The sequence below is a fragment of the Rothia mucilaginosa genome (genome assembly GCF_019334805.1).
Lineage (GTDB): Bacteria > Actinomycetota > Actinomycetes > Actinomycetales > Micrococcaceae > Rothia > Rothia mucilaginosa_C.
The window spans coordinates 1,844,416-1,902,086 of sequence record NZ_CP079822.1 but is presented as its reverse complement, the minus strand read 5'-3'; the positions used below and the strand labels follow the sequence as shown (position 1 = coordinate 1,902,086).

The 57,671-nt window shown below is 60.0% G+C and carries 38 protein-coding genes and 1 tRNA gene (2 of these 39 only partly in view); 13 read left to right on the top strand and 26 right to left on the bottom strand.

Features of this window, described 5'->3' with window-relative positions; translation table 11 throughout:
- Positions 1-158: the start of a UDP-galactopyranose mutase gene (gene glf / locus LPB405_RS07580; protein ID WP_005508581.1), read on the bottom strand. The gene continues 1,030 nt to the left of window position 1, outside the view; the window shows 158 of its 1,188 coding nt (coding positions 1-158); it begins with the start codon at positions 156-158; its stop codon lies beyond the left edge, outside the window.
- A 621-nt stretch (positions 159-779) separates the two neighbouring features.
- On the opposite strand from glf, the gene LPB405_RS07575 reads away from it, so the two are divergent.
- Complete coding sequence (locus LPB405_RS07575) at positions 780-5,369, top strand: FtsK/SpoIIIE domain-containing protein (RefSeq protein ID WP_257604897.1); 4,590 nt, start codon at positions 780-782, stop codon at positions 5,367-5,369.
- Between the two features lie 65 nt (positions 5,370-5,434).
- On the opposite strand, the gene LPB405_RS07570 is transcribed toward LPB405_RS07575, so the two are convergent.
- Positions 5,435-5,875, bottom strand: a complete 441-nt coding sequence (locus LPB405_RS07570) for an alpha-N-acetylglucosamine transferase (protein WP_219101029.1) — start codon at positions 5,873-5,875, stop codon at positions 5,435-5,437.
- Positions 5,876-6,356: 481 nt separating this feature from the next.
- On the opposite strand from LPB405_RS07570, the gene LPB405_RS07565 reads away from it, so the two are divergent.
- Positions 6,357-6,605, top strand: a complete 249-nt coding sequence (locus LPB405_RS07565) for a WhiB family transcriptional regulator (protein ID WP_005505386.1) — start codon at positions 6,357-6,359, stop codon at positions 6,603-6,605.
- A 157-nt stretch (positions 6,606-6,762) separates the two neighbouring features.
- Here the strand turns inward: LPB405_RS07565 and LPB405_RS07560 are convergent, their stop codons facing one another.
- The 3 genes from LPB405_RS07560 to LPB405_RS07550 form a co-directional block, all read right to left on the bottom strand.
- Positions 6,763-8,337, bottom strand: a complete 1,575-nt coding sequence (locus tag LPB405_RS07560; RefSeq protein ID WP_219101027.1) for a sensor histidine kinase — start codon at positions 8,335-8,337, stop codon at positions 6,763-6,765.
- Between the two features lie 381 nt (positions 8,338-8,718).
- Complete coding sequence (locus LPB405_RS09155) at positions 8,719-10,389, bottom strand: AAA family ATPase (RefSeq protein WP_219101025.1); 1,671 nt, start codon at positions 10,387-10,389, stop codon at positions 8,719-8,721.
- Positions 10,386-11,078 (bottom strand): SAF domain-containing protein, encoded by a 693-nt coding sequence (locus LPB405_RS07550; protein ID WP_219101023.1) that lies wholly within the window; start codon positions 11,076-11,078, stop codon positions 10,386-10,388. The genes LPB405_RS09155 and LPB405_RS07550 overlap by 4 nt, the downstream gene beginning before the upstream one ends.
- Positions 11,079-11,441: 363 nt before the next feature.
- Here LPB405_RS07550 and LPB405_RS07545 point away from each other — a divergent pair, with 363 nt between their 5' ends.
- Positions 11,442-11,675: a helix-turn-helix domain-containing protein gene (locus LPB405_RS07545; RefSeq protein ID WP_044150292.1), complete on the top strand. Its 234-nt coding sequence runs from the start codon at positions 11,442-11,444 to the stop codon at positions 11,673-11,675.
- Positions 11,676-11,866: 191 nt separating this feature from the next.
- On the opposite strand, the gene LPB405_RS07540 is transcribed toward LPB405_RS07545, so the two are convergent.
- Positions 11,867-12,520, bottom strand: coding sequence for a hypothetical protein (locus tag LPB405_RS07540; RefSeq protein WP_049349479.1), 654 nt, complete (start codon positions 12,518-12,520; stop codon positions 11,867-11,869).
- Between the two features lie 207 nt (positions 12,521-12,727).
- Here LPB405_RS07540 and LPB405_RS07535 point away from each other — a divergent pair, with 207 nt between their 5' ends.
- Positions 12,728-13,690: a LysM peptidoglycan-binding domain-containing protein gene (locus tag LPB405_RS07535; protein ID WP_219101021.1), complete on the top strand. Its 963-nt coding sequence runs from the start codon at positions 12,728-12,730 to the stop codon at positions 13,688-13,690.
- Positions 13,691-13,799: 109 nt separating this feature from the next.
- Positions 13,800-14,453 carry an Rv3235 family protein gene (locus tag LPB405_RS07530; protein ID WP_070507575.1) on the top strand — a complete coding sequence of 218 codons (654 nt, stop codon included), beginning with the start codon at positions 13,800-13,802 and terminating at the stop codon, positions 14,451-14,453.
- 113 nt (positions 14,454-14,566) lie between these two features.
- Here LPB405_RS07530 and secA read toward each other — a convergent pair whose 3' ends face one another.
- The 10 genes from secA to LPB405_RS07480 all read right to left on the bottom strand — a co-directional run bounded on the left by secA (position 14,567) and on the right by LPB405_RS07480 (position 28,429).
- A complete protein-coding gene (gene secA / locus LPB405_RS07525; protein ID WP_219101019.1) occupies positions 14,567-17,182 on the bottom strand; it encodes a preprotein translocase subunit SecA in 2,616 nt (871 codons plus the stop codon).
- A 340-nt stretch (positions 17,183-17,522) separates the two neighbouring features.
- Positions 17,523-18,164 (bottom strand): ribosome hibernation-promoting factor, HPF/YfiA family, encoded by a 642-nt coding sequence (gene hpf, locus LPB405_RS07520; protein WP_239665130.1) that lies wholly within the window; start codon positions 18,162-18,164, stop codon positions 17,523-17,525.
- 209 nt (positions 18,165-18,373) lie between these two features.
- Positions 18,374-19,114 carry a ComF family protein gene (locus LPB405_RS07515; protein WP_246823926.1) on the bottom strand — a complete coding sequence of 247 codons (741 nt, stop codon included), beginning with the start codon at positions 19,112-19,114 and terminating at the stop codon, positions 18,374-18,376.
- Positions 19,115-19,336: 222 nt separating this feature from the next.
- Complete coding sequence (locus LPB405_RS07510) at positions 19,337-21,043, bottom strand: LpqB family beta-propeller domain-containing protein (RefSeq protein ID WP_049356525.1); 1,707 nt, start codon at positions 21,041-21,043, stop codon at positions 19,337-19,339.
- 234 nt (positions 21,044-21,277) lie between these two features.
- The gene (gene mtrB, locus LPB405_RS07505; protein ID WP_219101017.1) at positions 21,278-23,029 is read right to left on the bottom strand and encodes an MtrAB system histidine kinase MtrB; all 1,752 of its coding nucleotides are present in this window, start codon (positions 23,027-23,029) and stop codon (positions 21,278-21,280) included.
- 34 nt (positions 23,030-23,063) lie between these two features.
- Positions 23,064-23,765 (bottom strand): MtrAB system response regulator MtrA, encoded by a 702-nt coding sequence (gene mtrA, locus LPB405_RS07500; protein ID WP_005505360.1) that lies wholly within the window; start codon positions 23,763-23,765, stop codon positions 23,064-23,066.
- A 55-nt stretch (positions 23,766-23,820) separates the two neighbouring features.
- The gene (locus LPB405_RS07495) at positions 23,821-25,128 is read right to left on the bottom strand and encodes a methionine synthase (RefSeq protein ID WP_219101015.1); all 1,308 of its coding nucleotides are present in this window, start codon (positions 25,126-25,128) and stop codon (positions 23,821-23,823) included.
- A 150-nt stretch (positions 25,129-25,278) separates the two neighbouring features.
- On the bottom strand, positions 25,279-25,668 hold the full coding sequence (locus tag LPB405_RS07490) for a chorismate mutase (protein ID WP_049342203.1): 390 nt from the start codon (positions 25,666-25,668) through the stop codon (positions 25,279-25,281).
- Positions 25,669-25,769: 101 nt separating this feature from the next.
- Positions 25,770-26,993, bottom strand: coding sequence for a tRNA 2-thiouridine(34) synthase MnmA (mnmA, locus tag LPB405_RS07485; protein ID WP_219101012.1), 1,224 nt, complete (start codon positions 26,991-26,993; stop codon positions 25,770-25,772).
- Between the two features lie 188 nt (positions 26,994-27,181).
- On the bottom strand, positions 27,182-28,429 hold the full coding sequence (locus LPB405_RS07480) for a cysteine desulfurase family protein (protein WP_219101010.1): 1,248 nt from the start codon (positions 28,427-28,429) through the stop codon (positions 27,182-27,184).
- A 167-nt stretch (positions 28,430-28,596) separates the two neighbouring features.
- Here LPB405_RS07480 and LPB405_RS07475 point away from each other — a divergent pair, with 167 nt between their 5' ends.
- Positions 28,597-29,064, top strand: a complete 468-nt coding sequence (locus LPB405_RS07475) for a tRNA (cytidine(34)-2'-O)-methyltransferase (protein ID WP_070507585.1) — start codon at positions 28,597-28,599, stop codon at positions 29,062-29,064.
- 1 nt (position 29,065) lies between these two features.
- Positions 29,066-29,713 (top strand): uracil-DNA glycosylase family protein, encoded by a 648-nt coding sequence (locus LPB405_RS07470; RefSeq protein ID WP_219101008.1) that lies wholly within the window; start codon positions 29,066-29,068, stop codon positions 29,711-29,713.
- 171 nt (positions 29,714-29,884) lie between these two features.
- Here the strand turns inward: LPB405_RS07470 and LPB405_RS07465 are convergent, their stop codons facing one another.
- The gene (locus LPB405_RS07465; protein WP_219101006.1) at positions 29,885-31,213 is read right to left on the bottom strand and encodes a S1C family serine protease; all 1,329 of its coding nucleotides are present in this window, start codon (positions 31,211-31,213) and stop codon (positions 29,885-29,887) included.
- Positions 31,214-31,587: 374 nt separating this feature from the next.
- Between LPB405_RS07465 and LPB405_RS07460 the strand changes: the two genes are divergently transcribed.
- The 4 genes from LPB405_RS07460 to LPB405_RS07445 all read left to right on the top strand — a co-directional run bounded on the left by LPB405_RS07460 (position 31,588) and on the right by LPB405_RS07445 (position 37,932).
- On the top strand, positions 31,588-31,755 hold the full coding sequence (locus tag LPB405_RS07460; RefSeq protein ID WP_168162430.1) for a hypothetical protein: 168 nt from the start codon (positions 31,588-31,590) through the stop codon (positions 31,753-31,755).
- 316 nt (positions 31,756-32,071) lie between these two features.
- A complete protein-coding gene (locus tag LPB405_RS07455; protein WP_219101004.1) occupies positions 32,072-34,579 on the top strand; it encodes a non-ribosomal peptide synthetase subunit in 2,508 nt (835 codons plus the stop codon).
- 269 nt (positions 34,580-34,848) lie between these two features.
- Complete coding sequence (locus tag LPB405_RS07450; protein WP_219101002.1) at positions 34,849-36,903, top strand: TPM domain-containing protein; 2,055 nt, start codon at positions 34,849-34,851, stop codon at positions 36,901-36,903.
- Between the two features lie 264 nt (positions 36,904-37,167).
- Positions 37,168-37,932 (top strand): PspA/IM30 family protein, encoded by a 765-nt coding sequence (locus tag LPB405_RS07445; RefSeq protein WP_049342210.1) that lies wholly within the window; start codon positions 37,168-37,170, stop codon positions 37,930-37,932.
- A gap of 121 nt (positions 37,933-38,053) precedes the next feature.
- On the opposite strand, the gene LPB405_RS07440 is transcribed toward LPB405_RS07445, so the two are convergent.
- The 6 genes from LPB405_RS07440 to LPB405_RS07415 all read right to left on the bottom strand — a co-directional run bounded on the left by LPB405_RS07440 (position 38,054) and on the right by LPB405_RS07415 (position 50,121).
- Entirely contained in the window at positions 38,054-40,477 is a 2,424-nt protein-coding gene (locus tag LPB405_RS07440; RefSeq protein WP_219101000.1) for an S-layer homology domain-containing protein, read from the bottom strand.
- Between the two features lie 2,039 nt (positions 40,478-42,516).
- The gene (locus tag LPB405_RS07435; RefSeq protein WP_005505324.1) at positions 42,517-43,110 is read right to left on the bottom strand and encodes a protoglobin domain-containing protein; all 594 of its coding nucleotides are present in this window, start codon (positions 43,108-43,110) and stop codon (positions 42,517-42,519) included.
- 98 nt (positions 43,111-43,208) lie between these two features.
- On the bottom strand, positions 43,209-44,444 hold the full coding sequence (locus LPB405_RS07430; RefSeq protein ID WP_219100998.1) for an IS256 family transposase: 1,236 nt from the start codon (positions 44,442-44,444) through the stop codon (positions 43,209-43,211).
- Between the two features lie 648 nt (positions 44,445-45,092).
- A tRNA-Met gene (locus LPB405_RS07425) sits at positions 45,093-45,169 on the bottom strand.
- 335 nt (positions 45,170-45,504) lie between these two features.
- Positions 45,505-48,618 carry a UPF0182 family membrane protein gene (locus LPB405_RS07420; protein ID WP_219100996.1) on the bottom strand — a complete coding sequence of 1,038 codons (3,114 nt, stop codon included), beginning with the start codon at positions 48,616-48,618 and terminating at the stop codon, positions 45,505-45,507.
- A 279-nt stretch (positions 48,619-48,897) separates the two neighbouring features.
- The gene (locus LPB405_RS07415) at positions 48,898-50,121 is read right to left on the bottom strand and encodes a YlbL family protein (RefSeq protein ID WP_219100994.1); all 1,224 of its coding nucleotides are present in this window, start codon (positions 50,119-50,121) and stop codon (positions 48,898-48,900) included.
- A 298-nt stretch (positions 50,122-50,419) separates the two neighbouring features.
- Between LPB405_RS07415 and LPB405_RS07410 the strand changes: the two genes are divergently transcribed.
- Positions 50,420-51,883 (top strand): zinc-dependent metalloprotease, encoded by a 1,464-nt coding sequence (locus tag LPB405_RS07410; protein WP_219100992.1) that lies wholly within the window; start codon positions 50,420-50,422, stop codon positions 51,881-51,883.
- Positions 51,884-52,063: 180 nt separating this feature from the next.
- Here LPB405_RS07410 and LPB405_RS07405 read toward each other — a convergent pair whose 3' ends face one another.
- Both LPB405_RS07405 and LPB405_RS07400 read right to left on the bottom strand, forming a co-directional pair.
- Positions 52,064-52,696, bottom strand: a complete 633-nt coding sequence (locus LPB405_RS07405) for a M48 metallopeptidase family protein (protein ID WP_219100991.1) — start codon at positions 52,694-52,696, stop codon at positions 52,064-52,066.
- Complete coding sequence (locus tag LPB405_RS07400) at positions 52,680-54,611, bottom strand: ATP-dependent helicase (protein ID WP_219100990.1); 1,932 nt, start codon at positions 54,609-54,611, stop codon at positions 52,680-52,682. The genes LPB405_RS07405 and LPB405_RS07400 overlap by 17 nt, the downstream gene beginning before the upstream one ends.
- Before the next feature lie 329 nt (positions 54,612-54,940).
- On the opposite strand from LPB405_RS07400, the gene LPB405_RS07395 reads away from it, so the two are divergent.
- Positions 54,941-55,942, top strand: a complete 1,002-nt coding sequence (locus LPB405_RS07395) for a phosphotransferase (protein WP_219100989.1) — start codon at positions 54,941-54,943, stop codon at positions 55,940-55,942.
- Positions 55,943-57,016: 1,074 nt separating this feature from the next.
- Here the strand turns inward: LPB405_RS07395 and LPB405_RS07390 are convergent.
- Positions 57,017-57,671, bottom strand: the 3' portion of a protein-coding gene (locus LPB405_RS07390; RefSeq protein ID WP_219100988.1) for an ATP-dependent DNA helicase. It continues 4,133 nt past the right edge of the window; only the last 655 of its 4,788 coding nucleotides appear in the window; the start codon falls outside the window, past its right edge; its stop codon occupies positions 57,017-57,019.

Genomic DNA, 57,671 nt, shown 5'->3' with positions numbered 1-57,671 from the left:
TCAATACCGGTCTGCTTCTCCTTCTCGCTGTATGCGTTACCACCGATGTGGGAACGGCGGTCCAGCAGGGCAACCTTCAGGCCCAGCTCAGTGGCAGCCTGTTCTGCGATGGTCAGACCAAAGAGGCCCGAACCGACTACTACGAGGTCAGCGGTCAATGTTTTCTCCTGTATTATCACGGCGCACCGCCGCTTCTGCGAGGGCGGTATTCACCTACCAGATTGGACACATCCGAGTGTTCTCAGTCGCGCCGCAATCCGCACGGGTGGGCGCAAAAAGCCCCTCCCGTGATGGATATAGTCATAATCTAAGATACCCGTTTATCAAGCACTACGCATACTTATGACGTGCTTTTAGGGGCTTTTGGACTATTGTTCACACACTCTTTCTCCGAGTGAATATTCTTCGCGAACCCCGAGGTCAAGCGGGTCTGAGAAAGTTCTTTCTTCTGCGTATTTTTACGACCCGTTCACGATGAAGAAATTTTATTTACGGGTAAATATTCACCCCACCCTATTTACTGCGATAATTAGCCGTCGCATAGAGCCGCAGATACAAGGGACAGGTCGAAGCGGGCATTTTAAGTGCTCTCACGCGCTACAAGAAAGCACCCCTGCCGGCATATTTGGGGATGCGCGCCGGTGCACGCGAGAGGTGATTGGGGCGGTTTATCCACAGCTTTTTGAAAAATGGGGCGAAAAATTCAAAAAATACGAACGTCTTAGTTTATATACAGGTAATTCATTGAGCTTTAATGCTTTTTAATGTTTTCTGAGGGTATGACTCTCTTCTTTCTCGACCACCACAACACCACCAACGCGCTCCCCTACCCCCGCGTACTCCGACTCGACGGCGAGGCGGCACCCAACGGAATACAGCTGCACCCCGGTAGCACAGGTAGCACAAACCAGCAGGCTCTAGAGCAGGCACTCAACCACGCTCTGCAACGCTCTACACCCGGCGCGCACGCTCAGGCGCGGGATACAACGTTCCAGCTACGCCCCGCGCACGATAAGGACCCCCTCAACACCTCGGATGCGCTAAATATCCACATTCCGAACGAATCTCAGCCCCTAAATTCTCAGCCCCAAGATTCTCAATCGCTGAACGCGCCCGCCGTCAGCCTCCTGCACATTCTGCGCGGACCCGAAGCGGGCGCAACCTTCCCCATCAGCCGCGGCCGCACCAGCCTCGGCAGGGCGGCACTACCTGCCCGTGGAGGAGAACAGCCGCACCACATTCACCTGCAGGACCCCTTCCTCAAGCCGGTGCACGGCAGCTTCTACGCCGATAGCTCCGGCATCCGCTGGATCGAGAAACGCCCCGCCGCAAGCGAGGGCAGCGAGAAGGCACATGGCAGTATGAAGGCGCAGGGCGCCGAGCCGCGCATCCTGCGCTGGGACGAGCCTTTCCGCCTCGGCTCCTCACTCTGCATGCTCACCTCACCCAGCGCCGACGGCGAACACACCGCCAAGAAGGCGAGCGTCACCGCTACCCCCGGTTCTTCTCTCGGTTCTTCTTCTGGCTCTTCCAGTGGCGAGCCCGCGCAGATGCTCGCTCCCCTGGGCGATGCCGGCAACCCCTTTGAGCCGGTGGTGGTGAACCCTCCCGCGCCGCGTAAGCTCAAGCAGATTCTGCTGAGCGTGTGCCTGCCGATTGTGGTGGGTCTGATCATTGCGCTGGTGACCGGCATGTGGTTCCTTCTGCTGATGTCAGCGGCGTCTTCACTGCTGATGCTTCTGCATTTCTTTGGCGGTCGGGCGGAGAACCGTGCCGCATCATTGCAGACTCATCAGGCGGCACTGCAGGAGAAGGAACGTGCCCTCGCCCTGCCGACCGCGGGCGACCTGGCGATTTCGGGACCCTCTGCTCTGCATGATGCCGCCTACCCGGCTATTGTGCTCGGGTGCGGTCCCCGCCAGCCCTACCTGCGCGGCCGCAACCTCCCGCTGGGCACTCTGGAGAAGCAGGATGCACCCCACTATCTGCCGCTGCCCACCCCGACTCTCGGTCACTATCTGAAGCTGGAGGAGGCGCATCTGCGTGCCTACCTGGTGCAGCTGGTGGCGGGTTATCCGGGTTCGGTACACGTTCTACTGGCTGGCGCTGATAGCGCTGATCAGCAGCGAATCAATCGTCTGATGCAGACTCTGGCGGTGGTGCCGGGCGTGAGTGTGCATTGTCTGCCGGGCGTGCAGCAGGAGAAGTATCTGCAGGCGCTGCAGAGCAGCTTGCAGTCGGAGCTTTCCTCATCTGTTCCGCCGCTGATTCTCATGCCCCTGCAGGCGAGCGCTATCTACGCTCCGCTGTTAGCCGCGCTGACCTCTGGGGCGGTCGCTGAGTCTTCACAGTCCCGTGCGTTCGCCTCCCCGCGTGAGCAGAAGATGAACGCCCCGGCGCTCTGCGTGTTGGGCAGCGCTGAGGGTGATAGTTCCGCCCATGCGCCCGGCGCGCTTTTTGGCGCCGCCTGGGTTGAGTGCGCGAGTGAGGGTAGCCACCGTCAGAGTATCCGATACCGTGCGCAGGGTTATGTGGCGCCTGCAGTGCAGCCCACCGAGGGTGTCTACCAGGTGCACCCTCTGGCGTGTGAGGGTCTGTGCCAGCACGCCGATGGGCTCAGCGTTGAGGCGTTCTGTGCCGCTCTTGAGAACCTGTACCGCACCGGACGCGAGCAGGAGCAGGGCGCGCTCGGTGAGGCTCAGGTACACCAGTCAGCGCATCTATTCTCTTCCCTGCAGGCGCAGAGCGCGCGGCAAAAGAACCGCACCAATGACATGGCGGTGGAGTCCGTTCTGCAGCGCTGGTCCGCTCAGCGTTACGCCTCCGATATTCGCTGCTACCTCGGTGTTTCTTCAGGTGGATCGCTGAATATTGGTCTGTCTGAGCACGGCCCGCACTGGCTGCTCGGTGGCACGACCGGTGCCGGTAAATCGCAGCTGCTGCGTTCGCTGGTGCTTAGCGCTGCGCTGCGTTACCCGCCCGAGCGCCTCGGCCTGATTCTGGTGGATTTCAAGGGCTCAGCTGGTTTGGGTCCTCTTGCTCAGCTACCGCATGCGCTCAGCGTGTTGAGCAATTTTGATGTGTCCGCGGTGGAGCGTGCGCTCGAATTTTTGCGCGCCGATATTCATCGCCGCGAGGTGGATCTGCAGGCGCTCGGCGTGAACTCTTACCGCGACTACCTGGCGTCCTGTCAGGCGGCGGGTACCACTCCGCGCTACCCCGAGTTGCTGATTGTGGTGGATGAGTTCCGCATGCTCATCGATTCCATGCCGGACGCTATGGCTGAGCTGATGCGCATTGCCACGATTGGTCGCTCGCTGGGTCTGCACCTGGTGTTGGCGACTCAGCGTCCGCAGGGTGCTATTTCGCAGGATATTCGTGCCAATATTGCCACGAGCATTTGCCTGCGCGTGGCGAGCGCGCAGGATTCCTATAATCTGCTGGAGCATGAGTCTGCGGCGTATATTTCGGCGGCGCATCCGGGTGCCGGGTATGTGCGCCTGCCGGATGGTCGTTCCTTGCCGTTCCGCGCCCCGCTGGTGGATGCGGTCCCCTCGTGCAGCGATGCCCGTCCGGTGCAGGTGTTGAGTCTTGAGGAGGGTGGCTGGCGTGAGCTGACTGCCGCTTCTGCCGTTCAGACGTTGGGTGGTCATGAGGATGAGCTGCTGATTCGTTCGGCGCAGCAGATTCGTGCACTCTACGAGCGTGAATACGCGCCGAAGACCCATCAGAAGAATGCGGCGGTTCAGGATGAGTATTGCCCGATTCCGCCGGAGCTTCCCGAGAACACCCCGCTACCCGTGGTGCAGGCGCCGGTGAGCGAACCGGTAGCGTACGGCATTGACCCGGCGGCTGCCCCGCAGGAACCCGCTGACTCTGGTGCTGCTTCCGAAGGGTATCTATTGGGCGAGTTGGAGATTGCCCGCTACGGTGTGCGCCGCCCGATCAGCTGGTCGGGTCAGCAGGCGCTGGCACTGCTGGCGCAGAGTGCCGAACGGGCCCCGATGCTCTACGGGCTTTTAGCTCAGGCGTTCGCCACCCGCGCGCCGATTGTTCTGCTGACCTCTGACGGTGCGCTCTACCGCGACCTAGAACCCTATGCTGGCGTTTTTGAGGCGCTCGTGGGGGCGCAGGAACTTTCGCATCTGCGGTTCTGCCTGGAGCAGCTACGCACCCCGAACCTGTGGGGCACCGAGGGCTCCACCCGCCCGCTCATTGTTGTGGACGGTCTGGACAGTTGGTTGGAAGCGCTGGTTCGCCAACCCGATACGGAGAACCTGCTCTACGACCTGCTCTCGCAGGGGTGCCGTCGCGGCTATTCGGTGGTGTTCACCTCCGCGTTGAACCCGCGCGGTCGTTTCGCCGCTGCGGCGCATTCCACGCTGTTGAGCCGCCGCTTCCTGGATGCTGACCTGATGCGTTCAACGAGCAAGGACTACCCCACTCCGGCGCAGAGCCACTACTGCGTGGAGGGCGCCATCAATGAGGAGTTGATTGGGGATCAGCCGCTGAGCGCTTCGATTCTTTCGCCCTGTGTTGCGGGTTTCCAGGAGCTGGTTCAGGTTCTGCGGGGTAACGCCGCGAGCGCTTCTAGCGGGTCAAACACTCGCCCCGGCATGCTTCTGCGGCAGTTCCCCGAATACTATCGCATGCCCTCGACCGAGTACGTGACCGCCGCCCACGCCGCCTGCAATCCGCAGGGCACTAAGCTCTTGGTCGCGTTTGACCGCCGGCAGATGCCGGTGTGGTTGAGCACCCCAGCTGGCGCGGTAGTTCCGGTGCAGGGCTCCCGGTCGGCGGGTAAAAGCACCCTGCTGGAGAGCATTGCTCAGCTCAACCCGCAGCTGGATACCCTCGTCCTTGAGGGTTCTGGCGGCGCCACGGGTGCTGGCGGCGCTACGGGTGCTGGCGGCGCTACGGGTGCTGGCGGCGCCTCGGGTGAGCCGCCGAGCGTGGAGCGTACCCGTGCGCTCCTGGACTCGGTGAAGAACCCCGCGCGCACGCTCGTGTTCGTCGATGATCTGCAGTATCTCTCCCCCGCCGTTCAGCAGCTACTTCTGGAGCGTCGCGGCGAGTTCCGCGCCATGCTGGTCGCCTACACGCCCTGGCCGAGGCGCGCCTCCTCACCCCTGTTGGCTGCGCTCATGGGATGCTCGCGTGCGCTTCTGCTCGCGCCCGCATCCTTGGCGGATGCCGACATGTGCACGGTGACCGCGCTGCCGCTGGATCGATTCACGCAGGGTGAGCAGCCCGCCGGTCGCCTCGTGGTGGTGGATGGCGCCTCCGTGTGCGCGGCGCAGGTTCCCCTGACGCTGACCACGGCAGCACAGGCTGTAACAGCTACGCAGAAGGTGCCGGCAACGGTCTAAAGTTGGAGCGGTCTAGAGCTGAGCGCTCTAGAACCGAGCCAGCTAGGGGTTTACGCGCTAGAGGTTTAGCGGCGTCGGCGGCTGTACTTCTCCGCCTCTTCGCCCGACGCCTCGGTGACCGCCTCAATATAGCGGCGGCTGCTGGGCATGAGCACGAAGATGAAGGCAACCGCCGCGCCAATAACACCCGCAATCGTGATGGACTGGCCAATATTCAGGCCGTAAGCGCTCACGTTCAAGACGAGGGTGCTTGCGGTGACCCACAGGGCGCAGAGGGTAATCAGGATCATGGGCAGGCGCGAACCGAAGCGGCCGCGGTAGAAACGCAGGCCGAAGTAGGTCATGCCCGCGGCGATGAGCACCTGGAGCGCGCCGCCCACAATCGCCTGGGCGGTAGACATACCGCTGACGATAAAGGGGTAGAGGATACCGCGAATCAGAATGTATGCCGCGAAGGTTTCGGTCAGAACGAATGCGTAGATGACGTTGAACGGGCGTGACGGCACGGTGGGCTCCTCAGGGGTAGTGTTGGCGGCAGACCGGGGTGTATTCGATCCGATGTGCTGGTATGTTTCCGATGTGCTGGTGCATTAGCGGGTGGGCGCTCCCCCGTCTCGGGTGCACCGCCTCGTCATCGGTGCGGTATGTCGGGGATAGGTACCGCTTTATATTATGCCTGAGGCGCCGCTCACCCAGCCGCCCGCGCCCCACCTATGAGACGCAGCGCAGAATATGCGTGTCAGCATGCGATTCCCCACCCCCTCAATTAGACAAAGGTTTACCTAAGTGATAGATGCCTCAGTGTAATACTGAAGTTTTTAGAGAAAAGTACTTGTCACATCCGCCCCAACATGCGAAAGTTGATAAGTCAATTTTCACCCTAACGCTGGGTGAGCATCCCATCAGCGGATGTGGTTGACACGCACACAGGAAATATAGATGTGTCTTGCCACCGCGTGAGACCGTAAATCATGAAGGAGGTCCACCGTGGATTGGCGTAGTCGTGCAGCTTGTTTGGACAAGGATCCGGAGCTGTTCTTCCCCGTAGGAAACACCGGACCTGCCCTGTTGCAAATTGAAGAGGCCAAGACCGTCTGCCGCTCTTGCGAGGTTGTAGACGTCTGCCTGAAGTGGGCCATCGAGACCGGCCAGGACTCCGGCGTATGGGGTGGCACCAGTGAAGACGAGCGTCGTGCGATGAAGCGTCGCGCAGCTCGTGCCCGCCGTGCATCCTAACTTCCGGAGTATTCAATAGGGCATCAAAAGCGTGGTGCAGTGATATAGAGTCACTGCACCACGCTTTTGCCATATACAGAACCTATCTAGACAGCAAACTGCCGCCACCCCGTGCTCGGGGCGGCGGCAGCTCTATAACGTCATACGAGCAAGGGGCTTAGACGAGCACCGCGGTAATCACCACGCGGGTACCGGTCGGCTCGTTAGCCTCCCAGCGGATCGAGCCGTTCAGCTCGCTCGCCACCAGGGTACGCACAATCTGCATGCCCAGGCCTTCCTTGCCGGTCACCGGGCGGTAGGCGTCCGGGCCGGACTCTTCAATCTTCTTATCGCCCATGCCCTTACCGTCATCGGTAATCACGACGGTGAGGATATTCTCGCCCTCATCGTTGGTACCGCGAATGCCCTCAAGGGTCACGGTGCCGGTCTCGCCGTCCAGACCGTGCTCCACGGCGTTCGCGACAACCTCGTTAATGACCAGAGCCAGAGGGGTAGCGAATTGGCTCGGCAACGCGCCGAAGGAGCCAATCAGCTTGGTGGACACATGCTGGCCGGGGGAAGCAAGCTCAGCGGCAAGGTGGAACTGACGCTCAATCAGCTCGTCAAAGTCAACGTTCTGAGTCAGACCCTGCGAGAGCGCCTCGTGCACGGTAGCAATCGTTGCCACGCGGCGCATCGCCTGCTCCAGGCCCTGACGCGCCTCGTCCGTGGTCATGCGGCGCGACTGTAGGCGCAGCAGAGCGGACACGGTCTGCAGGTTGTTCTTCACGCGGTGGTGAATTTCGCGGATGGTCGCGTCCTTCGTCATGAGCTCCAGCTCGCGGCGGCGCAGCTCGGTCACGTCACGGCAGAGAATCACGGCGCCCTCACTCTCAAGGCGGGCGCGCCTCTGCACCAGTAGCGGGATGGAGCGCATGGTCACGCGAGCACGGGCAATAACCAATTCGGTGCGCAGGTCGCTACGACCGGCAAGGACCAGCTGCAGGGTTTCGTCTGCCTGTTCACCGGCAGGAAGCATCGCACGGGTGACGTCGGCAAGGTTTTGCTTTTCGAGGTAGCCGGTCATGCCCATGCGGTTGTACATGGAGTTCGCGTTCGGGGAAGCGACGACCACACGGCCGGAGCGGTCGAGCACAATAATGCCATCAATCACGCGGGGGTTGCCCTGGGTGTTGTTGCCCTGAGCGAGGGGGTCGGGCCACAGGCCGGAGTGCACCATGGAGAGCATGGTGTCAGCGGCGAATTCGTAGACCTCGTCGCTGATGGAGGGGTAACCATTGGGGGTGGCAATCTTGTGGCTGGTCAGCAGTGCGATGGTGCGGTTATTGCGCACAATGGGCACAAAAGTCACGTGTACACGCGGTCGAGCACCGACGCCTTCACCGCTTCCCTCATCGGTGTAGGTGCTGATGTTCTGGTCAATCCAGACGCGGTATGCCTCGTCGCGGATTCCCTCGTCCATCTCGCGCTGAATGATGTCGCGGTGGAAGAGGGTTCGAACGTTGGAAGGGCGCACGTGAGCGATGGCACGGAAACTACTGGTTGCGCTGGGGCCGGATACGGCATCCGGGGAGCTGCCGTCGGCAACAATGTAGTCGGTGGGGAACCATAAAACCAGGTCGCTCTGGGCAATATCGGAGATGATCTGCCATTCACCCTTGATGAGGTGAATACGTTCAGTATCGCCAGGACCGAAGTCGTAGGCGCTCAGAGTCGCTTCAGTAAAAGACATATGTTTGCGTGCTTCCCATGAGTTCGGGTAGGTTCAACTATTTTACGGTTTGCTCGCCGCAATTCCCATTCAAACGGCAATACGTGGAATAGTTTACAGAGCATTTCTTGAAGCAGGCTTTTATTCCCAAATATGACGCTGTGAGATGAGATGAAACCCTCAATTTTGAGATGAAATATTCGTGCTACTCCCCCGCCCTCACTATGCTTGAGGTGCAGAAAACCCGACCTGCCGGCGCTCCCAATGTCGGGACCGTATACCGGCAGGTCGGGTCTTCTTGTGTCCATTTCTGGCAGACAATAATGTTAGCGCTCTGGCCTCACGCTACGCGCCGGGCTTGACGCTATGCACCCGGCTTGATGTCGGGCGCTGAGGTTGACGCTATGCGCCGGCGCGTACCGCGTACATACCTTCAAGCATCGCTTCCAAGGACTGCACGACCGCGTGGCGGGGTGCGACCTCCAGCAGCGCTTCACCGTTACGGCGCAAACGGTCCATGACCTTACGCTCGTACGGGATCACGCCTGTGAGCGGAACCGACAGGTAGCGTGCCCAGTTATCGCGCATCTTCGCCTCGGGGTTGAATCCGGCGGCTTCGCGGCGGCTGCGGTTGAGCCAGTACTGCACATCCGTTTCGGGGGCGAAAAGATCCGGTCGCGACTGCACCTCGCGGGCAAGGTTAATCAGGCGCGGCAGGCCGATGACGTCCGCTTCACCGAGCGCAATTACGCGGTCGGCGCAGGCGAGCGCGGTGAGGGTCGCGGCGTTACGGCGCGGTGCCGGGCCGTCAAAGGTCAGTTCCTCGTCGACCTCGATGGGGGCGGCAACATCGCAGATGACCAGGTCGTAGCGGTGTTTGAGCCATTCGAGTACTTCGGCGAAGGCGCGGGCGCGCACCTCGGGCCAACGCGAGGAGGAAGTGATGCCGCTCAAGAAGTCGAAGGTGCCGTTTTTGAGGGGCACGCGCTCCATGATGGCTCCGGCTTTCTTCTCGTCGAGCTGGGCGCGGTCGGCGTCCGAGCAGAGAATTGCCAGACCGGAGCCGGTGTCCTCGAGCGCCATGAGCGCATCCAGGCTGGGCGCGTAGGTGTCTGCATCGATGAGGCAGACCTGCTGCCCCTGCTGCGCCGCGAGGGCGGCAAGGTTGAAGGCGATGGTGCTTCGACCGGGCGCGCCGTGAGTGCCCCAGACGGTCACAATTGTGCCGAGGCGGTGGCCCGGCTGGTAGCGGGAAGGCGCGGCGGGGTCCTGGTTGATGTCAGGGTGCTGCGGCAGGGTGCCGTCGTTATTCTCGTTCTGCACGTGCAGGGCGTAGTCGCTGCCGGGCGCGAAAGAGTCAACGATGGCAGCGGCCTGACTGAGCACGGATTCCTCGTTGCTGGGGGCGGTCGAGGAGGCTTCCGCCGGCTCAGGCGCACCGGGTGCCGGGGCGGCCGGTGCTGCGGGGTCGATTCCGTAGCCTCCGTAGTCGGCGCCGTAGTGTGCACCAGCATTTGTAGCAGCACCCGCGGCGGGATCATAGCCGTAGCCGCCCGCCCCATAGCCAGCAGCGCCGTAATCCTGACCGTAGCCGCTGTGTCCGCTGTCGTAGCCGTAGCCTGCATCGTAGCCGTAACCGGTGTCCTGACCGTAGGCAGCCTCGGGGCGGTGGATAACAGGCTGAACGGGCGGCTGAGCCGGGATCTGCGCGGGTACGCCGTAGCCTGCGGTGGGTCGGGCGAGCGCCGCATCCACAGCCTGTTCGAGCGAGCCCAGGATTTCTTCGAGGGCTGCTTCGGGGCGGATGCGGTGCGCCTGCGTAGGCAGCGGCAGGTTGTCCGGGGCGATAACCGCCAGGAGCACTTCGGAGGCGGCGAGCGCGTCCACGGTGGAGGCGCTTATTTCGGCGGGCACGTGGGCACAGAGTAGCACGCGGGCAATGCCGGTGTGCGCCATTCCGACGGCTTCGCTGAAGTCCTGCACGGTGCGCGCCACGGAGACGCGGCCGCGCTGGGATTCGATGCGGTTCAGGAGCGAGCCGTCATCGCCGTAGAGGATGACGGGGATGTTCACTGACCCTCCCCATAGGTGCCGGGGATGAGGCTGATCTTGGAGTCGCTGTTGCTTTCCTTGACGAGGGCGGCGAGGGCTTCTTCCTTGACCCACAGCTGCACGGTTGCCTTGCCGTTGGCGCCAAGCACGCCTTCGTCGACCGTTACAGCAACGATTTCAGCGTTGGTGACGATGGCGCGGGCGCCGTTTTCAGTGCGGTTATCGCTCTTGGTGTCGGGGTTGCGCGGGCCGGAGGTCCACACGTCCACGCGCTCGCCTGCCTTCAATGCGGAGGCGGCGGTGCGGTCAATGCTGACGGTGGCGAGGCGGCGCCCCGGAGAGGTTTCGGTGCCTACAGATTCTTTGCTGATGAGGTTACCGGCGGGGATGCGCTGAATCGCGATTTTGCCGTTCATCTGGGCGGCGTCGGCGCGGGTAAAGTACTTATCGTTGGCGGAGTCGATGTTCGCTTCGACTCGGGCTAGTTTGTCTTCGGTGATCTTCTCGCCGAGGCGAATCTCGCTTTTGGCGGTGTAGTACTCGGTTTTGCTGTTGTTGGCTTGCACGTAGAGCTGCACGCCGGTGATGGAGACGAGCACGAGAAGTACACCGAGGATGAATCGCCAGTCCTTGACGGTGGGCCTTTTGAGGCGCCTGGCGTGGGGCTCGGTGAGGGTGGAACGCTTCGTCGCGTTCTGTCGTATGCGCATGATGTGGTTGTGCCTTTCGGTGCGGAAGCCGGCGGTGATTCCGGGTGTTGTTCAACTGACCGATGAGCGAGTGGTGTGTTTTCGATAGTGCTTTGACTGGATTCTGGCACTAACCCTAACAGCATATTTCATTTAGTACTCGCTCTCAACAAGAGTCGCGTTTATGAAATATTTTTGAGTCTTGCCCCTTTTGAATGGGTAATTAGATAACTTTTCAGCTCATATAAGGCTTTTTGTGCGCAAATTTCATGGTGATGACATATACTGAAAGTACTCAATAGATGTTCCGTATGGACTCTATGTATAAGGCCGCTAACGGTGGCTAAGGGGCCCAGGATTTCACTCACGGAAAGGAATAATTCGATGACTGCACCTCGTTTCCTCACTCTGAGCGACGTTGCCGAGGAGCTGCAGGTTTCGCTTTCGCAGGTGCGTGCTCTGGTGCGTAGCGGCGAACTTCCCGCCATTCAGATTGGTGGACGTAACCAGTGGCGCATTGAACGCTCTCGTTTTGAAGAGTACATTACTGAGCGCCACGAGCAGACTCTGGAGGCGATTGCTTCCGGCAAGCTCACTGCAAAGGCTAAGGCTGAGTAGCATTCGACATGCACCTCGCGGGCGCAACGCTCGAGTGGTTTTAGAAAGGTCCGCTCCTCTCATTGAGATTTCAATGGAGAGGGGCGGACCTTTTTGTGTTTATTGTTGCTTTTATAAGGGAATTTATACTTGTCGAGGCGTTTTTATGGGCGTTCCCACAAATTGAACTGCCCACTATTTACCCCGTGCTTTTAGCGTGAGATACGGGCGATAACTGCGCTAATACGAGCCAGCGGAATGGTGCGCACGCCAGCGCCGCGAGGTGCACGGGAGTAGCCGGAGGCGCCCTGACCATAACCAGCCTGCCCGTAACCTCCCTGCGCACCGTAGGCTGCACGCGCGTACTGGTCGCGTTCGTGGATGCGCGGGTACTGTCCACCGTTGAGCAGGCGCAATTCGAGGAAGTCGGCGCCAACTCGCTCAATCACGCCATCGTAACTGACGGTGCCGCCTTCGAGGGAGAGGCGGACGGGCTCGCGTGCCATGGCGAGGGAGCGCAGGGCGAGCTGGATTTTCATGCGGTAGCGTTCGGGGCGAACATCAGCGCGTCCGGGAGCTATGCCGCCTTCCCACCAAAGCATTCCGCGCAGGGGGATGATGATGTTCTCGCCGCGCGCTTCGATGCTGACCCATTCTTCGCCGACCATTTCGAGCTTACCTTCGTAGGTTTGCATGTCGGTGGCGCAGATACGGATGGGGCCGCCAACTTGTGCGAGGAGGCGGTCGTCGAGGGTGATGGTTGAATAGTGGACGCGGGCGACTTGGCGGGCGTCTTGTTCCATATCCCAGGCGCGTTCGGAGGCGAGGCGCGCCTCAATGTCTCGTAGGAACTTTTCCATGCTCATACTATGACCCTACCCGAGGAGGGGTGCGGATACGAACCGGGACGTTTTCTGGTCGGATGGTGATTCTCGAGCCTGATTTTTGAAGCAAATTCTATCAAATTACATGTTTTTCATATATTTTGATGCGTTTTGCTTCATTTTTGGCGCAACCTCCTGTATAAATGAAGAAACACCAAAAGCTATCAAATACACCATTTGGAGGTCATTGTGGACCATCTTTCCACTCCGGGCTCAGCTCCCGCAACCTTCGCTTCACGCCCTGTCACCGTCGCTTCACGCCCCGCAGCCGCGCCTCGTACCGTCAGTGCAGAGGTAGCCGTAGCCGACTCTGTAACCGAGTCCGGTGCTAAGGCAAACTATCAGGACGCACTGCTCTTCATCGCCCCTCCCCTGCTTTCGGCGGCGGTCTTGGGCGCGTTGAGCGTGAACCTGCACCGCATCCCTTCGGCGCACCCTCTTGCTGACGCTTCGTTGCTCTGCGCTGGCGCGGCGGCAATCCTCATTACCGCCTGGTGGTTCATCAGTTTTATCTACGCGCTCTTCTACGCTTGGTCTTTGCGCGTTTCGAGCCACAACGCTGACCGCGCGGTGCTGAAGGTCCCGGCGATTTTCCGTCCGCGCTTTATGCGCCGCATCGTTCTGACGCTCGGTGGCACGGCTCTTGGAGTGGGTGCGGTTCTGGCTCCCGCACAGGCTACGGTGGTTACGCCCAGCAACGCCGGGCTGACCAGTACGGAAGGCATGCCGCAGACGACTATCTCTGCGGTCATGACCGCAGAGTCAACGAGTACTGTGGGGGCAGACACCAGCTCAGATACGGTTTTCTCCGCTACCGACCCGGCACAGTCCGCCGCTCTCCTGCCGCTCTCCGCCGAGGTTCCCGATATCCCCCTGGCTCCTCAACCCACGGAGGCGGCAGGCTACTTGCAGGACCGTAGCCCTTTCTTTTCTCCTCCCCGCACCGAGGCGGGCACCTACTCTTACACGGTTCAGGCGGGCGATACGCTCTGGTCGATTGCCGCCGAGCAGCTGGGTGAAGGCACCGACGCCTCCACCATTTACGACTACACCCTCGACATTTACGAGGCGAACAAGGACGCTCTGGGTCAGAACGCTGAGCTGCTCTACGAGGGGCAGGTTCTACAGATCCCCGAACAGCCCGTTCACTAACCTCACCCGCGTCTTCCACCCCATTCCACCTCATCCCAACAGTCTTTCGTTCGCTCAACTCACCTCACATACCCCTACACCGAAAGCCTCTGCACCGAAAGGAGCCGTCATGAGCTTCTCCAACCTTCTCCCCCGTTCCCCGTGGACCCCGCCGCATCAGCCTGCCTCCCGCGACAACCAGTCTGCCAGCCCGTACTCGAAGCGTCAGGCGGCACGCGCCTCCCAGCCGGTGGCTGCCGAGCAGGTGGCTCCGCTCCCCGAGCAGGGGCAGGGCACGATGACTCTGGTGCAGAGGCGCAACAGTCCCTCGGTTTATTCGCTGCTTCCTCTGCCGCGTTATGAGCAGCATTCGGCTCAGCGCCCGAAGGTAGTGAAGAGGGGCCGCCCGCTGCGTCCGGCGGATGCGCTAGCTCGCCAGTTGGAGGGTCGTTGCGCGGGTGTGGCGATTGCTTACCTGGAGATCATGTCGGCTCGTCGTTCGCGTCAGCAGCTGGCGCAGTGGGTGTCAGCGGATTGTTTCCACCGTCTGTTGCCATTCTTCCCGAAGAACCCGCGTCAGGTGCGCAAGGAGATGCTGTTGACTCTTCCGCCGGTTCTGTTGCGGGTGCGAGCGCAGAAGGTACACGAGGAGCTCTACGAGGTGGTGGCGCTACTGCGTTGTGCGGATAAGGTGCGCGTGGTGACCATGCAGATGCGCCTGATTCACGGCATGTGGCTGATTACCGCAATTGAGCAGCCGCAGAGCCGCTTGGACGAAGACTAAGGCTTCCCCGGCTTCCCCTACAAAACACACAGACAAACAGAGAGGGTGCGAATCCAGTGTTGGATTCGCACCCTCTCTGCTAGGTCTATAGCATTTCAGCTTTTACGCTGAGGCTACTTGTCCTTCGAGCGTTCCACGTGAACCTGCTCGTGGCCGTCCTCATCCGGGGCGGAGTACTGCAGGAACTTCGGGCGCGAAGGCTCAGCCAGGCGCACGGCAGAAGCCTGAGTGCGCTGCTTGGACAGGTCAAGGTTGAACAGGTAGGTCACGGTCTCTTCACGGATCGCGCCGAGCATCGACTGGTACATGTCGTAGCCTTCACGCTGGTACTCGACCAGCGGGTCACGCTGAGCCATCGCACGCAGACCGATACCTTCCTTGAGGTATTCCATCTCGTACAGGTGCTCGGGCCAGCGCTCGCCGATGACGGACAGCATGACACGGCGTTCGATTTCGCGCATGCTCTCTTCGCCGACGCTCTTTTCACGCTCATCGTAGATGAGGTGTGCGTCCGCCAGGACTTCCTTCACGATCTGGTCGCGAGTAATCTTGGTGCGGTCTCCAGCGTCTTCAGCGAGGTCGTCCACGGTGATGGAGATGGGGTACACCTGCTTGAGGGCGCTCCAGAGCTCGTCGAAGTCCCAGTCCTCGGCGTGGCCTTCAGCGACGCGCGCGTCGATGATGGTGGTCAGCACCTCGTCCACGAAGCCAGAAATCTGTTCCTTCAGGTCGTCACCGTGCAGGATGCGGCCGCGGTCCTTGTAGATCGCTTCGCGCTGGCGGTTGAGCACGTCGTCATACTTGAGCACGTTCTTACGCTGTTCAGCGTTACGGCCTTCAACGTTTGACTGGGCGGTAGCGATAGCGCGGCTGACGATCTTGGAGTCCAATGCGGAGTCCTCGGGGGCTGCCGCCATGAGGCGGGTTGCCATGCCGGTGTTGAACAGGCGCATCAGTTCGTCGGTCAGCGACAGGTAGAAGCGGGACTCACCCGGGTCACCCTGACGGCCGGAACGACCGCGCAGCTGGTTGTCGATACGGCGGGACTCGTGACGCTCAGTGCCGAGCACGTACAGGCCACCGAGCTTGGTGACTTCATCGTGCTCTTCTTTAGCGGCGTCTTCGCAGGCCTTCAGGACCTCGGGCCAACGTGCCTCGTACGCCTCGGAGTTGGTGTTCGGGTCCAGGCCGAGCTCACGCATCTTCTCGACGGCCTCAAATTCGGGGTTACCGCCGAGCATAATGTCGGTACCGCGACCAGCCATGTTGGTTGCCACGGTGACGGCGCCCTTACGGCCCGCCTGCGCAACAATAGCAGCCTCACGCTCGTTGTTCTTTGCGTTCAGCACCTCGTGGCGCACGCCTGCCTTCGCCAGCTGGCGGGAAAGGTATTCGGAGTTCTCCACGCTTGCGGTACCCACCAGGATCGGCTGGCCCTTTTCGTGGCGTTCCTTAATGTCCTTGACGACCGCCTTGAACTTGGCGATTTCGTCGCGGTACACCTTATCGGGGTTGTCGATGCGCTGCACACCCTTGTTGGTGGGGATGGGCACCACGCCGAGCTCGTAGGTGTTCATGAACTCTGCCGCTTCGGTTTCCGCGGTACCGGTCATACCGGACAGCTTGTCGTACATGCGGAAGTAGTTCTGCAGAGTCACGGTCGCCATGGTCTGGTTCTCAGGCTTGATTTCGACGCCTTCCTTCGCCTCAATCGCCTGGTGGATGCCGTCGTTGTAGCGGCGGCCCGGCAGAATACGACCGGTGTGCTCGTCAACAATCAGGACTTCGCCGTCAACGACCACGTAGTCCTTGTTGTTGGTGAACAGCTCCTTCGCCTTAATAGAGTTGTTCAGGAAGCCAATGAGCGGGGTGTTCTTGGATTCGTAGAGGTTCTTCACACCCAGGTGGTCTTCCACCTTGTCAATGCCGGATTCGAGGATGCCGACGGTGCGCTTCTTCTCGTCTACTTCGTAGTCTTCACCGCGCTTGAGCAGGGTTGCGGCAATGCGCGCGAACTCTGCATACCAGCGGTTTGCCTCACCGGCTGCGGGGCCGGAAATAATCAGAGGGGTACGCGCCTCATCAATCAGGATGGAGTCCACCTCATCGATAATGGCGAAGTTGTGGCCGCGTTGAACCTGCTCCTCCACGGTCCACGCCATGTTGTCACGCAGATAGTCGAAGCCGAACTCGTTGTTCGTACCGTAAGTGATGTCTGCGGCGTACTGCTTACGACGCTCGTCAGGCTCCATGGATGACAGAATCACGCCGCACTCCATGCCGAGGAAGCGGAACACGCGACCCATGAGGTTCGCCTGGTACTCAGCCAGGTAGTCGTTCACGGTCACAATGTGCACGCCCTTGCCGCTGAGCGCGTTCAGGTACGCGGGCAGGGTCGCAACGAGGGTCTTACCCTCACCGGTCTTCATTTCGGCAATGTTGCCCAGGTGCAGCGCTGCACCACCCATGAGCTGCACGTCGTAGTGGCGCTTGCCCAGGGTACGCTTGGATGCTTCACGGACCACCGCAAAGGCCTCCGGCAGCATAATGTCGAGGGATTCGCCGTCCTTGACGCGCTCGCGGAACTTGTCGGTCTCTGCTCGCAGTTCCTCATCGGTCATCGATGCGAAGCTGTCCTCGAGCGAGTTCACCGCCTTAGTGTACGCTTCGAGCTGTCGCAGAACCCTCTTATCGCCGGTTCGGAGGATTTTCTCCAAGAAAGATGCCACTGAGCTTCTACTCCTTGCTTGTTTCGGTACCCTCACCAAGTGCGCGCTGTGAGGCCTTCCTACATATTGTATGGCAGAGCCGCCTAATTCGCCCGTCCGAGCTCTTTTTTACGCTCTGCGCCCACGAGGTGACATTTGGTGACACTCGAATCTTTCACCCTCCGGTTGAGGCAGAGCCGATCCATCCGTCTAAAGGAACAGATGTGTGGAGGGCAAAGAAAAACCCGGGGGCCTGGAGAAACACGGTGTGTATTCCCAGACCGCCCGGGTCTTGAGCCTACTCGCTGAGTACGACCCCTAAAGAGCCTTACGCCTCAGCATCCAGCAGGTACGTTAGTTTTTACTCGTTGTCCAGAGTAATGATGCCGTAGCTCCAGCCCTTACGACGGTATGCCGCAGCCGGTGCGCCGGTCTCGCTGTCAATGTACAGGTAGAAGTCGTGGCCGACCAGTTCCATACGGTCAACAGCTTCTGCGGGAGTCAGACGCTCACCCTTGAAGCTCTTGTGGCGAATCTCGATGGGAGATGCGGCCTCGTCGGCGAGGGTGACCTCGCTGTTGTCGAATGCTGCTTCTTCCACCGGAACATCCGGCAACAGAATCTCGGTAATTGCTTCGGTAACCACGGGAATCGATCCGGTAGCGTCCGCCACGGAGACGGGGTGCTTGCCACCGCGCTTGTGCAGCTTGCGGCGGTCACGTGCACGGCGCAGACGCTCCAGGAGCTTGCCGTAGGTTTCATCGAAGACCGCGAACTTGTCGTGACCCTGGGCTTCGGAACGGAGGACAGGACCAGTACCAACAACGGTAATCTCAACGCGGATGGACTCGCCACCCAGGTGACCGTCCTTGCTGAACTTGACGTCGATGTCCTTCACGTTATCGCCGAGCTGAGCGAACTTCTGAACCTTCTCGCTCACGTACTCTTCCAGGCGTTCGGTGACCTTGATATTGCGGCCGTAGATGTTGACTTCCACGATCATTCCCTCCAGGTTGGGGGCTTATACCGCGTCCGGCTGGACCCGGTACGGGGGTTCGACTCCAATGCCGTTCCCTTGTCTATATTCTAGTACGAAACATGTTTCATATCACTAGATATGACAAATATTTAGCCTAAATAATAGCTATTCGTCCGTCTGCGAACTTTATTCGCCAAAAATCGTGTATCTCTTGCAACTAACTACAAGAAACGCTATGTCTGAGCCTTTTTCGGTACCGCCGCCACAGCACACACGCCCAGCACCCGCGAACCGGATTCCTGTAGCACACGCACCATCTCAGAGGCGGTCGCACCGGTGGTCACCACATCATCACAAATAACGCTCACCCGACCCGTGCACAGGGCAGGCTCCATGACGCGCAAGGCACCGTGCATCCGCTCGGCACGCCCCACAGCGCCCAGGCTCTTCTGCTCATTCTTTGTCTCAGAGGCGCTAAGGAGAAAAGCACCCACACGAGAAGATAGGGAGGCGCCGCTCCCCCGCCGACCGCGAGGAACGTACCCGATAACGTCCACAGCGCGCACCCGCACCGAGGCAGGCAGACGCTTATTAAGCTGACGCGCCGCCTCCTGCACCAAAAGATTCGCCGGCGCATAGCCGCGGCGGCGCACGCTCTGGGCAGAGGACGGCGCCGGAATCAGCAGAACCTCAACCGGTGCGGCGGAGGTGCCCACAGAAGAGATAGAAGACCCCGGTACGCTCTGAAGCTCAACCCGATGCGCCCGAAGAAGCTCGTACACGCTACGCGCCAAACCCTCTCCCAACAGGGGCAGCAGGTCGGTACGGCCCGCATTCTTCAACGCCAACAGGGCACGCGGCATGATCCCCTCATAACGGGATGCCGCACGCACCTCGGGAGCAGCCGCGCCATCAAGAGGTTGCAGAGCATATACTCGCTCCACCTTAGCCAACGCCGAACGCAACTGCGGCAAGCAAGCCTCACACAGTGGCGAGCCTGCCCCATAGGCGACCGGCACCGCACAGCACGGGCAAGTACGCGGCATCAGCACCTCCCCCAAAGACCCGCCGGCACTCTTGAGAGCGCCCGCAAGCCCGGTCAGAGACTTGCTCCAGGACCCATTCACGGAATCGTTCAAACCACGCTGTACTGAACTCACCGAAAGCACCCTTTCCTCGCTCGCGCCTACCCGAGGCTAACCGGCGTAACTAATCTCGTGCAGGGTCGTGTCCAGGCGAATCCAGCCGCGCTCCTCCATCAGGTAGCACGAACCGTCAGAACGGTGAGCAATAATATTCGACGTATTATCCGCCGTCGAAATGGTCATCACACCATCCAAACGGTCCAGCTTCGTCTCTTCACCGCTGAGGGAAATCACCTCAGACTCACCATTCTTCACGTTCACCACCACGACGCTCTGGTCGCCAGCCCAACGGGCATTACGCGGAGTCACAGAAGAGCTCAGACGCACCATCTCCGTCAGACGCAGAGGCTTACCGGCATCATCACGCACAATACCGGAAATAATCACAGCCGACGCACCCTCAGTAGAGGCCACAATCGCCATGCGGGCACCATCGTGTGAAACGTTCACGCTCGTAAAGCTCAAATTACGCTGCCAGGACAGACCAATATCAACACCGCGCTCACGCTCGGTTGCATCCTCAGAATCCGGTTTGAAGGCACGAACAATACCCTCACCATCGGCTGCCCACACCCAGCCATACGCATCAAAACTGGGAGCAGTCAGAGCGGTACTCTGCCACACGCGGCGGGCAGTGCCCTGATACACCGTGTACAGGCTCGCGGCATCGTTCGCCAAGCAGGCGTAAACATCCGCCGAATAGCCCATCGCCGGGGAACTCAACTGGGTCACGCCACGCAGAAGCAATTGCTCACCCGCATTGCTCATATAGTCATCGCGCGCCACCATCTGGCCGTTCGAATTAATAGCAACCGTGCGGGCAGGAACACCCGGGTTCAGCTTCACCGCAGAAAAGCCGCTCGGCGCGTTCTCAGGAATCAGAGTGCCGTTATAGAAAACCTCAGTCTTGCCCAGACCCGAGAAGTTCTCCAAGCCGTGCATAATCTGCTCACGCACACGCGCCAAACGGTTATCGTCCAGGTGCTCACCCGAGAGGCGAACCAGCACATCCTGGTTATCGCTCATGTTAGCGGTCTCAAGGCTCATCGACTCATTCAACGCCGAGAACGCAACATCCTTCAAGTAGGATGCAGGACCAATCATGAGGGTACGCACCAGCAGCTCAAAGTAACGGTCCGTATGCGGGAACCAGCGGATATCAGGCACAGCATAACGGAACGCACGATCGTAGAAGTACAGGCGGCACGGGCTAAACACGCGCTCAAACTCGGCACCATCCAGCCACAGACCATCCGGGCAGGAGCTAATACGCCACTGGTTATCTTCCATAACCATGGTGAAATCCTGAGTCTCAGTCTGAGCCTCCGGGAAGGTGCTCGTAATACCCTGACTATTCACAGTCGCCGTCTGCTGGAAACGCACATGGTACATCCCCTCAGCAGTTCCGCTATCGTCGCTACGAGGCTGCACCGTATTACGGTACACACGAGTCGTACCCATAGGATTCCAACGGCCTGCAAAAGAAGAACTCAAATACTGGCGCGCCACCGCATAATTCTCAATGCTATCCACACCAGCACGCACGAAGCCCTCAATAATCGCCTCGGGAGTAGCACCCGCCAGCGGACCCGGCGCACGCGCCGGAGAAGTATTAACACTCTTCACTTCCAGACCGCTACTGTGCTGAGTCACTCGATTGTTTGAGGGAAGACCCGCGCAAGAGCTCACGAGCGTCGCCAAAGACACCGCACCCCAAGACAGCACGGCGCGTCGAGAAACAATAGCCCTGTGAGACATGGAGGTCTTAACCTTCCTCTACGAACAAAGACAAACCATCACCTGCTAACGCTGCAGGCCATCGCAGCGCGGTGAAAAGATAACCACAGTGAAATAGCAACACCGTGAAAATATACCTGCATTGATTGTACTGGGTAAACAGTGCAAATACGCAAGGATAAGCGTAAATACAGCCGAGCAACACCAACACACCCATATACGGCAGAAGCGTAAGCCTCTCCCCGCCCGAACCCCTTAGAGCTCGTCCTCAATGTTCACACGAGGAGCAATATTGGGCAGCGTATCCTTCGCAGTCGCCGAACGATGCGAGATTGCCTCAGGCTCACCCGTCACAAGAACCGGCGACTCACCCAAAGGCGCACCGTGAATCAGCGGCAGGTTCATCGTGAAGCAGGCACCGCGGCCCTTCTCGCCCCACGCCTCAATCGTGCCGCCGTGCAGACGCACATCCTCAGCAGCAATCGACAGACCCAGGCCCGTACCGCCCAGGGTGCGCTTACGGGAAGTATCAGCACGCCAGAAACGGTTGAACACCTGAACAGCCTCATCCTCAGACAGACCGATACCGTGGTCACGCACCGCAACACCCAGGTTCGTGGCATTCGCACCCACGTACACATCAATCGGGCGGGACTCGCCGTGCTCAATCGCGTTGTACAGCAGGTTACGGAGCACACGCTCAATACGCACGCGGTCCATATCAACCATGATGCTCTCATGGCTCGTATGCACGTTCAGCTTAGTATTCGTGCGCTCCAGGTGCGGCAGAGCCTCCTGCAAAATATTCGACAGCACACGCATGAAGTCTTCAGTGTCGATGGTCAGCATTGCGCTACCTGCATCGAAACGAGAAATCTCCAGCAGGTCAGAAAGCATCGACTGGAAACGATCCACCTGATCGTGCAGAAGCTCCACAGTGCGACCCAGCGGCCGGTCCATATCCCCACGCGAATCGTACAGAAGCTCAGTACCCAAACGCACCGTCGCCAGCGGAGTACGCAACTCATGCGACACGTCAGACACAAAGCGCTGCTGCAGAGTCGACAGGCGCTCCAGCTGAACAATCTTCTCCTGCAGCGAATCAGCCATCAGGTTGAACGAATAACCCAGACGCGCCGCCTGATGCTCACCATTCACCGACACACGCTGATCCAGATCGCCAGCAGCCAGCTTCTCCGCCGTAATAGCGGTCTGCGTAATCGGGCGGACCACAAAACGAGTCACAATCCACACCACAGAAAGCACCACAGTAAGCAACGCACAGAAACCACCAAAAAGAACAAAGTTAATATGCGCAATCGTGGCGGAAGAATCCGTCATATCGTACACAAGGAACAAACCGTAATTAGGGTTCTGTGCAATAGAAATATGGGTACCAACAATAAGCACCGGATAGGTACGCTCACGATTATTTTCGACAGTAGTCACCGTAGACGTCTGCCAGAAAATACCATCTTTATCGCGAACAGTTTGTTTGAAATCATTCGGAATACTCGAAGAATTCAAAGAATTATTACTACTCTGCTCGGGAATAAAGCCCTGCTTACCTTGACCTTCCAAAGGCACAAGAATCCAATTACGCTTACCCGAGCTGCCCGCATCCAGCACGGTCAGGGTACGGCTCACATTACGGCGAATCTCGCTGTCACTACGAGCCTCAGAGGAGTCCAGCACACTCTGAACGTTACGGAAACCACTCTCCGATTCCGCCAGCGCCTGACCCTTCTGATTCTCAAAAAGACTCGTCGCAATCTGGCTCGACAAGGACCAACCCACCATCAAGAAGCTCAGGAACATCATGATGCCTGCAGTACCCAAAGCACGGAACTGCAGAGATTCCTTCCATAGACGCTGAGCGCGCTGCATCAGGTTCCTACGCGGCTTCTGCGCCTTACGCGGCTTGGAAGTGCGGGTACGCGAAGAGGCGGAGGCTACCGCCTCCGCCGTCAAAGCGCCGTGCTCATGGCTCGACTTCGCAACAGACAATCAGGTTATCCCTTCGCCTATGAATAGGTTCCGATTAGCTACCGGAAGATCCCACCAGCTCGGTCGGAATCTTATAGCCAACGCCACGGACCGTCTGAATAAAACGATCCGCACCCAGCTCATCAAACTTAGCGCGCAAACGCTGGACGTGCACATTTACCAGCGAATCGCTCACATCAGTGTAACCCCAGACCATATCCAGCAGTTCCTGACGACTCAACGCCTGACCCGGGTGACGAACCAGCGCAGCCAACAGGTCAAACTCCAGAGGAGTCATCGGAACCTCAGTGCTGTGGTACTTGACGGTACGACCGTCCATATCCATGACAATATCGCCAATGGACACCACCAGCTGGCGGCTCTCACGCGGACGCAAACGGGTACGGATACGCGCCAACAATTCAGCGTGCTTAAAAGGCTTAGCAATGTAATCATCAGCGCCAGCTTCAAGACCCTTAACAACATCTTCAGTGTCGCTTTTAGCGGTCAACATAATAATCGGCACATTAGAAGAACGGCGAATTTGCTGGCACACTTCAATACCGTTCATGCCAGGAAGCATCAAATCCAAAAGCACCAAATCGGGAGTGGAGCGCATAAAAGTTTCAAAAGCGCGGCTGCCATTTTCGCAAAAAACAGCGTTAAAGCCCTCTTGCGCGAGCACGAGGCCAATCATTTCCGCCAGAGCATCATCGTCATCAACCACCAAAATGGTGTGTGCGTCGCTTGCGCTCACAGTACCTCCCTAAAGAATTGTCGTAAATACTTACATAAAAAAGCTGATTCTCTAATCATACCGCGCACTCAGCCAATGCACGGGCACACTCTGTCACCCGAGCCAGCGAAGCCGTGGCATCCAGCATACTTACCGCGGCTGAAGTCATCCCAGCAGGCACGGAACCGCTCTGAATACGCTCATCAGGCATCAAACCCACCGCGCTCAACTGGGTCGGCTCAAGACCAACCTCGCGCCACAGGCTGTACAGGCGGCGCACCTGATCAGGAACCCGCGCAGAGGTCACCACCGGCAGCCACAGCTGAGCCTGAGCCTCCAAAAGCTGCGCCACAGGTTCCCAGGAACGAGGGTCGCTCAGCGGCGGAACCTGCAGCATGCCCGGTCCCTTCAACCGGGCACGGTCAGGATGCAACAGCAAAGCACAGGGAGCGGCACCCTCGACCTGCATAGCTTTCAACAGCGCCAAAGCATCAAGGGCGGGGCGGGACTGGCTGAGCAGCTTCAGCTCCTGCACCGGTTTGAGCGCGGTGCCATCCACATCAAGGATGAGCTGCAGGTTCAGCTCCGCGAAGCGCTCCGCCACACGGCGGTACACCTGCTGATAGTAGTGAGGTTGCAGCGAAGGCAACGAACGGAAGCCACTCACCGTAGGGATAGAGCCCTCCATCAGACGCTGAAACTCCGACTCGTCCAGTTGCACCGCAATCAGCGCTTGGGGAGCCTGCAGAGCCTCACGCAGAGACTCCACCCAACGCTCCAGTCCTTCCAAGAACGATTCCAGCAGGTCACGGCTCGCCCCTGCATCACTGATGGCACGCTCGCCACCGGGTAGGTAGATGCTGGCTGCGAGGGTCAGCGGACCAACCAGCTGAATCTTATACACCGCAGCGGAGCCCTCAACACCGGAGGTGAACCTCTTCTTCTGCGCGCCCACACGGTCAGCTAGAAGGTTGATATCGGAGAGCAGACGGTCCTTCGCCAAGGCAGACTCGCGCGCTCCCCTGCCGCCGCTATGCACCATGCGCCAGCCAAACGAGACACCGTCAAAGGCAAGTCCCTCGCACACCGCCAGGGTGCGTGCCAGCGGGGTAGCCCGCCAGCCCAACGCCGGCAGATGCGGCAGGAACGGCAAGTGCGGGGAACCCAGCTCACCTTCTACACGGGACATCGCCTCAGCCAGATCATCGCCGGGAAAATCACCCCGACCGCTAGCGCGCACCAGCGGACGCTCAGTAGCGAGCGTAGCAAGGTCCTGCTCGGTCAGTTCGTCGCCTTCGGGGGCACGGTACTCACCGGGCAGTAGCAGGCGCTCCGGCACCGGCTCGGTGCGGGCATTCTGGCGGGAGGAAGATTGAGGGGGCATAAACGAGTGAGGTTAAGACAGGTTAGGGAAAAGTGCGGGCGGGTCGATGCTCTGCCGCTGGACGCTCAGCACGATGGATGCTCAGCAGGGATGAGAGCGGGGCTTTTCGGAGAGGCTGAGATCTCGAAGAGGGTGAAATCTTAGAAAGTCTTAGCTTTCAGACTTTTCAGTCTCTTCGTCCTGGTCAGCGTGCTCGTTCGCGATGCGCACGTGGTGGCGAATCACCTCAGAGATGATGAAGTTCAGGAACTTCTCCGCGAATTCCGGGTCCAGGCTGGATTCCTTCGCCATGGCACGCAGGCGAGCAATCTGCGCCTCTTCACGACCGGGGTCGCCAGCGGGCAGGTTGTGCTTAGCCTTCAGGACGCCCACGCGCTTAGTTGCCTGAAAACGCTCCGCGAGGATGTGCACCAACGCTGCATCGAAGTTGTCGATGGAGCGGCGCATGGCGAAGAGCTCCTCGTAAACCTCCGGCGCGACTTCATCGCCCATGGAGGTGGCGTGGGGGTCAAATTCGCAGGAAGTGTGTTCGGCAGTCATCGGTCTCTCCTCAGTCCGGTTGTGGTCTTCTGTGCGTTGCGCTCGAGCAGGCTGTTGCGGCAACAGCTGCGAATAGCGGGGTACGCGGCTATTCTGTGCGGCTAGTCGGCGCTGGTGGAGGCGCCAGCAGACAGGGTTTCTTGAATGTCTTCGCGGTCCAGCGAGTAGGCGCGGGCGATGGTGGACTGACCCAGCACGCGGGTGCCCTGGTAGAGCACCATGGTCTGTCCCGGTGCCACGCCGGAGAGCGGATCCAACAGGCGCACTACGGTTTCCAGGCGCAGTGCGCCTTCTTCTTCAGCTTCGGGGTCGGGTGCCCAGGTCATGTACGCCTTGGCGCGGACCGGGTCAGCGTGCGCGCGTACCTGTGCGGTCACCTCGAACTCTTCGCTACGAGCGCCCAGCTGTGCGGGCTCTTCCAGGAAGCGTGCCGCCTGTTCTACGGGTACGCCCGCCCAGGTGGCGCGGATACCGCGGATTTCGTGCACGGCAAGCAGCTCGCGGGAGCCGACGATAACTTCGTTTTCCTTGGGGCGCACCTCCAGCACGAAGCGGGGCTTGCCGTCGGCGGCGGGGCGGCCCAGTGCCAGGCCCTTGCGCTGGCCTACGGTGTATGCCTGCGCGCCGGGGTGCTCGCCGAGCACCTCGCCGTGGGTGTCTTTGATGAGGCCGGGGCGCATTGTGATGTGGTCGCCCAGCCAGGCGCGGGTATCGCCTTCGGGGATGAAGCAGATGTCGTAGGAGTCCGGCTTCTTTGCTACGGAGAAGCCGCGCTCTGCCGCCTCCGCACGTACCTGCGCCTTGGAGGGGGTGTCCGCCAGGGGGAACCAGGCGTGCTTGAGCTGTTCGTGGGTGAGCACACCGAGCACGTAGGACTGGTCCTTGGCCCAGTCGGCGGCGCGGTGCAGTTCGCGGTTGCCGTCTTCGGTGGTGATGACGCGGGCGTAGTGGCCGGTCACCACGGCGTCGAAGCCGAGTGCGAGGGCGCGTTCGAGGAGCGCGGCGAACTTGATCTTTTCGTTGCAGCGCATGCAGGGGTTGGGGGTTCGTCCGGCTTCGTATTCGGAGATGAAGTCGTCGACGACGTCTTCCTTGAAGCGTTCGGAGAAGTCCCAGACGAAGAAGGGGATGCCCAGCTGGGAGCAGACGCGGCGGGCGTCCATGGAGTCTTCGAGGGTGCAGCAGCCGCGGGAGCCGGTGCGCAGGGTGCCGGGCATGCGGGATAGGGCGAGGTGAACGCCGACTACTTCGTGTCCTGCTTCTACGGCGCGGGCTGCGGCGACTGCGGAGTCAACGCCGCCACTCATAGCTGCAAGAATTTTCACTGCCTATCCTTCTGTTGTGTTGAGCCTTTAGAAAGGTACGCCTTATTTGTGTGGGCGGACTTTTCGTTACTGTAGCTACCCATTGTACGCAGGGGCTCGGCGGGATATTGGGCAGTGCCCCCTCAGCCCGCCCTCAGCGAACGCTGATATTGCAAGCTGAGGGCGGTTCGGTACCTTTTTTCTGTCTTTTAGTGCCAGCGGGAGGCGTCCGGCAGCTGCGAGGACAGCCCCGCCTTTGCTGCCTGTTCGTAGGCAGCGGGTAGTGCCGCGATGAGGCGCGCAATATCGGCTCCGGTGGTGGAGTGACCGAGGGTGAAGCGCTGGGCGCTGCGGGCGGTGTCTTCGTCCATTCCCATTGCCATGAGCACGTGGGAGGGGCGGGTCACCCCGGCGTTGCAGGCGGAGCCGGTGGAGCTGCTGATGCCCTGCATATCCAGCAGGAAGAGCAGGGTGTCACCTTCTGCGTTTTCGAAGGTGAAGTGGGCGTTGCCGGGCAGTCGCTTCTGGCCGGGGTATTCTTCGGTGAGCGGGTTTTCGCCGCTCAGGTGCGCCTGAGGGATGAGCGCGCTAATTGCCGCAACGAGTTCGTTGCGTAGCGCGGCGATGCGGGCGGATTCTTTGTCGAGGTGCTGTACCGAGTGCACGGCGGCCTCTGCGAAACCTGCGATGGCGGGTGCGTCGATGGTGCCGGAGCGTACGGAGCGTTCCTGGCCGCCTCCGTGTAGGACGGGGGTCATCTGTACCGCGCGGGTTGCGACCAGCGCGCCAATGCCCATGGGGCCCCCAATCTTGTGGCCGGAGATTGCGAGGGTCGCTACCCCGCTGGCGTGGAAGTCGATAGGCACCGCACCGAAAGCCTGCACCGCATCCGAGTGCACGGGAATACCGTATTCGGCGGCGATGGCGGAAATCTCGGGGATGGGTTGTACGGTACCGACCTCATTATTCGCCCACATGACGGTCACGAGCGCTACGTCTTCGGGGTTCTTTTCGATGAGTTCGCGGACGGTCTGCGGGTTGACGCTACCGTGCTTGTCTACGGGGATCCATTCGATCTGCGCGCCTTCTGCCTTTTCGAGCCATTCGCAGGTTTCTTCCACGGCGTGGTGCTCGATGGAGGAGACGAGAATTCGGGTGCGCTGCGGGTCTTCTTCGCGGCGCTTCCAGTAGATGCCCTTGACGGCGAGGTTGTCCGCTTCGGTGCCACCGGAGGTGAAAATAACCTCGGCGGGGTCGGCTCCGACGGCGCGGGCGATGCGTTCGCGGGCATATTCGACGGTGGCGCGGGCATTGCGTCCTACAGCGTGCAGGGAGGAGGGGTTGCCGCCGTTGCGCATCTGTTCGACCATGGCGTCGATGGCGGCGGGCAGTACGTCGGTGGTGGCGGCATGGTCGAGGTAGACGCGGCCGTTCTGACGGTTGGTTTCTGCGCTCATGGTTCCTCCTGCTGGGTTGTCGGCGGTTTGTCGCCTCGTTTATTTTATCGCGCTCTACCCGCGCTCTTCTAGGCGTGTTCATCTGCGGCTGGGTCGGCGAGCGCTACTCCTCGGGACGCTCGGGGCTGTTCCGGGCTGGTCGGGGGCTGCGCGGTACACTTAGGAACGTGTTCAAGATTCTTTTCTATACCCCTGAGATTCCGGGCAATACCGGCAATGCTATCCGTTTGGCGGCGATTACTGGCGCTGAGCTGCACCTGGTGAAGCCGCTGGGCTTTAACTTTGATGATGCGCATCTGCGCCGCGCGGGTCTGGACTATCACGACCTGGCGGTGGTGACGGTGCATGAGACCCTTGAGGATGCGTGGGAGGCACTCGCCCCGGAGCGTGTTTTTGCGTTCACGACGACTGCTTCGACTTCGTATGCGGATATTGAGTATCGTCCCGGTGACGTGTTCATGTTCGGTCCGGAGTCGGTGGGTCTGCCCGCTGAGGTTCAGCAGGACCCGCACGTGAGCGAGCGGGTGAAGATTCCGATGAAGCCGGGCCGCCGTTCGCTGAACCTGGCTAATTCTGCGTCCATTGCGATTTTTGAGGCGTGGCGCCAGAACGGTTTTGAGGGAGGCGCCATCTAGCATGGCTGCAACACACCATAATCTGCCGGAGCATCTGGTTCAGCAGATTCTGGAGACAGCCCCTCCCCTGGCTGAGCAGATTCGTTTGGATCCGCAGAATAGGGAGTTTACGGAACAGGGCTGGGCGCCGGTCTTTTCAGCCTCCCCTCATGCTCGTATTGTGGTGATTGGTCAGGCGCCTGGGCGTGCCGCGCAGGAGAGCCGTATCCCGTGGAATGACCCGAGCGGCGTGAAGTTGCGCGAGTGGATGGGCGTGTCGGATGAGCAGTTCTATGACCCCGACCTGATTTCGCTGCTACCAATGGATTTCTATTACCCCGGTAAGGGCGCGCACGGCGATAACCCGCCGCGTAAGGATTTCGCGCCGAAGTGGCATCCGCAGCTTCTGGATCTCATGCCGAACGTTCAGCTGATTCTGCTGGTGGGGGCTTACTCTCAGAAGCACTACCTGGATGGTGTGCACGCCCCAAAGGCGCAGAAGAACCTGACGGAGACGGTTCGTGCGTGGGAGTCTTATCTTCCTAAGTTTCTGCCGCTGGTGCATCCTTCGCCGCTGAATTTTAGGTGGCAGGCGAAGAACCCGTGGTTCGAGCAGGAGGTTGTCCCGGCTTTGCAGAGGCGTGTGAGAGAGGTCCTCAAGGACGCTTAGCCCGCCCGCTCTGCAGTATCACTATAGTTCTGTCTTACTAATGCAAGATGCTCCCACCCCGAGTATGGGGTGGGAGCATCTTTATTGTGCGCGTTGTTTAGGCTAACTAAGCAGTCCCAGCTGAGCGGGTGTTTCTCAGCTGCACCGCGCTGCTAGTTCAGACGCGAGGGGTTACTTCTGGCTGTCGGCGTCGCCCAGGGTCACGGTGATGTCATGGGTGGAGGAGCCGCGCTTAACCTTCAGCTTCAGATCAGAACCTGCCGCTGCGGCACGTACGGTACCGTTGAGCTCTTCGCTCTTGGTCACGGCGTGACCGTCGGCTTCAATCACGACGTCGCCGGATCGCAGGCCTGCCTTCGCGGCGGGGCTGTTAGATTCTACCGAGGCAATTTCAACGCCACCGGGGATGAGCTTGGACGAGCCCGAACCGGTGTCCGCAGGGCTGTTCTTCACGCTCGCACCCAGGTAGCCGTGGGTTGCCTTGCCCTTGGCGATGATCTCGGAGGAGATGCGCTTGGCGTAGTTGGAGGTAATGGAGAACGCCATACCGTCGGCGGTGCCGCCATCCTGGCTTGCCTGGCCCTGCGCGTTAATGCCGACCAGTTCGCCCTTGAGGTTCACCAGCGGGCCACCGGAGTTACCGTGGTTGATGGGAGCGTCAACCTGAACCATGGGGATGTAGTTCTGGCCCTTCGCATCGGCAGGCTGCACGCGGTTTGCGTTCGAGACCACGCCGGAGGTTACCGATTCGCTACGACGATACGGCGCGCCGAGGGCAACCACTACCTCGCCGGAGACCAGCTTGGAGGAGTCACCCCAGGTGATGGGCTGCAGGTCCAGGCCGGAGGGGTTAATCTTCAGGACCGCCAGGTCAGCGGCAGAGTCCAGGCCCACCACGGTTGCGGTGCGTACGGTGCCGTCGCTCAGGCGCACCTCAATGGTGGATGCTTCTCTGGAAGATTCGAGGGTAACCACGTGGTGGTTGGTGAGGATGTGGCCTTCCTTGTCGAGGATAACGCCACTACCGCCGCCGGAGGAGGAGCCGTTCGAAGCAACGATGGTCACGGTAGAGGGCAGGACCTTCTTCGCGGTTTCTGCTACGCCTGCCACGGTGGAGGAGTTGCTGATATTGGAGCTGACGGAGCCGCGCGAGGAAGCGCTGGAGGAGCTGTTGTTCGATGCTGCGATGCCGCCTCCGACGCCCGCGCCAACGCCGCCGCCAACGAGGGCTGCGAGCAGAGCTGCGGTGAGCACAACACCGGCACCGTAACGCTTGTTGTTATCGGTGTTCTGAGGTGCAGACTGTGCCGAAGCGACCTGAGCAGCCGCCGCCTGGGGGTAGGTGTATCCGGGAGAGGCGTATGCCTGCGGGTATGCGTTCTGACCCTGCTGCTGGTTTGCGGGCTGGTAGCTTGCCTGTCCGTTCACGTTCTGCAGGGGACGGGTTGCATCCGTGACGCCGTCATTGCCGCCGTAAGACCATCCGTTGTTCTGAGTCATAAGTTCTCCTAGAGTCGCGCGTGTGCCTCACCCTGGGCGCACGCTATCTTTCTACTGTAGAGGGTGTTTTATGGCGTTCTATATTTTTTTGCTGTTGGTTATCGGGGAGTTCCCTGGGAATTTTCCTCACACCCTTTCATCGGCAGCTGATTCGCGGGTCTGAGATACCCGGAGATTTGCCCGACGGCTAGTTTGTTTTGGGGCTTTGTTCGCTACTCGCTCTCATGTTTCTCTTTTAAAGCGCCCAGTTTTTCTCCACGGTTTACACAGCATGATGCTTCTTGGTACACAGCTTGAACACAGGGTCAGTCCGTAATGTTGAAGGCACATAGAGCCGAGAACAAAGGCAAAGGACAAAGGCAAAGGAGAAACCCATGATGATCGGAACCCTGATTTTCTGTGCGGTCTTGGCAAGCTCCATCGGTATTGGTGCGGGTATTGTGGCGTGTTGCTCGGGAATGGTGTACCGCCGTCATCGTGCGGAAAAGGCCTCCGAGTTGGCTCAGCAGATGGCTACCCAGGCGCTGACCGCCGGTAGGTAGCGTATAGAGTTTGATAGTTTTCCGGGGCGGGAGATGAGAGCCCTGCACCGGGAGGGGCGAGAATCCCCAGTATGTCCCGAAGGGTCGGTGTGAGGACCGGCCCGGGTGTGATAATGAGTTGAGTGATGATCGATGCGGCGTGAGCCCCTGCATGAGGGCTTGCGCCGCATCGTCCTTTAACTGTGAGGCGGATGCGGGATGCACCGGTGGAAAGCACCAGCGGAAAGCACCCGGTACCCCGGCTACTTCCCTTTTAGTATGCGCTAAGGCAACGGCGTTGCGAGCACCCGGGATTTAGCTGGGTTATGGTGAAGTCATGAGGATTATTTCTGCTGTTTTCGCTCTTCTTGGCACGCTGCCGACCCTACCGGCGGTGGCATCTTCGCTGGACGGCGCAACCCGCCTGTACGCGCTACTTTTGTTTGTACTGATCTGCGCGGTGGTGGCGTTGTTTGCGTCGTTGAGCCCGTCGCGCCGTCGTGCGCGTGAGATTAGACGGCAGGTATTGCAACAGCAGCAGCAACAGCAGAACCAGGCGATGAATCAGCAGGTTCCCCCTCACCAGGCACCCAATCAGCAAGTACAGGGCGCGGTGAGCTACCCGATGCACTACCAGCCGAAGCCGGCACAGCCCGGTGGTAGCGTTCAGCAGCCGACGCAGGGTCCTGTTCAGAACCAGGTACCGAACCCCGCGCAGACCCCGGTATCTGCAACGCCCCAGAACCCGGCGCAGTCCCCGCTCCCCCAGCAGGAGGCTGTCGAAGCTCAGCAGGCTCAGGCACAGCAGGCTCAGGCGCCCTCGCCTCACCCTGCCTCACCTCAGCCTCCTCAGCCGGTGGCTGCACCTTCGCCGTTGGAGCCGATGCAGGCCGGTGGTATCTCCGGTTCTTCGATACAGACCCATTCGACGCAAAACCATTCAGCAGAAAGCCATTCAGCAGAAAGCCAGGTGCAGCAGAGCATGACCCAGAACACCCCGGCGCAGCCTGAAGAGCGCCCGCAGCAGGAGGCCGCCCAGCAGGCTCCCAAGAGTAACCCGGCACAGAGTAACCCGGCGCCCTCCGACCATTTCTCTTTGAGCACCAACTTCAAGCTCATTCCCCCTCTAGAGAACGCGCAGCGTAGCCGCTACCCCATGGTGCTTTCTGTCAGTAAATCTGAGGATGAAGTCTTTGCGTTGCCGTCGATTAGCGGTGTGCCGGAGCACCTGCTGGTAGGCACGCAGGAGAATCATGTTCCGCTGAATCAGCGTCCGCGCCTGCAGCAGGTCGATATTCTGGAGAACTACCTCATGCGTGCGGTCATGAACCTGCAGACGCTGAAGCGTGCGCAGGTTTCCCCGCTGCACAGTTTCAAAGAAACCCCGCAGGCTGACCGCGCGGTGCTTGCCGCCGAGCTGGAAGAAACCATCCGGGTATCTCGGCTGAAGCTGAGCGGGGCGTTGGAGTTCTATTCGTCCCTGCCCCGTTTGGCGGATACCCCGGGCTCTTTCGCTTTTGCCCGTGATCATGCGCTCTCTTTGAGCGCCGCCGTCATTAGCCTGACCGAGGAGTGCTTTGAGCGTACCTTCCGTTGGCGTCTGCTGGAGGATACCCTCCCGGATTCTTTGAGCGACCGCCTCTACGCGGTGCGTTATCTGCGTGAGAGCGCGCAGAAGCTGGCGGCTTTTGTGGAGCTGAGCGAATTTGATCGCGCCATGCAGCTTGCCGAGACCTGGAAGAAGACTGTTCGTAAGGACTCAAATCTCGATGAGGTCAAGGTCTGGAATGAGATGACAGAAGTTGCCTTTGACGTTCTACCTGAGTTGCGAAAGCAGGCGTTGAAGGGCGTTCAGTCTACGTTGGAGTTTAGCGAACTTTTCTACCGTCCCGGCGAGGATGGTACGCACCGTATGCTCCGCCCAGAACAGCTGAGCGAGTTTGAGCTCAAGGGCGTGCAGTCCACGCTGGAGGAGCGCTTGGAGAAGGTGCGTCTTGAGCTTCAGGATGCGGAGTTCTGCGCTGCTGTTTTGAGCTTGCAGGCGCGCTCTGTCATTGAGCTCCTGGAGGAGCTTCTGCAGGTTGAGCAGGACGGCGTTCTGGCGGAGGTTGTGACCGATTTGCGGGCGCTTGCTCATGACTCGCCCGATCTTGCCGAGCAGCCTATCCAGACGTTGATGTTCAGCCGCGAACAGTATGCCCCCGATGGGGAGGATCTGCCGACTATTGGCGAGCGCATCCGTTGCCTCTCGAGTGTTCCCGAGGTTCTGGCGTTCGTTCATTACGAGGGACCGGTGCTGCTTGCGGGCGTCTCGGATCCGTATAAGGCGTTTTCCGGGGAAGGTTCCTTCGAGGGTCTGCTTTCGGAGGAGAAGAGGCTATCTTCCATGCCGCTGTCGGTGTTGCGCACCCATTCGCGGCTTCTGCAGCAGGTGCTTCGCCTGCAGAATCTGCGTTTGAAGCTGGCGTGGGTGAGTAGCTGTAGCGGCTACATGCCTTGGTCCCTGGTTGATCGTCATTTCGTTGGTCCCTCTGCCGCAGATGAGGATTTGAAGGAGCTGACCGAAAATATTGAGGCGCTCGCTGAGCTTCTGGAGGCTCACGCTAGCTCCCGGGAGTATAGGGGTCGTGACGTGCCGGTCCCCCGCATCCTGTGGTCGCAGATGCGGGAGCAGGCAGATCGCAGTTCTAGGTTGCTGAATACTGTGCAGTTCTTAGGCTGGATGTTCGCCTCGTCTTCGCGGGTTCAGGTGGTGAACGGCATAGCACAGAGTATCCACGATGTTGATGCCGCGGAGGTAGTGGAGCACCTGATGAGCAATCTGAAGATTGCCCGTCGGCGCTAACTAACTGAATAGCCGGTGGGCCGGGGTCTGGCGTGAGGCTAGACCCCGGCTTTCCTGTATACCAGCTTTCCTGTATACCAGCTTTCCTGTATAAAGCCTGGGAAGTCGGTAAACGGGTGGCAAACAGCGGCGCAACATTCTCGTATCTGTGTGTTTGCGTGGCTGAGCCACCGCTACACTAATAATGTGACCAGCACTAAGGCGTGCGATGTTCAAGCACGCCGTGAAGTACAGGTCCGTTCATACTTCACGACAACGGAGGAAAGACCATGACCGAGCACGCCTTTGCGCGTCAGATTCGTCCCGCACGCCCTCGCCTGCGCACTATTCTGGGTGCCACAGTGCTGGCGGCAGGTCTTTCTTGTGCCCCGGTGGTTCTGCCGGCTGGTTCTGCATTTTTGAGCACCTCAGCGCAGGCTGCTGACCCGATGCAGATTACGGGCACCACCGTGTACGATTCCACGAACTCTTTGGGTGATACCGCTACCCTGAAATCTAAGATTTCGAATCTGTCGAAGAAGTACAACGTGGATTTGCACGTGGTGACCATTGATAAGTTCGAGAACCCGTCTACTTCTTCGAGCTGGACGAAGGCGCTTGCCACGAAGAACAATTGGGGTTCTGCCGATGTGGTGCTGGTAATTGCGACCGAGTCCCGCCAGGCGTATTTCTTGGCAGGTAGCACCAAGACTCTTTCGAGCGATCAGCAGACGAAGGTGTACCAGAACTACATTAAGCCGAAGCTGCAGAACAGCGACTATGCGGGTGCAGCTCTTGCTGCGGTTGAGGGTATTGAGGCCCAGAAGGGCGGTAGCTCTTCTGGTGTGGTGACCGGTGTGCTCGGTGTGGGTGCGGCGGCAGCTGTTGGTGCTGGTGGTTACGCGATGTACCGTCGCCGCAAGAAGAAGAACGCTCAGCAGCAGCCTCAGCGTTCCTACGGTGCGCCTCGTAACTACTCCCCCATCCCGGAGGTTCCGCTGGAGGAGCTGCGCACTCGCGCCGGTAGCGCCCTGTTGCAGGCTGATACGACGATGAGCCATGCGAAGCAGGAACTGGATTTTGCGCGTGCACAGTACAGCGACCAGCAGGTCGCCGAGTTTGCTCAGGAGATTGCACGCGCTGAGGATCTGATGCGTAAGTCCTTCCAGCGTCAGCAGCTTCTGACCGATAGCATTCCCGACACTGAGGCCGAGCAGCGTGCCTGGTTGACTGAGATTATTGATAACTCTCAGGAAGTTACCCGTATCGCTCAGGAACAGGACGCTAAGCTGGCTCAGTTGCGCAACTTGGAGCAGGAGGCACCCCAAGCTATTGAGGCTCTGGCTCAGCGTCTGCCGCAGCTGCGTGCTTCGGTGGAAGAGATTACCGCCCAGTACCACGCGATGAGGGAACGTTACCTGCCCAGCGCACTGGAGCCCATTTCGAAGACTCCTGCCCTGTTGGAGTCGAACATGGTGCTGTGCGCTGCTGAGGTTGAGAAGGCTCAGGCGACCATTGCTACGGCACGTTCGGAGGCGGTTGCTCACCTGCGCACCGCGGAGGAAGCCGCCTCGCAAATTCAGGCGCTGGGCGCTGCGGTCAATACCCGCGCGCAGGAGCTGGAGCAGGCTCAGCTGGGTCTGAGCACCGACCTGCTGAGCATTCAGCGTGACGTGGCGGAGGCTAAGAGCCTCGCGGCGTCTCAGCGTCGCGATGATTTGGGTGCGGTCGCTGCCGGTATGGAGGCGGTGCTCAACCAGGTCAATCAGAGCGCTTCGGCTCGTCCGAATGACCCGCTGACTCTGGCGAACCAGCTGCGTCAGCTTTCCGCCGAGCTGGATAAGGCAATGACCAATATGCGTGCTACCCGCGAGCGTTCTCGTGCGGCTTCGCAGAACCTGGATCGTACGATGCGTTCTGCCTACGCTGCGGTGAACGGTGCGCGTAGCTACATCAATAACCGCCGTGCTGCGGTGGGTCCGATGACGCTGACGGCTGTTTCTGAGGCGGAGCGTCACCTGGGTCAGGCTCAGCGCCTGGCCCCTTCGGATCCGCTGAACGCTATGAAGGAAGCCAACATGGCGATCCAGAAGGCGACCGATGCGCAGAACCGCGCTCAGAGCGAGGTCGGCAACTACTACAACAACCAGAACGACCGCGGCGGTAGCGGCTTCGGTGGAGACCTGGCGAAGGGCCTGCTGCTGGGCGCTCTGATGACCGCTATTAACTCCGGCACCAGTAGCTGGGGTAGCAGTGGCGGTAGTAGCGGCGGTAGCTGGGGCGGCGGCTTCAGCGGCGGTGGCGGCGATTGGGGTAGCGGCGGCGGTGACGGCGGCAGCTTCTAACCGCCTCCACGCTACAAATCCTGCCGGTCGGTTTCTGTAGGTTTTTCTACAGTCTGACCGGCGGGGTGCATAGCTTACCTCACCGCTTTCTTCCCCAGTCGGAAAACACCTGAGGTAATTTACCAAAAGTTTAGGTTGCAGAAATCAGGCGTGCATCATTTTCACAGCATGCACCCAGAAATCTGCCACATAATTAGTTATACGGGCACGGCTCACGAGGAGCGTAGTGCTCCCCCGCAGCCCGTGAACAGAAAGTAGGAGATTATGGCTAAGCAGACCATCTTCGGCCGTATTGCACAGCTCACTAAGGCAAACATCAACGCTCTGATTGATGCAGCTGAGGACCCGGAGAAGATGCTGGACCAGATGGTTCGTGACTACACCAACAACATCCGCGAGGCGGAGGCTGCAGTAGCACAGACCATCGGCAACCTGCGTCTGCTCGAGAAGGACCACGCTGAGGACGTCAAGGCCGCTCAGGAGTGGGGCACCAAGGCTCTGGCAGCTTCTAACAAGGCTGATGAGTTCCGCGCAGCTGGCGACGTTGCCAACGCTGACAAGTTCGATAACCTCGCGAAGATTGCTCTGAACAAGCAGCTGCTGGCTGAGAAGGCTGCACAGGCTGTTGAGCCTCAGCTGGCTTCCCAGACTCAGGTTGTCAACCAGCTCAAGGACGGCCTGGAGAAGATGCGCTCCAAGCTTGAAGAGGTCAAGTACAAGCGCGATGAGCTGACCGCACGTCAGAAGACTGCAGCAGCTCAGACCCAGGTGAACGACGCTCTGAAGGCGTTCGACGTTCTGGACCCGACCAGCGAGATGAGCCGCTTCGAAGAGAAGGTTCGCCGCGAAGAGGCACGCGTCATCGGTCAGCAGGAGCTGGCAGCTTCCTCCCTGGACGCACAGTTCAACACCCTGGACCAGATGGAGCGCGAGACCGAGCTGGACGCTCGCCTGGCCGCTCTGAAGGCAAAGAACGCTCCGGCAGCTCCGGCTCCCCTGGCTGTGGAAGCTCCCACCCAGACTCTCTAAGCCTGGGACTCTCTAAGCCCGGTCTAGCGCATAGCTTCTTGAGCTAAACCTATAAAGATCCGCCCCGTTCCTGATGAGTTCAGGAACGGGGCGGATCTTTATGCGTTATGGGGTGCGAGCTTTAGTTCGCGTAGATGTACAGGTAGCCTGCCATAGCGGCGCGGGTGATCGCATCCGAAGAGGTGGAGCCGGTACCAATACCGTTGGAGGCTGCCCACGCCAGAGCCTGGGACGCGTAGCCGCCCTGAGCCTGTGCCGGGGAGCCAGCTGCACGGTACATGAACTCAGCCATGGCGGGCTCGGTGACGGCCTCCAGGGGGCGGAAGTCGCTACCGCTGATGCCCTGCTGGCTCAGCCAGAAAATCTCCTTGTACGCGGGGTGGTTCGCCGGAACATCGCTGAACGGCGAAACAGCCGGTGCGTTCACGGCGGGGCGACCAGCCACGCGGTACAGGTAGGTTGCCAGCTGCGCACGGTTGACCGATGCGTTCGGGCGGAAGGTGCCGTCCGCGAAGCCGAGCATGATGCGGCGATCAGAGTTCCAGCTGATCTCGTTGTAGTTCGGGTCCGAGTCGGACAGGTCGCGGTAGCCCAGCGCGGGGGTCTTACCCGCAAAGTCCAGGGAGGACGCCAGGATGTGCGGCAGGTCGTAGTCGTGGTGGCTGAAGCCGTCAATCAGCTTCACGCGGGCGTCGGAGAAGCCAGCGCCCAGGTATGCGTTGTAGCCGGACTCGACTGCGCCACGTGCGCTCCAGGTGACGGGGTAGGTGTTACCGGAGGTGTCGTTCGCGCCAACCCACCAGTACATAGGCAAGCCCTTAGTGGTTGCATCAGCGTCCACAGAGCCGTCCGAGTCGCCGCCTGCAACCATGATGGAGCCGCCGCCGTTACGCCATGCGGTGTTGTGGTCGGTCAGCTCGTAGGTGATGAATTCAGCGCCACCGGAGTAGCCCATGGTCCACACCTGGGAAGCGTCCAGGTTGTTCTGGCCGATGAAGGAGGAAGCGAAGGAGCGGAAGAACTCACCGTTGGTGTTCATGTCTTCCCACCAGGTGATGCCGTTGCCGGATGCGTTGGTGTCCGGGGAGATAATAGGCACGAAGACCATGTTGCGGGCATTAGCGATCTTGCCCATCGCCGCGAGCATGCCCTCGTCGGGGGTGTAGACCTTGGACTCGTCACGCTGCCAGTAGTCACCGTCGAAGTAGAAGACCACGCCAACGGGCTTGGAGTAGTCCAGGTTGTTCGCGTACACGTGGTACTGGGAGGTGGTGCCCGCCGGGGAGGTGTAGCTCTGGTAGGTTGCGGAGCTCATGGTGCGGGCACGCTGAGTGTTCTGCTGCTTCTGCTCAGCCTTCTGTTCGGTCTTCTGCTCGACCCTGGGAGCGGCGGTTGCCTTGCCCTTGGAGAGCGAGTTGCTCAGAATCTGCGAGAAGTTGTAGTCGAAGTGGCCCGAACCGTTCAGAACGGTCGCGGAAGCGTTGGTGTAGCCGGCGTTGCGGTAGGCGTTGTAGCCTCCCTCAACGGCGCCTCGTGCACTCCAGGTCTGCGGGTAGGTCTCACCGGTACCGTCGTTCGAGTTTGCGTACCAGAACATGGGCTGGGACTTCAGCGCAGCCGAGGGGGTACCCTCGTCCAGGCCGCCGCCAGCGACCATAATGGAGCCGCCGCCATTGCGCCAGGTCTGGGGCTTGGTGTTCAGCTCGTAGGTGATGAACTCAGCGCCACCGGAGTAGCCCATGGTCCACACGTTGGAGGAGTCCACTCCGTTAGCCGCGATGAAGGAGGAAGCGAAGGAACGGAAGAACTCGCCGTTACGCTCCATGTCTTCCCACCAGCTCACGCCAGCATCGTAACGGTTGGTGTCCGGGGAGATGACGGGCACGAAGAGCATGTTCTGTGCCGCTGCGGATGCAGCCATCTGAGCCAGTTCACCGGAGGGGTCGTAGACCTTGGACTGGTCGTTACGCCAGTAGTCGCCGTCGAAGTAGAAGACCACACCAACGGGCTTGGAGAAGTCCACACCCTCAGCGTAAACGTGGTACTGCGAAGTAGTACCCGCCGGGGAGGTGTACGACAGGAAAGTCTGGTTGGTGCGGGTTGCCGCCACACCGGATGCCGACTGAGCATCCTGTGCGGTCTGCGCGGGCTGAGCGGAAGGCTGTGCAGCCTGGGTAGCCTGCGCAGCCTGTGCGGACTGGAAGGTAGCCGAGGGAGCAGCCTGCTGGGTTGCCTGTGCGGGCTGAACAGCCTGTGCAGTGTAAGTCTTCTGGATGGGCTGAACCGCGGTCGTTGCGGGAGCCTGTTGCGCCTGCTTTACCTGTTCAGCCTGCTGACGGATCTGCACAGCAACCTGAGAGAGGGTCGGCTGCACGGTGGAGGTGAACAGAGACTTCGGAGCCTGGGTTGCGGTAGCTGCGCCGGGGATGTCCTGAACGACGGGTGCAAAAGCGGAAGCGGGTGCTACCAGGGTGCTACCGAGCACGGAGGGTACAGCGATGGCTGCGAGAGAGCCAGCCTTAATAGTGCGGGGGCGAAGTGCCATGGGGTTGTCCTCGTTGTTGGTGTTTCTGGGGCGTGAACGCCCGTGAGTGGTTGAGTGATAGGTGGCCTATAGGTGAGAAGCCTATAGGCGGTCGGCCCGCGGATGTGACGCCGCACGAGACGCTTCCATCAACCATCCCCATGTGTGTTGCGGGGACGTCCTCGTGTGATGGAGGGGTGCAGTATTCATTTCGGAGAGCTACGCGGCGGACCGCGGTGACCACGTACTCAAAGCTACCAGGTCAAAAAGCCTTTTCCAGCGGTTTTTTGGGGCTATTTTTGGGTATCGAACAAGATTCAATCTTAACAAGAGCTTTTTCTAAGCTTCTAGTTTAACTTGAATCACCCTCAAGTAGAGGTTGAATGGGCTATTTTTCCTTGATTTTCCGGGGTTTTTGAGCGTTTTTTGAAAGGATTTCAAAAAACTCTACAATTAACTTGAATGTTTCGTATGTGACTACAATCACTTTCGGGGTGAATTGTTGCACTCGAAGCCCAATTTTTGCCAAAAACCGCGGAATTCCGGGGCAAAACGGGTGATTTCCAAGCCCGGAATATAGACACCTTTCGCATATTCCACTTTGAGAATGCACTTTGAGGCAAAAATATCCCCCTCGCCACTCCCCCACCCAGGCATCCTATCGGACCCCTCATCACGCTCTTGAGACCCGCCCCATAGCCCCCTTCAGGACCCCTTTCAGATCCCCTTTCAAGGAGCTCAAAAGCAGCGTCTCAAGAAGGCGTAACCACCCTCCAGCAACCGCTCGGAAGTGACTCCACCACCCCCATGGGCACACCCGCTTGAAGCCCCGATAGACGGACTGAGGAATACCTCGAAAGACGCATCGGGAGACGTTCCGAAACCAGTCCAGGGTACTTTCACGACGGTTCTATGAAATTCCGTGAGGAGGTTTCAAGAGGGGTTTCGAGAGGCCGAAAGATCCACCTCAAGCACCCCGGAAGGGGCAGCAGGCTGCCCCCCCATCAGTCTCCCCGAAGCACCGCCCCGACAAGGTTCAGAAGACCCCCTCCGCAGATTACAGAAGGCAGGAGATACGGAGAGGCAGGAGATATAAAGAAAGCCGCCCAGCAGGCGGCAGAAAGGTAGCACAAGAAGAAGAAAAGTAGGCGGCAAATGAAGACAGGTCGCCGACAGGAAAGGTGCAGGAAGGTGGCGAAAGAAGGCAGACCGGCGGTCGGAAGGTGACGGGAGGACAGCAGAAGGAGACAGGTCGGCGGGAGTACGGGTTTTAGGGAATAAAAAAACTCCCGATAGCTAAGCTATCGGGAGTTATCCGTTGCGGGGACAGGATTTGAACCTGCGACCTCACCGATCTTGTTTGCTGTCGTTCCCACGACTTGGATTTTAAAAGGCGCCACCTTTGGCTCCTATATATTTTCTACCGGGTTTCTGTTGACTGCGATAAGTTCGGGGTTTTTACTAACGTCGGTGAAACGTGCATAGCTATACTTCACTTGGAAAAGCGTATGTGAGGATAGCTGCACTTCCAACGGATAGGTTTCCAAGTGACGGCAAAGCGAAGTCAGCGTTTGCTAAACTGTTCTATCGAATCCCAGTTTGAGATCGGTCCTTGCAAGTTCCACACCTTCGTTTTATTCCGCTATCACGAAGGCTATTTCCGGCTCTTCCGAGTTGAGTGTGGGTGACCAGGTATTGGTCGGGGGTTGTGGGTAGAGGTCGAGGTCCTTGATGATGAGCGGACTTCTACCACCGCGATCTTCAAAGGACCTCCTGTTGACTTCTTACCGTGACGGATCATGGGGCAGCCACACACAGAGCACGATGCAGTATTCACAGGAACGAGGCAAACACGACCAACTGAAAGAGTGACTTTCCCGCACCAGAAAGCCGAAAAGTCACCCAACCAGCAACACGTAGTGTCCTATAACCCAGAAAGAAAGCTCTCCCTGGAAGCCACTGAGGCTTCCAGGGAGAGCAGTCAGAGAGTGCGAAAGACGAATACACCGCTATCAAGCGTGAGGCGGCCGATGGGGGAGTCGTAGGTGGCGAGCGCCGGATCAGAATTGCTCGGGGTGATCGCGGTAGGCATACGCCCACACTGTCACGGCGACAGTCACAGCGCGAGTCCACGCGTCACGGACAGCGTCCAGTTCTGCGCCCTCGAAGCCCTCCGCCAGGAGACGGTGCCCGACCTCCACAGTCGGCGCGATGAAGGCGAGCACGTAGCGCAGAGGCACGAATGGCGTCGAGTCCGCCCCATCCGCCGCGTTCTTCGCCGCGGTCATGTGTCGAGCTCCGATCAGGTACTGGTAGTCCAACCACGCCTGATCCCGCTCGCGCGTGCACATGTCGATGATCCACTGGGCGAATCGGGGCTTTGACGCCTGCGCGTACTCGGGGTTCGGCTGTCCATCCGGATGCGCGGAATGTGCTGCCAGGTAGGTCTTTTGAGCCAAAATCCCGCGCCACGTGTCGACCATTTCCATGGCATGCGGCGCCAGGATGGGTTCTGCTCGCGCGAGCAGCTCTGCGTCACCGGGCTGGACGTGCGCGGCGGCCTCAATCTGGCGTAGATCCTCGAGTGTGAGCGGAGACGTGGGGACGGCATCGGTGCCGTAGGTGTACCCCGACGAGTGGTCGTAAGCGGTCATGCGAACCTCCTTGAACTTATGCGTCAACTGTAGAACGTGCTCTTGCTCAGGTCAAGTCCTGTGGAGTGGTGTAATCGTTTTGTGTCCTTCGGAGTGGGTTATGCGCTGAGTTGGAGTGGGGTGTCCTCCTGCCCGGTGGGTTGTGGTGTGAGTCGTGATTTGGTGAGGATGTCGAGGCTGAGGTAGCGTCGGCCTTCGGCCCATTCGTCGTTTTGTTCGGCGAGGACGGCTCCGACTAGGCGGATGATTGCTTGTCGGTTGGGGAAGATTCCCACGGTGTCGGTGCGGCGGCGGATTTCGCGGTTGAGGCGTTCGTTGGGGTTGTTGGACCAGATCTGGGTCCACACCCCGGTGGGGAAGGACGCGAACGCGAGGACGTCTGCCCTGGCTTGATCGAGGTGATCACACACGGCGGGGAGCTTGTCGTGGACGTAGTCCAAGAGCCGGTCGTATTGAGCGTTGACCGATGCCGCGTCGGGCTGGTCATACACCGAGTGCAGCATCGCTTTGACAGCGGGCCATAGTGCTTTGGGGGTGATGGACATGAGATTCGCGGCGTAGTGGGTGCGGCATCGTTGCCAGGTGGCTCCGGGCAGGTTGGCGGCGATGGCTTCAACCAGGCCCAGATGGGCATCACTGGTGACCAGGCGCACGCCGGTCAGGCCTCGGGCGACCAGGTCGGCGAAGAACTCCTTCCAGGCTGGAGCGGTCTCGCTGGTGGACACGCGCACCCCCAGCACTTCGCGGTGTCCGTCATTGTTGACTCCGGTGGCAACCAGAACCGCGCACGAGACGACGCGTCCTCCTTCGCGTACTTTCATGGTCAGTGCGTCAGCGGCGACGAAGGTGAAAGGCCCGGCATCGTGGAGGGGCCGGTTGCGGAACTGATCCACGTGTTCGTCGAGGTCTGTTGCCATGCGTGAGACCTGGGACTTGGACAGTCCTGTGATCCCCAGGGTTTTGACGAGCTTGTCCATACGGCGCGTGGATACTCCTGCCAGGTAGCAGTCAGCGACCACTGTGATCAACGCGGTTTCACAGCGTTTGCGCCGTTGCAGTAACCATTCTGGGAAGTAGGTGCCTGAGCGCAGCTTGGGGATCGCCACGTCGATGGTGCCGACCCTGGTGTCCAGGGGCCGGTAGCGATACCCGTTGCGCCTGGTGTGACGCTGCGGATCTTGTTGACCCCACTGGGCCCCGCACACCGCATCAGCGTCCGCTGATAGCAACGTGTTAATGACGTGCTGGAGCAAGGAACGCATCAAATCTGGGGATGCCTGGGACAACGCCTCGCCAAGCATGCCAGCAGGGTCGATAATATGAGGAGCGGTCATCGTTGTGCCTCCAAATCATTTCGAGTCAGAAGTAGAAGAGCTTTCTCGAAGGATCACACGGTGACCGCACCCATCACAAGCAACGGGCCGATCACTACACGGTTACACCACTATGCGGGACGCTACTCTTTCACCGCTTAGTTACCGCCTGTTTGAGGCTAAGCGGTATATCGAAAACGTTGGTATATCAGTCAAAACATGGTGTGTTGCCGCCTCTACCGCCTAATTTCTAAAAAGTGTACACGCGAGTGTTCATCTTCCTACATATGCGTGTGTATATATAAAAGTTTTCGGTTTTAGGCGGTGAAGGCGGTAAAGGGTTGGGATTCGGTTGAGATACGAGGGAAAATGCTATACCGCTTTTGCATTTTCAGGCGGTAAACAGCCGGTATCAACGCCGATTAGGCGGTGAAAATCCTCCTCTGCAACCTCCCTCCCACGAGATCATGCACGAGCGAAGATAGTCATACGCCCCGAAGGGGCGTTGGATGATAGTCCTCGATGTTGGGTGATAGTCCCCCCTCCCCCCACCTCGACGACGGGCCTGAGTTTGGCTGAAAGGTAGGGAATAACATAGGGATTCGGTCTCGTCAGGGCAAAACAAAACCCGGTATCTCAGCGACTTTTCGTTGAGATACCGGGTTTTTCTGGTTGCGGGGACAGGATTTGAACCTGCGACCTCCGGGTTATGAGCCCGGCGAGCTACCGAACTGCTCCACCCCGCGGCGACTCATACAACTATACAGACCCCAAACCGGGCATGCAAGCCAAAAACGCGATTTGTAACCAAGCACACAAAAATAGGGGCTGTTGGGTAGAAAGCAGTTGGGTAGAAAGCAGTTGGGTAGGAATAGGGGCTACGGGGCAGTGCCAGGGGTAGAACATACAGGAACGGGGTGGAAGCGATACACTTCCACCCCGTTCCGTCAGAGACCGCTAGAGGTAGTCAGTAGGAGCCGTATCCAGTGCAGGCCCCGGTTCTAGAGCGAGGACGCTAGACCCGTGGACATCCGATCCGTGAGCATCCGGTATGCGCTACTCCCCCGCCGCCTCAGGCATCCTAGTGAGAAGTCGAAAGGCTCGCGCTGGGCTTAGCGCTAGCCGCTGCGCTCGGAGCCGCCGAGGCGCTGGGCGCTGCCGATGCAGAAGCCTTAGCGGACGCCGTGCTCTGCGCCTCCTCAGCCTCCAGAGCCTTCTTCACGGCTGCTTCCAGACGCTTCTGAGCCTCACCGTAGGCAGCCCAGTCGCCCTTCTTCATCGCCGCATCAGCATCGGTCATCGCCTTCGAGGCATCCGTCAGAGCCTGCTTCAGCTCCGAAGACTGCGAAGCCGAAGAACCTCCGGTCGAAGCACCCGAAGAACCAGAGGAGCCGGAGGCAGAAGCCGAGGGGCTAGCCGCCGAACCGTCCAGCTTCGCGCCCGAGGAGCCGCCGAACACCTGGTTCAGCGCCTCCTCCAGAGTCGGAGCGAAACCGACCTTATCGCCGAAGCTCACCAGCACACGCTGCAGACGCGGGTACTTAGCGTCACCGCTCGACTGCACGTACACCGGCTGAACGTACAACATGCCGCCGCCCACCGGCAGAGTCAGCATATTGCCGTTAATAACCTCAGAGGAACCACGGCGCAACAGGTTCAGCTGGTTCGACACCTCAGCGTCAGAGTTGAAAATATTCTGAGCCTGGCCGGGGCCGGGAACCACCGAAGAACGCGGCAACTCCAGCAGACGCAACTTGCCGTAATCGGGGCTACGCTCGCCGTCCTTACCGGTACCGGCATCACCATTAGCGGCAAGGAAGCCGTACATCACGTTACGAGAGTTCGAATCGCTCTGCTGAGGAATGAACGTGGTCGTCAACGAGAAGTGCGCACGAGAATCCCCCGGCATCTGCAGGGACAGGTAGTAGGGCGAAATCGGCTGGTTACGATCATTAGTCGGGTCGTTCGGAATCGACCAGACATCGTCACCGGCGTAGAAGCTATTCGCGTTCGTCACGTGGTACTTATTCAGCATGGTGCGCTGAATATTGAACATGTCAGTCGGGTAACGCACGTGGCTCATCAGCGAAGCGTTCATCTCACGGTAGCTCTTCACCGTGCCAGGGAAAACGCCCTGCCACGCCTTCAGCACCGGATCTTCCTCATCCCACGCGTACAGGGTCACCGAACCGTCATACGCATCCACAGTAGCCTTCACCGAGTTACGGATGTAGTTCACCGAGTTAGAACGCTGAGCACCCGCAGCGGTTGCCGCATCCTGGGAGCTACCCTGCGCGTAGGGGAACTGATCGCTCGTAGTGTAAGCATCCACAATCCACTGCACGCGGTTATTCACAATCACCGGGTACGGCTTAGAATCCACGCTCAGGTACGGCGCCACCTTACGCACACGATCGAGCGGGTTGCGTTCGTACAGAATCTGCGAACCCTCACGCACCGCGTCCGAAAGCAGAATGTCAGAGGACTGGAACTTAATCGCGTAGGACAGACGAGCCAGCAGCGAATCAACGCGAGGACCACCATAACCGGCGAAAGTGTACTTCGCATCGGAGGTGTTGGTTTCCTCAGCAGAGAGCGGACGGTCCAACTCCAGGGTGTCGCCCTTACCGCCCACAATCGAATACTCCGGCGAGCTCATGCCAAAGTAAATACGCGGCTCATAATCCTCGCTCAGGGTACCGGTCGCCTTAATGCCGGACTGCAAGAACTTAGGGTTACCCGCAGAATCCACCTGGTTACCGTAGGCGGCAATCACACCGTAACCGTGGGTGTACACCACGTGGCGGTTATACCAAGAATCACCGCTGGTCTGCGCCGGGTTCAGCTCACGAGCCGCCAACACAGTATCCTGCGTGGTGTTACCCACCGCATAGCGGTCCACCGCCAGCTGCGAATCAAAACGGTAGTACGGGCGGAACTGCTGCATCTGAGCAAACGCCGAAGACACAACATTCGGATCCAACAGACGAATATTCGCAATGGTTGCGCTCGAAGAGCTCAACGCACCGGCACGAGTGTCAATCGTCGCGTCATACGGGGTGGTCTCAATCTTGTCCAGACCGTACGCGTAACGGGTCGCATCAATATTGCGCTGAATGAACTTTGCCTGAGCACCCTGCTCATTCGGAACCACCTGGAAACGCTGAACAATCCACGGGTACAGGCCACCAGCAACCAAAGCAACAACCACCAGCATCGCGGTGCTAATCAGCGGCAAACGCCAACGATTCATCGAAGCCGCCACCACAAACATGAGCGCCACCAGCAAAGCAGAAATCGCCAAAATAGCGTTCACCGGGATCGACGAGTTCACATCCGTGTACATCGCGCCAGCCCAGCGGCCCGCCTGCTGCTGAGTCGACGAATAACGATCCAGCCAGAAGCTCACCGCACGAGTCAGCAAGAACGCAGCCGCCACAATCGCAGCGTGACGACGGAACGCCACGGTAGTACTCACACCACCCGGCTGCACCTTAATACCGCCGTAGAAGTAGTGCATGAACAGGCCCGCGAGCGCCGACAGCACCACAGCGGAGGTCACCAGAGTCACCACCATGCGGAAGAACGGCAACGCAAACAGGAAGAACCCGTAATCCAGACCGAACTCGGGGTCAGTCTTACCGAAGGACTGCTGATTGAAGAACAGCGCGACGGTGCTCCACTGAGTCATCGTCGCCGAAGCAATGAACAGACCCAGCAGTAGCGGAACCACAATCAGCAGAACCTTACGTGCCTTATCCACGCTCTCGTGGTAACGGCGCATGCTCTCCTCAGCACGCTGCTGACCAAACACGTCACGCAACATCTGCTCGGCAGCATCCGTGCCGCTCGTCGGCACGCTCTGATTCGGGTTCGGCGCCTCCTGCGGCTCCTTCTCGGACGCCGGCGCCACATCAGCATGACGGACCGCGTAGGACATCGAAGCCCACAGCGGCACAGCAATCACCACGGCAGCCACCACAAACACGGCTACCTTCAACAAAATCTGGGTAGTGAACACGGTGCTATAACCCAGCTGATCAAACCACAGCCAGTCCGTGTACACCTGGGACGCACCCACAAAAGCAGCAATGAGCACCGCCACCACAGCAATCGTCACCCGCAAGGGGCTACGGCGCTTGGGCGTTGACTTCTTCGGCTTGGGATGCGCGGTGTTATTGGTCGACTCAGACACAATTCCTCGCTCATCATACGTTCAGAGAAAATAACTGCCTTTAAGTATCTCAGAGGTGACGCAGAAGGGCAGAACTTCGTAGAAGCTCGGGGCGAAATATGACCGGGTTGAGAGGTTTTGGGACGCGAAATGCTGAGGTGAGGGGCGCTGGCGAGGATTACGGAGGCGCAGACACAGACGAGGACAGAGAATAGGGTGCAGAACAGCCCCGGTACCGTAAAGTACCGGGGCTGACTTCTACGCTATACGGGCGAGAACCTTGCGGAGAGAAACGTTATGTTAGGAGCCGCAGCGGGGCAGGGAATCATCCGGGGTGCCGGACTTAATCGCCTCCACCGTCTTCACCGCCTCATCCAGGGTTGAAACAGGGACTACCACCATCGTGCCGCGCACCTGACCGGCGTGATAGTAATTGAACAGGTCGGGGTCCTGCGCCTGCATCTTCACAATCGAATCGCAGTTATCCTTAGGCGCCAAGAAGTAGCGCGCGCCGTAACGGCCCGTCGCAAGAATCTTGTACTTAATGCCGCCAATTGCGCCGACCTTACCGTTCGCGTCAATCGTGCCGGTACCCGAAATGTAGCTGCGGTACGGGTCGCCTCCGGCATCCTCATCGGCGAGCAGGGTACCCTCGCTGAGCTTATCGACCGTGCCCAGCGCCAGCATCAGACCGGCGCTCGGGCCGCCCACACCGTCCAGGTTGTACTGCACGTGCGCCGGCAGGTCATAGCTCTGCTTCAAACCCGCGCCCAGAATCCAGCGGCTATCGTCACTGGAACGAACCGGGGTCAGCTTAAACGTCTGCTGTTTGCCGCCACGTTCCACGGTCACATCAATCGGCGAACCGTTCGAGGCGTTCACCGCCTTCGGAACATCGGTGAGAGTCTCAATCTGCTTCTCCCCCACCTTCACGATGCGGTCATCAGCCTTCAGAGCGCTCGCCGCCGGGGAACCCTCCACCGTGGAAAGCACCTGAACCTTCTCTGTCACCGCCATCTTCAGCTGGCGCATCGCCGCGACCTTCGCCTGAGTCTGCGAATCAGCCATCTGCGCGCCGGTCGCCGCCGTCGCCTGCTCATGGCTCACATGCGGGTACAGGGCATCGGTCGGCACCACGAGGCTGCGGTTACCGTCAAACGCCAACCAGCCGTAGAACGCCTCCGCGCCGGACAGCTCCGTGTACGGGCCACCCGAAACCGACACCGTGGTCATGTTCATCTTGCCGAACGTCTTATAGCTGGGCGCGCCAGAAACCTCAATGACGTCCTTCTCCTGGTACGTTCCGAGCACATCAAAGAGCGGGCCGGGGCCCTCCTTCACATAGGAACTGGGCAGAACAAAAGCACCAGCCAGCAGGGCGCACGTCGCCACAGCGCTCACCGAACGCAGGTTCACGCGGCGCGGCGCAAAACGCGAACGGCGCTTAGCCGCCTTCTCATTACTCTTCACGCTCACGGAGGCGGCGTTCGACTGCTGCTCAGCATCAGGGGTGGACTTAGTCATGGTTTCTACAGTACCGGATAAACCTGCTTTTCAACACGCGGGCGGGCACCGTTACCCCGCTAAAAATAGAGCAATCAGGTGGCGTTTACGTTCCGACCCGCACCGCGCTTTGTCAGCACCGCACGGTGACAGCGGCACGAAAAAACTCCCAAACCCCGGCCCCAAAGACAAGCTTGTGAGCCCTTAGCTGATTAACCCGCTTCCACAGCAATGGCACGGGAAATTCTCAGCAAAAATCGGTAGGCTGGACAGCGAGCGGGCCAGCTACGCCCACCCCCGGATTACGAAAGGCTTCTACATGTCTGAGAACCCCACCGGCGGCGCCTCCAACGAGCGCGACCCCCTCGAAGAATTCATTAAGAAGATGCAGGAACAGGGCTTCGACCCCTCCGCAGGGGCAACCGGCCAGGGCGGCAAGGGCACCTCCTCCAACGCACAGAACCCCTTCGGCGCGCTCTTCGGCGAAGGCGGCCAGAACCCCTTCGGCATCAGCATCGACCCCGAAGACCTGAAGAACATGGGCATGAGCTTCGACCCCGCCATGATGCAGAGCATGTTCGCGCAGGTACAGGCAATGTTCTCCGGCGCGGGCGCATCCGACAGCCCCAGCGGCGTGAACTGGGATAGCGTGAAGAACCAGACCCGCCAGATGCTCGCCTCCATGGGCGAAGACCCCTCCGTACCCGAAAACCTCAAGCGCGCCGTAGAAGACGCGGCGAACCTCGCCGACCTCTGGCTGGACGCGGTGACTATCATTGAGCGCCACAACTACCCGGTGCAGGCGTGGTCCAAGGCGGAATGGGTGGAGCATTCCTTCGACTCCTGGCGCGAAATGGTCGAGCCGGTCGCAGCCGAAGTCACCCAGTCCATGATCATGCCCGGCGCTCCCGAAGACGTGCCCGAAGAGATCTCGCAGATTCTCAACAGCGGCTTCTTGAACAACATTGGTTCCGTGATTTTTGGTGCACAGATGGCGCAGGCGCTCGCACAGCTCGCCGGTGAGGTCTACTCCTCCACCGACGTGGGCTTCCCCCTCGCGCCCGGTTCCTCCGCGCTGCTGCCCAACGGCTACCAGCAGCTCGCCGACAGCATCGAGGTTCCCCCGCAGGAGGTTCTGCTCTACCTTGCCGTGCGTGAATCCGCGCTAATCCGCCTGCACAAGGCAAACCCCTGGCTGCGTGAAGACCTGGTCCAGCTCGTGGCGCGATACGCCCGCGGCATTCGTGTGGACATGAACCGCATGCAGGACGCCGCATCCCAGGTGGACATGAGCAACCCCGACGCCGTACAGGAAGCATTCGAAGGCGGCATGTTCAGTCCCCAGCGCACCGAAGACCAGGAACTGGCGGTACAGCGCCTGGAGGGTCTGCTCGCCCTCATCGAAGGCTGGGTATCCGTCGTAACCGAGGACGCGACCCGCAACCTACCCAAGGCACCGCAGCTGACCGAAATCATGGCGCGCCGCCGCATCGACGGTGGCCCCAGCGAGCAGGTCTTCGAGAACCTGGTCGGTCTGGAACTGCGCCCGCGCCTGGTGCGTGAGGCACAGCAGTTCTGGCGCTGGTACGAAAACGCCCACGGCATTGAGGCACGCGACGGCCTCTGGGACACCCCGGAGACCCTGCCCACCCCCGCCGAGCTGGAAGACTTCACCGCATACGATGCACGCATGAACGAAATCAGCCTGGACGACGTGGACTTCGACTCAGAGCTGCAGAAGCTGCTGGACGGCGGCTTCGGCGACGCACCCGAAGAAAAATAAAGCTGAGCAAAGTAACGCTGGGCGAAGTAAAGCTGAGCAGTGACAAAAGTAAATAGCTGACACCTCGAGCGGGGGTGGCTTGTGAATTCACAAGCCACCCCCGCTCAAGTGTTCGGTTGGTTTTTGCTTCTTTGATTTTCGGGAAGCGCTTTAGTCGGCTGGATTTTAGCTGGCGGGATTTTAGTCCGCACTGTTTTCGCCGTGCTCGCCCCGTTCACCTTCAGCACGCGAGCGCCCCAGCGCGTACCCCTCCAGGTAGGCTTGTGCCCGCAGCAGCTGCGGGTAACGCGCCTCCAGGGTACGGAACGCCGCCGAATGATTCGGCTGCAGCAGATGGCAGAGCTCGTGGTGAATCACCGAATCCAGCACGTATTCGGGTACGCCCTGCAGCTCTGAGGAGATGCGGATCTGCGTGTTCGCGTAGGTTGCCGAGCCCCAGCGCTGACGCTGATTGCTCACCCAGCGAATCGACAGCTTCTCGAGCCTGCCCGAGGCGACCAGCTCCGGCAGGTTCTTCTGCGCCAGGTGCAGGGCGCGGGAGCGCAGGTACTCGTCCGTGACCGTCAGCTGCGTGGCACGCTCACGGCGGGCGGCACGACGCTGAATGCGCGGCAACAGGCGGGCAATATGCTCGTCAATCTCTTCGCTCGTACTCGCGGCGGGAATGAGCAGGCGGTAGGCGGGGCTGCCGTGCTCGTCCACGCCGTCGCGCTGCATGCTGATGGTGCGGGTGCGGCGCGCCGAGCGGACCAGCTCAATCTGCGGGCGGTCCTCGGTGGCGGGCAGAATCTCACGCTTAAAACGCTGAGCCATAGTCTCCTCTTCCCTTCGACGAACGGCGGGGCTGTGTTGAGCGAGGCTGTGTTGAACGCTGGCTATACGACGAGCCAGCACTCTCAGCCCTGCGGCGGCGCTTCGCCGGATCAATATCGTCCAGGAAACGCGAACGCTTACGCTGCCCGCGACCACCCACGGTGCGGGTCATCGTCCAGGTCAGCCACAGGTACTTACGGGCGCGCGTAATACCCACGTACAGCAGGCGGCGCTCCTCATCCACCTCGTCCGGGGTAGTCGCAAAGGTGATCGGCATGAGGCCCTCGTTCAGGCCGCACAGGAACACGGCGTCCCACTCCAGACCCTTAGCCGCGTGCAGGGAGGCGAGGGTTACGCCGTTGACCTGCGGGGCGTCGTTGAATTCACTGCGGTGGTTCAGGGTCGCCACCACCTCGTGCATGGTCAAAGGTAGCGGCTCGGGCACGCCCGGGCGAGGGTTCGCGCGGTGCTCCTGAAGCTGCTCTTGGCGGTTTTGCGCCATCATGTCCACCATGTGCACCAGGGCGGCGAGGGACTCCCACTTCTGGCGGGTGGCGCCTCCCGAAAGGGGACCCTCCTCTTTGTACCCGAGCCCGCCGAGCACATCGCGGGTGTAGCGGGTGACATCCTCGGTACCGTCCGTGGACTTCGCCGAACCACGCAGGGCAAGCATCGCCTGCTTGACCTCGGGGCGCTCAAAGAAACGCTCCGCGCCACGCAGCTGGTACGGAATATGGGCGGCAGCCAGCGCAGATTCAATTGCCGCCGACTGCGCGTTCGTGCGGAACAGCACCGCAATCTCCGAAGGCGGCACTCCGTCCTTCTCAATCAGGTCGCGGATGTCCTCGGCAATACCGGCGGCCTCCTGCTCATCATCCGCGTAGCCGAACCACTCCACATCCACGCCGGGGCCGCGCTGAGACATCAGCTCCAGCGGCGGCGCCCACGAATGCGGGCTCGAATCCGGATGCGGACGACGCGCCGCCAACAGACGGTTCGCCAACTCCACCACCTGCGAATGGGAACGGTAGTCGCGGGTCAGCTTCACCGTGTGTGCGCCACGGTACCGGCGCGGAAAATCCAGCAGGTAACGGCTGGTCGCGCCGGTGAAAGAGTAAATCGTCTGGGAGGCGTCGCCCACCACGCAAATATCGTCGCGGCCGCCCAGCCACACATCCAGCAGACGCTGCTGTAGCGGGGACACGTCCTGGTACTCGTCCACCACAAAGTGGCGGTACTGGTTGCGGACGGTCGCGGCGAGCTTCTCGTCCTCCTCCAGCATGGCGATGGTCAGCAGCAGCACGTCCTCAAAGTCGATGAAGTTACGCTCATCCTTCAAATCCTCATACGCCTGGAAAATACGCTGCATGTTCTGCGGGGTAATCGCCGAGGGCAGCTGCTTCTCGCTCAGGCGCTGCATGATGGTGTCCGGGGTGAGCAGCTGAACCTTCGCCCACTCAATCAGCGACGCCAAATCACGCAGCAGGGAACGGTCCGTGCTGATGCGCAGGCGGTTCGCCGCCTCCGTAATGAGAGTCGCCTTATTCTGCACGATGGACGGGAACGTACCGCCCACCACCTGCGGCCAGAAATACGCCAGCTGACGTAGCGCCGCCGAGTGGAAGGTACGCGCCTGCACGCCGTGCGCACCCAGCTGGTGCAGGCGGGTACGCATCTCCTCCGCAGCACGCAAGGTAAAGGTCAGGGCGAGAACGCGCGGGCCCTGGTAGCGGCCAATCGCAATACCGTAGGCGATGCGGTGCGTAATCGCGCGAGTCTTACCGGTACCCGCACCCGCCAGCACGCGCATGGGACCGTCCAGTTCGGTGGCAACCGCACGCTGATCCGGGTCAAGCCCGGCAAGAATATCGTCTGCGGAGATCATATGCTGAGGCTGCTGAGGTGTTGCGGTCATAATGCTCCATCAGTAAGGCGGGCGGTACGGGCAGGCGGCAGGCGCTCGCGCGGGCACGTGAACATATGGACGTGCGGGCGCGCGGAGGCGGTGATAGCCGGTCTTCCATTGTATTCTCCCAGAGCCCACCGGGGCTTCTTAGCCGTCGCTTCTTTCATTCAGGGCGTGAGGCGCCGCCTATTTGGGCGCGTGCAGGTAGAAGCGTAGATAGAGGCGAGCGCAGAAGCGCAGGCGAGCACGTTTAGGCTTGTCCGCAAGTATCTTCACCACTTGGCATAAAGATCCCAAAAACTACTAAACGGCACACATTGGTTTGGTAACCTTAACCCGTGACTTTATCTCCCCTTCAGCTAGCAGCCATTGTCTCCGCCGGAGTGCCCGGGATTTACCCCGTTGGCGCCGAACCGGTCCGCGAAGACAGCGACGACTTCGACTCGGCAATCATCGCCGACTCTACCGGTCGCCGCTGGCGAGTGCGCGCCCCGCGCCGCCCCGACGCCAGTATGCGTCTGGAAGCTGAACACCTCATCCTGCAGTCGTTCAGCCCCGGCCTGCGCGCCCGACTGCCCTTCGCCGTGCCCACCGTCGCTGGCACCGTACCGTACGCGGGCGGCAACGTATTCGTGTACACGCACATCCCCGGCACCATCTACGACGTGGACCAGCTCGCCGAGCTGAGCCGCCGCGAAGTTGCGGCGAACCGCCCCTCCCTGGCGTCCATCATCGCCAAGGACATTGCGACCCTGCACGTGATGCCCGAAGACATTATTTACGAGGCTGACCTGCCCTCCTACTCTTCGGAGCAGATTCGCCTGCGCAAGAACGCCGAGCTCGAGCGTGCCGCCGCAACCGGCAAGGTGCCCGCCGACCTGCTCGCGCACTGGCGTACCGTGCTCTCCCCCGGACCCATGTGGCAGTTCCGCCCGCGTGTGGTCCACGGCGACATGCGCGCTGAAAACCTCGTGCTGCACGTGACTCCTACGGAGGCGCGCATCGTCGAGGTCACCGGCTGGTCCGAGGTGCACGTGGGCGACCCCGCGCAGGACTTCGCCTGGCTGTACTCTTGCCAGGACATTGACTTCACCGACGAGGCGATTGAGGTGTACCGCCAGCAGATGCCTCAGCTGCCCGACGCCTACCTGGCGCAACGCGCGAACTTCTACGCAGAGTTCGCGATTGCCCAGTGGCTCACCCACACCGTGGAGGTTGGTGACCGCGACGGCGCAACCCACGCCGTGTCCATGCTCCTGGACATTCAGGACGACCTACGTGCCTCCGGAGAACTACTCGGACAGGAGGAGGTCGGCCCGCTGGTCGGTCCCGCCGAGTAGATATTGGTCGGCCCCGCCGAGTAGCTCATAGGGTAAGTAGCCGCCAGAGTGTTGCCAGCCAGGGTGTCACCTGCCGCATAGGTTTTCGGTTCAGCTAGGTTTTCGGTTCAGCCCCGCAGTACTGCGCTGCGGGGCTGAACTGTATCTACTGGGCTGTATATCCGCTGGGTTGTATGTCCGCTGCCTCGCACCCGGTGAAACCAGCTCTCCTGACTGTCTGTCAAACCGACGGGATGATGCCTATAAGGGCTAGTGGAGGGGCCTTAGTGGGCTTTTTACCAAAATTTCTTTAAGTGTTTCCCCTCACCTTTTGAGCACCAGTTTTGCATTTTTGTGCATGAATGACTCAGATTAAGGCTGAGACTTGAAGGTGCGCTAAAGGTGCCATTCACAATATTTCCCGGGCACAAATACGCCACAAACCCACATGAACCAACTTTTGACCTCGGGAGTCCACAGAGTCTCAACTTCACCTTGAACTATGCTCAAAATAGTGCATTTTAGGGTAAAAACTTACCCTGTAGATTTTTTCAAAAACTCCTGGAATACTTTTGCTGTGCCGCGAGAATACCAGCGGACACACTCCCCATAGCGCACTGACCAGCGCTGATATCGTGGCAGCGATAAATTGGGGAGACAGATTGGACGGGACCCTGACCGGTCATGTCAGACCCGAGCCGGATTCATGCACCGCGCAACCAATCACCGATGGCAGAAATCTATAGAGTTACTTTCGAGGTTGTGTTTGAGAGTAAAGACGCACGCAAACCCCACGGGGCGCCGGCGGCGCGAGTGAGGCCGCGAGAGCGGCAGTCGTTCGGCGCGATTCTTTCCCGGAGCGTGCGAGGGCACGAAGTACCTCTATAGTTCTTCAGCGGCTGAGGACGCCTCATCACCCTAATGCAGTGGGGTGAAGAGGCGTCCTCTGCCATTAACCGTAAAAGTCCGCGCAGAAAAGCAGCTCACGAGGCGCAATGCCTACGTGAGCTGCTTTTCTCTATTCGGTGACAGTAAGCGCTAGCACGCGAGCGCCGCCCGCCCGGCGCTGGGAGATTCGCTGTTGAGATCCGCTACCTAGCCCTTGCGCGCCTCACGGATCACCTTCGCCAGCTGCGCCTCCGTGGGCAGGCCGCCGCGGATCTGGTGATCCCACACCTCCGCAACGCCCTTGCCGCCCAGGTACACGAACACGGTGCTGATACGCTCCGGGTCCACGCCCATAATGCGGGAGAACGCGATACGGTACAGGCCCAGCTGGAAGCGTCGAGACTGCATGGTCGCCATCTTCGGGCGGGAACCACTCTTCCAATCCACCAGCACCCAGCGTTCGCCGTCCTCGTCCTCGGTGCGGAACACCGCGTCGATACGGCCGCGCAGGCTTACGCCCTCGATGTGGGTTTCGACCGGGTATTCGACCGCCCAGATGCGGTCCTTCCACTCGTCGCTACCCCACTCGCTGGTGGCGAAGCGCTCCCAGAGGCGCTGAACGGAGGCATCCAGTTCGCTCTCGGACTCCTCGTAGGCGTCCTCGAAGGTGAACTCGTCCTGTTCCTGCAGGTCAGCCGGGCTTGCAGAATCAGAGGGGTCTGCGGGCGCGGTGGAGGTGGCTGAGGCGGCAGTGGAACCCGGCAGATCAACGCCCACCGTATCCTCCGCGTCGGGTGCCTCCAGCGGGTCGGCACTCGGTGCGACGCCGAAGTGCTCCTCAATCAGCGCGTGCACCGCCGTA

Excerpts from the sequence above, each read along its gene's own strand:
- LPB405_RS07540 (WP_049349479.1), bottom strand. The coding sequence starts at position 12,520 with ATGAGCATGGAAAAGTTCCTACGAGACATTGAGGCGCGCCTCGCCTCC.
- LPB405_RS07415 (WP_219100994.1), bottom strand. The coding sequence starts at position 50,121 with ATGACTAAGTCCACCCCTGATGCTGAGCAGCAGTCGAACGCCGCCTCC.
- LPB405_RS07405 (WP_219100991.1), bottom strand. The coding sequence starts at position 52,696 with ATGGCTCAGCGTTTTAAGCGTGAGATTCTGCCCGCCACCGAGGACCGC.
- LPB405_RS07575 (WP_257604897.1), top strand. The coding sequence starts at position 780 with ATGACTCTCTTCTTTCTCGACCACCACAACACCACCAACGCGCTCCCC.
- LPB405_RS07495 (WP_219101015.1), bottom strand. The coding sequence starts at position 25,128 with ATGCCCCCTCAATCTTCCTCCCGCCAGAATGCCCGCACCGAGCCGGTG.
- LPB405_RS07410 (WP_219100992.1), top strand. The coding sequence starts at position 50,420 with ATGTCTGAGAACCCCACCGGCGGCGCCTCCAACGAGCGCGACCCCCTC.
- LPB405_RS07550 (WP_219101023.1), bottom strand. The coding sequence starts at position 11,078 with ATGCGCATACGACAGAACGCGACGAAGCGTTCCACCCTCACCGAGCCC.
- LPB405_RS07545 (WP_044150292.1), top strand. The coding sequence starts at position 11,442 with ATGACTGCACCTCGTTTCCTCACTCTGAGCGACGTTGCCGAGGAGCTG.
- LPB405_RS07455 (WP_219101004.1), top strand. The coding sequence starts at position 32,072 with ATGAGGATTATTTCTGCTGTTTTCGCTCTTCTTGGCACGCTGCCGACC.
- LPB405_RS07560 (WP_219101027.1), bottom strand. The coding sequence starts at position 8,337 with ATGTCTTTTACTGAAGCGACTCTGAGCGCCTACGACTTCGGTCCTGGC.
- LPB405_RS07480 (WP_219101010.1), bottom strand. The coding sequence starts at position 28,429 with ATGAGCGCAGAAACCAACCGTCAGAACGGCCGCGTCTACCTCGACCAT.
- LPB405_RS07465 (WP_219101006.1), bottom strand. The coding sequence starts at position 31,213 with ATGACTCAGAACAACGGATGGTCTTACGGCGGCAATGACGGCGTCACG.
- LPB405_RS07435 (WP_005505324.1), bottom strand. The coding sequence starts at position 43,110 with ATGACCGCTTACGACCACTCGTCGGGGTACACCTACGGCACCGATGCC.
- LPB405_RS07470 (WP_219101008.1), top strand. The coding sequence starts at position 29,066 with ATGGCTGCAACACACCATAATCTGCCGGAGCATCTGGTTCAGCAGATT.
- LPB405_RS07440 (WP_219101000.1), bottom strand. The coding sequence starts at position 40,477 with ATGGCACTTCGCCCCCGCACTATTAAGGCTGGCTCTCTCGCAGCCATC.
- hpf (WP_239665130.1), bottom strand. The coding sequence starts at position 18,164 with ATGATCGTGGAAGTCAACATCTACGGCCGCAATATCAAGGTCACCGAA.
- LPB405_RS07510 (WP_049356525.1), bottom strand. The coding sequence starts at position 21,043 with ATGTCTCACAGGGCTATTGTTTCTCGACGCGCCGTGCTGTCTTGGGGT.
- LPB405_RS07460 (WP_168162430.1), top strand. The coding sequence starts at position 31,588 with ATGATGATCGGAACCCTGATTTTCTGTGCGGTCTTGGCAAGCTCCATC.
- LPB405_RS07430 (WP_219100998.1), bottom strand. The coding sequence starts at position 44,444 with ATGACCGCTCCTCATATTATCGACCCTGCTGGCATGCTTGGCGAGGCG.
- LPB405_RS07445 (WP_049342210.1), top strand. The coding sequence starts at position 37,168 with ATGGCTAAGCAGACCATCTTCGGCCGTATTGCACAGCTCACTAAGGCA.
- LPB405_RS07490 (WP_049342203.1), bottom strand. The coding sequence starts at position 25,668 with ATGACTGCCGAACACACTTCCTGCGAATTTGACCCCCACGCCACCTCC.
- LPB405_RS07450 (WP_219101002.1), top strand. The coding sequence starts at position 34,849 with ATGACCGAGCACGCCTTTGCGCGTCAGATTCGTCCCGCACGCCCTCGC.
- LPB405_RS07530 (WP_070507575.1), top strand. The coding sequence starts at position 13,800 with ATGAGCTTCTCCAACCTTCTCCCCCGTTCCCCGTGGACCCCGCCGCAT.
- LPB405_RS07400 (WP_219100990.1), bottom strand. The coding sequence starts at position 54,611 with ATGACCGCAACACCTCAGCAGCCTCAGCATATGATCTCCGCAGACGAT.